40 protein-coding genes and 2 tRNA genes (1 of these 42 only partly in view) are annotated in these 57671 nt (G+C 41.0%); 12 read left to right on the forward strand and 30 right to left on the reverse strand.

What is annotated here, in order from left to right; all coding sequences use genetic code 11:
• Both pdhR and serB read right to left on the reverse strand, forming a co-directional pair.
• Window positions 1-228 carry the 5' end (the start) of a pyruvate dehydrogenase complex transcriptional repressor PdhR gene (pdhR, locus tag OCI93_RS15495; RefSeq protein WP_261592623.1) on the reverse strand. It extends 522 nt beyond the left edge of the window, so 228 of the gene's 750 nt are visible here — the first part of the coding sequence; it begins with the start codon at window positions 226-228; the stop codon falls past the left edge of the window.
• A gap of 601 nt (window positions 229-829) precedes the next feature.
• Window positions 830-1852 (reverse strand): phosphoserine phosphatase SerB, encoded by a 1023-nt coding sequence (gene serB, locus OCI93_RS15500; protein WP_261626792.1) that lies wholly within the window; start codon window positions 1850-1852, stop codon window positions 830-832.
• Window positions 1853-1927: 75 nt separating this feature from the next.
• On the opposite strand from serB, the gene OCI93_RS15505 reads away from it, so the two are divergent.
• Window positions 1928-2545: an AhpA/YtjB family protein gene (locus OCI93_RS15505; protein ID WP_261592625.1), complete on the forward strand. Its 618-nt coding sequence runs from the start codon at window positions 1928-1930 to the stop codon at window positions 2543-2545.
• Here the strand turns inward: OCI93_RS15505 and OCI93_RS15510 are convergent.
• The 4 genes from OCI93_RS15510 to prfC all read right to left on the reverse strand — a co-directional run bounded on the left by OCI93_RS15510 (window position 2512) and on the right by prfC (window position 7458).
• Window positions 2512-3276 (reverse strand): TatD family hydrolase, encoded by a 765-nt coding sequence (locus OCI93_RS15510; protein ID WP_261592626.1) that lies wholly within the window; start codon window positions 3274-3276, stop codon window positions 2512-2514. The two genes, OCI93_RS15505 and OCI93_RS15510, sit on opposite strands and share 34 nt — an antisense overlap.
• A gap of 101 nt (window positions 3277-3377) precedes the next feature.
• A complete protein-coding gene (gene pdxH / locus OCI93_RS15515) occupies window positions 3378-4019 on the reverse strand; it encodes a pyridoxamine 5'-phosphate oxidase (RefSeq protein ID WP_261626802.1) in 642 nt (213 codons plus the stop codon).
• A gap of 91 nt (window positions 4020-4110) precedes the next feature.
• Entirely contained in the window at window positions 4111-5853 is a 1743-nt protein-coding gene (gene argS, locus OCI93_RS15520) for an arginine--tRNA ligase (RefSeq protein WP_261626793.1), read from the reverse strand.
• Between the two features lie 21 nt (window positions 5854-5874).
• Window positions 5875-7458 (reverse strand): peptide chain release factor 3, encoded by a 1584-nt coding sequence (prfC, locus tag OCI93_RS15525; RefSeq protein ID WP_261592628.1) that lies wholly within the window; start codon window positions 7456-7458, stop codon window positions 5875-5877.
• Window positions 7459-7833: 375 nt separating this feature from the next.
• On the opposite strand from prfC, the gene OCI93_RS15530 reads away from it, so the two are divergent.
• Window positions 7834-10515: an ATP-binding protein gene (locus OCI93_RS15530; protein WP_261592629.1), complete on the forward strand. Its 2682-nt coding sequence runs from the start codon at window positions 7834-7836 to the stop codon at window positions 10513-10515.
• Here OCI93_RS15530 and rimI read toward each other — a convergent pair.
• From rimI to guaB, 5 genes are all read right to left on the reverse strand, one after another.
• Entirely contained in the window at window positions 10481-10906 is a 426-nt protein-coding gene (gene rimI, locus OCI93_RS15535) for a ribosomal protein S18-alanine N-acetyltransferase (RefSeq protein ID WP_261592670.1), read from the reverse strand. The two genes, OCI93_RS15530 and rimI, sit on opposite strands and share 35 nt — an antisense overlap.
• Before the next feature lie 46 nt (window positions 10907-10952).
• Window positions 10953-11249 (reverse strand): hypothetical protein, encoded by a 297-nt coding sequence (locus OCI93_RS15540; RefSeq protein ID WP_261592630.1) that lies wholly within the window; start codon window positions 11247-11249, stop codon window positions 10953-10955.
• A 78-nt stretch (window positions 11250-11327) separates the two neighbouring features.
• Window positions 11328-11404 (reverse strand) — tRNA-Trp (locus OCI93_RS15545).
• A 142-nt stretch (window positions 11405-11546) separates the two neighbouring features.
• Window positions 11547-13121, reverse strand: a complete 1575-nt coding sequence (gene guaA / locus OCI93_RS15550; protein ID WP_261592631.1) for a glutamine-hydrolyzing GMP synthase — start codon at window positions 13119-13121, stop codon at window positions 11547-11549.
• Window positions 13122-13240: 119 nt separating this feature from the next.
• Complete coding sequence (gene guaB / locus OCI93_RS15555; protein ID WP_261592632.1) at window positions 13241-14710, reverse strand: IMP dehydrogenase; 1470 nt, start codon at window positions 14708-14710, stop codon at window positions 13241-13243.
• Between the two features lie 132 nt (window positions 14711-14842).
• Here guaB and xseA point away from each other — a divergent pair, with 132 nt between their 5' ends.
• Entirely contained in the window at window positions 14843-16198 is a 1356-nt protein-coding gene (xseA, locus tag OCI93_RS15560; RefSeq protein ID WP_261626794.1) for an exodeoxyribonuclease VII large subunit, read from the forward strand.
• On the opposite strand, the gene OCI93_RS15565 is transcribed toward xseA, so the two are convergent.
• From OCI93_RS15565 to OCI93_RS15575, 3 genes are all read right to left on the reverse strand, one after another.
• A complete protein-coding gene (locus OCI93_RS15565) occupies window positions 16192-16818 on the reverse strand; it encodes a hypothetical protein (RefSeq protein ID WP_261626795.1) in 627 nt (208 codons plus the stop codon). The genes xseA and OCI93_RS15565 overlap by 7 nt on opposite strands.
• Window positions 16819-16854: 36 nt before the next feature.
• Window positions 16855-17670, reverse strand: coding sequence for a serine O-acetyltransferase (gene cysE, locus OCI93_RS15570; protein WP_261592635.1), 816 nt, complete (start codon window positions 17668-17670; stop codon window positions 16855-16857).
• 186 nt (window positions 17671-17856) lie between these two features.
• Entirely contained in the window at window positions 17857-20724 is a 2868-nt protein-coding gene (locus OCI93_RS15575; RefSeq protein ID WP_261626796.1) for a M16 family metallopeptidase, read from the reverse strand.
• A 265-nt stretch (window positions 20725-20989) separates the two neighbouring features.
• On the opposite strand from OCI93_RS15575, the gene OCI93_RS15580 reads away from it, so the two are divergent.
• Window positions 20990-21946 carry a methylenetetrahydrofolate reductase gene (locus OCI93_RS15580; protein ID WP_261592637.1) on the forward strand — a complete coding sequence of 319 codons (957 nt, stop codon included), beginning with the start codon at window positions 20990-20992 and terminating at the stop codon, window positions 21944-21946.
• 78 nt (window positions 21947-22024) lie between these two features.
• Here OCI93_RS15580 and OCI93_RS15585 read toward each other — a convergent pair whose 3' ends face one another.
• The 7 genes from OCI93_RS15585 to proB form a co-directional block, all read right to left on the reverse strand.
• Window positions 22025-22273, reverse strand: coding sequence for a hypothetical protein (locus OCI93_RS15585; RefSeq protein WP_261592638.1), 249 nt, complete (start codon window positions 22271-22273; stop codon window positions 22025-22027).
• 474 nt (window positions 22274-22747) lie between these two features.
• A complete protein-coding gene (locus tag OCI93_RS15590) occupies window positions 22748-23977 on the reverse strand; it encodes a DEAD/DEAH box helicase (protein WP_261626797.1) in 1230 nt (409 codons plus the stop codon).
• An 82-nt stretch (window positions 23978-24059) separates the two neighbouring features.
• The gene (locus OCI93_RS15595) at window positions 24060-24752 is read right to left on the reverse strand and encodes a DUF3581 domain-containing protein (protein ID WP_261592640.1); all 693 of its coding nucleotides are present in this window, start codon (window positions 24750-24752) and stop codon (window positions 24060-24062) included.
• A 142-nt stretch (window positions 24753-24894) separates the two neighbouring features.
• Window positions 24895-26379 carry a glutamate--tRNA ligase gene (gene gltX / locus OCI93_RS15600; RefSeq protein ID WP_261592641.1) on the reverse strand — a complete coding sequence of 495 codons (1485 nt, stop codon included), beginning with the start codon at window positions 26377-26379 and terminating at the stop codon, window positions 24895-24897.
• Window positions 26380-26478: 99 nt separating this feature from the next.
• Window positions 26479-26844: a glutaredoxin family protein gene (locus tag OCI93_RS15605; RefSeq protein ID WP_261592642.1), complete on the reverse strand. Its 366-nt coding sequence runs from the start codon at window positions 26842-26844 to the stop codon at window positions 26479-26481.
• A gap of 45 nt (window positions 26845-26889) precedes the next feature.
• A complete protein-coding gene (locus OCI93_RS15610; protein WP_261592643.1) occupies window positions 26890-27894 on the reverse strand; it encodes a GGDEF domain-containing protein in 1005 nt (334 codons plus the stop codon).
• 84 nt (window positions 27895-27978) lie between these two features.
• Entirely contained in the window at window positions 27979-29079 is a 1101-nt protein-coding gene (gene proB / locus OCI93_RS15615) for a glutamate 5-kinase (RefSeq protein WP_261626798.1), read from the reverse strand.
• Between the two features lie 232 nt (window positions 29080-29311).
• Here proB and OCI93_RS15620 point away from each other — a divergent pair, with 232 nt between their 5' ends.
• Entirely contained in the window at window positions 29312-29530 is a 219-nt protein-coding gene (locus tag OCI93_RS15620) for a hypothetical protein (protein WP_261592645.1), read from the forward strand.
• Between the two features lie 5 nt (window positions 29531-29535).
• Here OCI93_RS15620 and OCI93_RS15625 read toward each other — a convergent pair whose 3' ends face one another.
• Window positions 29536-30036: a DUF1543 domain-containing protein gene (locus OCI93_RS15625; protein ID WP_261626799.1), complete on the reverse strand. Its 501-nt coding sequence runs from the start codon at window positions 30034-30036 to the stop codon at window positions 29536-29538.
• Between the two features lie 109 nt (window positions 30037-30145).
• On the opposite strand from OCI93_RS15625, the gene OCI93_RS15630 reads away from it, so the two are divergent.
• Window positions 30146-31786: an amidohydrolase gene (locus tag OCI93_RS15630; RefSeq protein ID WP_261626800.1), complete on the forward strand. Its 1641-nt coding sequence runs from the start codon at window positions 30146-30148 to the stop codon at window positions 31784-31786.
• A gap of 20 nt (window positions 31787-31806) precedes the next feature.
• On the opposite strand, the gene OCI93_RS15635 is transcribed toward OCI93_RS15630, so the two are convergent.
• Complete coding sequence (locus OCI93_RS15635) at window positions 31807-32022, reverse strand: YgjV family protein (protein WP_261592648.1); 216 nt, start codon at window positions 32020-32022, stop codon at window positions 31807-31809.
• A 240-nt stretch (window positions 32023-32262) separates the two neighbouring features.
• Here OCI93_RS15635 and OCI93_RS15640 point away from each other — a divergent pair, with 240 nt between their 5' ends.
• Window positions 32263-32919: a Crp/Fnr family transcriptional regulator gene (locus tag OCI93_RS15640; RefSeq protein WP_261592649.1), complete on the forward strand. Its 657-nt coding sequence runs from the start codon at window positions 32263-32265 to the stop codon at window positions 32917-32919.
• Window positions 32920-32960: 41 nt separating this feature from the next.
• Here the strand turns inward: OCI93_RS15640 and OCI93_RS15645 are convergent, their stop codons facing one another.
• Window positions 32961-33521, reverse strand: a complete 561-nt coding sequence (locus OCI93_RS15645) for a phosphoribosyltransferase (RefSeq protein WP_261592650.1) — start codon at window positions 33519-33521, stop codon at window positions 32961-32963.
• Window positions 33522-34146: 625 nt separating this feature from the next.
• A complete protein-coding gene (locus tag OCI93_RS15650) occupies window positions 34147-42978 on the reverse strand; it encodes an Ig-like domain-containing protein (protein ID WP_261626801.1) in 8832 nt (2943 codons plus the stop codon).
• Window positions 42979-44223: 1245 nt separating this feature from the next.
• Here OCI93_RS15650 and OCI93_RS15655 point away from each other — a divergent pair.
• A complete protein-coding gene (locus OCI93_RS15655) occupies window positions 44224-45021 on the forward strand; it encodes a hypothetical protein (protein WP_261592652.1) in 798 nt (265 codons plus the stop codon).
• A 570-nt stretch (window positions 45022-45591) separates the two neighbouring features.
• Here OCI93_RS15655 and OCI93_RS15660 read toward each other — a convergent pair.
• Window positions 45592-45676 (reverse strand) — tRNA-Leu (locus OCI93_RS15660).
• Between the two features lie 267 nt (window positions 45677-45943).
• On the opposite strand from OCI93_RS15660, the gene OCI93_RS15665 reads away from it, so the two are divergent.
• Window positions 45944-46441, forward strand: coding sequence for an RDD family protein (locus tag OCI93_RS15665; protein ID WP_261592653.1), 498 nt, complete (start codon window positions 45944-45946; stop codon window positions 46439-46441).
• Window positions 46442-46479: 38 nt separating this feature from the next.
• Here the strand turns inward: OCI93_RS15665 and lptG are convergent, their stop codons facing one another.
• A complete protein-coding gene (gene lptG, locus OCI93_RS15670; protein WP_261592654.1) occupies window positions 46480-47547 on the reverse strand; it encodes an LPS export ABC transporter permease LptG in 1068 nt (355 codons plus the stop codon).
• Entirely contained in the window at window positions 47544-48656 is a 1113-nt protein-coding gene (gene lptF / locus OCI93_RS15675; RefSeq protein ID WP_261592655.1) for an LPS export ABC transporter permease LptF, read from the reverse strand. Before lptF ends, lptG begins: the two co-directional genes overlap by 4 nt.
• Before the next feature lie 196 nt (window positions 48657-48852).
• On the opposite strand from lptF, the gene pepA reads away from it, so the two are divergent.
• The 3 genes from pepA (at window position 48853) to OCI93_RS15690 (ending at window position 53792) form a co-directional block, all read left to right on the forward strand.
• Complete coding sequence (gene pepA, locus OCI93_RS15680; RefSeq protein ID WP_261592656.1) at window positions 48853-50361, forward strand: leucyl aminopeptidase; 1509 nt, start codon at window positions 48853-48855, stop codon at window positions 50359-50361.
• A gap of 114 nt (window positions 50362-50475) precedes the next feature.
• Window positions 50476-50922, forward strand: a complete 447-nt coding sequence (locus tag OCI93_RS15685; RefSeq protein ID WP_261592657.1) for a DNA polymerase III subunit chi — start codon at window positions 50476-50478, stop codon at window positions 50920-50922.
• A gap of 23 nt (window positions 50923-50945) precedes the next feature.
• On the forward strand, window positions 50946-53792 hold the full coding sequence (locus OCI93_RS15690; protein WP_261592658.1) for a valine--tRNA ligase: 2847 nt from the start codon (window positions 50946-50948) through the stop codon (window positions 53790-53792).
• A gap of 60 nt (window positions 53793-53852) precedes the next feature.
• On the opposite strand, the gene OCI93_RS15695 is transcribed toward OCI93_RS15690, so the two are convergent.
• Together OCI93_RS15695 and OCI93_RS15705 are read right to left on the reverse strand one after the other, a co-directional pair.
• On the reverse strand, window positions 53853-55118 hold the full coding sequence (locus OCI93_RS15695) for an outer membrane protein transport protein (RefSeq protein ID WP_261592659.1): 1266 nt from the start codon (window positions 55116-55118) through the stop codon (window positions 53853-53855).
• A 524-nt stretch (window positions 55119-55642) separates the two neighbouring features.
• Window positions 55643-56929 carry an HD-GYP domain-containing protein gene (locus OCI93_RS15705; RefSeq protein WP_261592672.1) on the reverse strand — a complete coding sequence of 429 codons (1287 nt, stop codon included), beginning with the start codon at window positions 56927-56929 and terminating at the stop codon, window positions 55643-55645.
• Between the last annotated feature and the right edge of the window lie 742 nt (window positions 56930-57671).

Genomic DNA, 57671 nt, shown 5'->3' on the forward strand with positions numbered 1-57671 from the left:
CTGATTTTTTACATATGTACCACCGCCTTGACGACGCGTTACCAACCCCTTCGCCTCAAGCTTTTGAATTGCTTCTCGCAAAGAAGGTCTTGAAACCTCAAACTGCTTCGCCAACTCCCTCTCAGGAGGTAACTTTTCACCCGGCATTAAAGAGCCCTCAAGGATCATATTCTCGAGCTGCTCCAAAATAACATCGGATAACTTCGCTGCTTTTATCTTTAAAGACATTGATCTAACGCCAAATTTCAGTGTACTAAAAATCACTGAGAACAGTAATTTTCAGTGCCATTAAAACCAAAAGGTAAATTGGTCATACCAAATTTGAGCATTACGTTATCAAAATCAATGCAGAGTGTCAAAAATCTGCGTAGTAATAACAATTAAGTGTACAGGCAAAGTTTGATATTTATACAAAAGCATCTTACTTTATTGAGAAAAGCAAAAAGGTCTGACCAGTTGCGAGAATTCTTAAATATGCACCTCTCACAGCTCATTTATTAGATGTACCTTTACTTGCCTATTTACATACTATGAGCAATTAGGCCGGGAGTGGACAGCCTATGTTTATACAAGAATGCAGATTGTTAAAGAGATCCTGACCTTCGTCAGGAAGACAACAGGCGTATGTCTGGGCATTGCCGTACTCCTGTCTCATAATTGAGTCTAATTTAGCCATTACACAAGAAAGGTGGCATATAGCTCCAAATAGCTAGGTAGGGGGTTGATAGCCCATGTTTATACAAGAATGCAGATTGTTAAAGAGATCCTGACCTTCGTCAGGAAGACGACAAGTGTACGCTTAGGCACTGCCGCCCTTCTAATTACCCGTCTAAGTCGGAATAGCTAGCAAATAAAGTACTTGTAGCAATGAGCCATTACAAATAGCGGCATCTGCCTGTTCAACGACTTTTGGTTTGCCATGTACCGCAATGCCAGTGCCCGCCTGTGCCATCATCAATAAGTCATTGGCACCATCACCCATGGCTACCGTTTGTGCTTTATCCAGCTTTAGCTGCTCGGTCAACATGCAGAGTATGTCAGCTTTTTTCTGTGCGTCGACCACTTCACCTAATACCTTGCCGGTTAATTGATTATTCTCAATTTGCAACTCATTGGCATAACACCCATCAAGTTGCAACGGCTCAAGCAAAGCTTCAGCAAACCAAGTAAAACCACCTGAGGCGATAGCTAAATGCCAATGATGTTGTTTAAGGTGGGCACATAAAGGTTTGATCCCATCCATCAAAGGTAAGTCATTCTTGAGTGTTTGAATTAAGCTAAGCTCAATACCTGCAAGCTTGCTCACCCGCTGATGCAAGCTGTCGCTAAATGCCAGTTGCCCAGCCATTGCTTGCGCAGTAACTTGCGCAACTTCCTCATATACATTTGCTAAGCGCGCAATTTCGTCAATGCATTCAATTTTGATTACTGTTGAGTCCATATCCATTACCAGTAAACCTGGCTTGGCCGTTGTTGGCGGGTTTACCAAAATTGCAGTTTGTAAAAACAGTGCGTGAGCAGCTTCTCTTAACTCTTTTTTTAGTTGTTTTGACACCTTTTGAGCATACTGCTTTGGTACATACATTACCATAGCCTCTGGCAAGGCTGGGTGCGGGTGGTAATAACATAGGCCACTCACAGGTAAATCTGAGTTATCTAGAAAAGCCAAAAAGTTCTGTAACTTGGCAGTCGTTAACTGCTCACCAAATAGCGTAATAAATACGCCCTTTTGCGCATCTGGCGCGCCATCAATTAGCTGATATTGTGCATTTTCAATTTGATACCATTTTGCTAGAGTGAACAGATGAGACAAATCATGATCAGGTAGTTGCACAAGGCCAGAGGTAAGCATATATAAGCTCCTAAATAACAGACTCGTCCTTTTTAACATCTATCAAGGATACTGTCAGCAACCAACACGGGTAATATGAAAAATACACATGCAATCGAGTTACTAAAGTCTTCTCGCGGTCGCCGCCTAGTTCGGCTACTCATCGCCGCAGCTTGTTTTATTGCTATAGCATGGCTTGGCGTAAATACTAGCTTTCAATCTCATCAGTTATTGCATAATCAGGCTGACTTAAATGCAAGAAGTCTAATTAAACAATTTGCTTTAAATGCAGCAAAGCCTCTTGGTGACAAAAATTTGCCACAACTTAAAACATTGAGTGAACATTTAGAGCGCGATGACAATGTGCTAAGCATCGCCATTTACAACCAAATGGGAGAGCTAATTGTAAGTGGCAGTAATTTTCAAGAGAACGATAATTTTTATAATCTGCCTATTGATTTAGCGGGTATTAGCAAACTAAAAACGCCCATTGTAGAACCCATAACTTATGACAACCAACCCATTGGGTTTGCCAGTATGGTGTATTTAACAAAATCAGCGATGAGCCAAAGTCATTACCACTTTCACGAGTTGGGCCGTATGGTATTAGTGATGTTACTTATCACCTGCGTTTTTACTTGGCAAATAGGTCGTGCGCTTAAAGGCTGGGAAGTAAAACGTCAAATACGAAAAAGTGTACAAGATGATGAATAAAGCTGCTGCGCGATGTGCTCTGGGCTTTCGCTACGTAACTGGCATAAGTGCCTAAACACCTCAACCAATCTTTTAGGTACATTAACTTGCCCTTGATAGCCTGACAAAGGCATTGAGGGCGCATCGGTTTCTAACAACACACTCTCTAGCGGTAGTTGAGCAAATACTTGTCGCGTTTTGTTAGCTCGCTCATAGCTAATGGTACCACCAACTCCTAACTTAAACCCTTGCTTAATATAATACTGGGCTTGTTGCATAGACCCAGAAAACGCGTGAATAACACCGCCATGCTTTGGTGGCACAAGCTTAAAAGCCTGAGCAATTAGGTGATGGCTTTGCCTATGATGAACAATCAGCGGCAATGTCAATTGGTTACTCAAGCGTATGTGTTCAACAAATAATTCAAGCTGGTAGTCAAGGTTTGGGCATGTGCCATCAATACCACATTCACCAATGGCAACAATATCATCGCGATATTGTTGCGCTAGGGCTTTTATATCAGCAAATGCTTGCTCATTGTGTTGCTCAATAAAATAGGGGTGCAGGCCTATGGCAATGTGACATTGGGGATATTTTTTTGCAAACTCAATTAAAGAGGCACTTTGAACACTACTCACCCCTGGCACGATAAAATGTCGAATACCCACATCATGTGCTTGCGCAAGGTGGTGATCTAAGCCCTCTTTTAACTCAGCAAAATCAAGGTGGCAGTGGCTATCAACAAAATACATGTGCAACACATTCAGTGGTTAAATTATCACGTAATGTAAAGAACACAGTAATGCCAATCAAAATAACAACCCCACCTAAGTGTAAACTCACATTTATTCGCTTATGGGTTTAATCTATCAACATCCCAGTTCCCACCCGCCTTTTTAATGTACATAAAACGGTCATGCAAACGGTGTTCTCCACCTTGCCAAAATTCAACTTTGGTTGGCTCAACACAATATCCCCCCCAAAAGTCAGGGAGTGGGATTTCACCTTTTGAAAATTTTGCTTTCATATTGTGAAAGGTTTCCATTAGCACTTTACGTGATGATACCGGGCGAGATTGCGCTGATGCCCATGCTGCCAATTGGCTTTCAGCAGGGCGCGATAAAAAGTACTTAGCAACGGCTGCCGTAGACAATGGCTTTGCCTCACCATATACAATTACTTGGCGTTCTATTTCATGCCAAGGAAAATGCAAACACAGTTTATTATTACTTTTTAGTTCCTGCGCTTTTCGAGATCCTGTGTTGGTAAAAAACACAAACCCCTGCTCATCAAGATGTTTTAACAACACAATGCGCTGCGACGGTTGGCCATGCTCATCTACAGTCGCAACAACCATCGCTGTTGGGTCGGTAAATTTAGCGTCAACCGCTTGTTGTAACCAAGTCTCAAATTGTGAAATTGGGTTATCGGCCAACATCTCACGACGCAGCCCACCTTTAGTGTATTCTCGACGAATATCTTCAAGTTTCATGATTTTTCCTTTCAAAAAAGCCGCATTAAACTTCGTTTGATGCGGCTTCTAAGTTAACACATTTGGTACTGAGTACAATTGAGCAAATGCAAAATTACATTTGCTCCATCACTTCAATCCCTAATAAGTCTAAGCCTGTACGTAATGTATTAGCGACTAAGTTACAAAGTACCAGACGACTATCGCGTACATCACTTGTCACATCCTCTTTTAAAATCGGGCAAGCTTCATAAAAAGTCATATAAAGACTCGCCAATTCATACAAGTAGCCACACAATACGTGCGGCGTTGCTTCATTGATCATCAGATCAAGCACTTCTTCCATTTGTAGTAACTTAATGGCTAACGCTTTTTCTTGCGGCTCTAAAATACTAACAGAAGCACTGAATGCGTTACTATCAACACCTGATTTACGGAAAATACTGCGTACACGTGTGTAGGCATACTGCAAATAAGGTGCAGTTGCCCCTTCAAAGCTCAGCATGCTATCCCAGTTGAAAATATAATCACTGGTACGGTGCTTCGATAAATCAGCGTATTTAACGGCACCAATGCCAACTTTACGAGCTATTTCTTCACGCTCTTCATCACAGATACCTGAGTCACGCTTTGCCAGTTTGTCACTTGCTCGACTAATTGCTTCTTCCAATAAATCAGCCAGTTTTACCGTACCACCTGTGCGCGTTTTAAACGGCTTACCATCATTACCCATCATTGTTCCAAATGGGCAAAATTCATAGCTTGTTTCATCACGTAACAAGCCGGCTTTACGGGCAGTTAGCTCAACTTGATTAAAGTGTAAACTTTGACGCGCATCTACAAAAATCAGTACCCGATCAGCTCCAAGCTTATTAGAACGGTAATCACATGCAGCTAAGTCAGTGGTTGCATACAAAAAGCCACCGCCTGATTTTTGTACAATGAATACCGACGGCTCACCATCTTTATTAGCCAGTTCATCAAGAAATACCACTTGTGCGCCTTGATCTTCAACGGCGATGTTTTTATCTTTTAACAGTGTAAGAATGTTATTTAACTCACTGTTATAAGCACTTTCCGCCATGATGTCATCACGCGTAAGTGTTACATTGAGACGCTTGTACACCTCTTCAGAGTGCTTAACAGAAGTATCTATAAATAAGTGCCATAGTTTTTCACAGTGTGCATCGCCACTTTGTAGTTTAACTACATAATTACGCGCTTTATCTGCAAAGCCCTCTTCATCATCAAAACGCTTTTTAGCATCACGATAAAATGACTCAAGATCAGCCAAAGCGACAGATTCAAGATCCACGCCTTGATTAAGTAAGTCTTCAAGGTGTGCTATGAGCATACCAAACTGAGTACCCCAATCACCCATATGGTTTTGACGTACCACAGAATCGCCTCGAAACTCGAGCGCGCGCACAACAGAGTCCCCTATAATGGTCGAACGCAAGTGGCCAACATGCATCTCTTTGGCAAGGTTAGGTGATGAATAGTCTACAACTACTTTCTGAGGTGCCACATGCTCAGCCACCCCTAATTTATTGTCTTGATTAGCGACTTCAATACTTGCTGATAAAAACTCTGGCTTTAAGTGAATATTTATGAAACCTGGGCCTGCAATTTCTGTTTTTGCAGCAATGTCACTCACATCCAAATTATCTATAATTTTCTGAGCAAGCTCACGCGGGTTAGTTTTAAGCGCTTTAGCTGCGCCCATTGCACCATTGATTTGATAATCACCAAACTGTGGACGTGTGCTTTGCGTTACGGCTGGGTTCGAGCCTTCCGGAATACCTGCAGCTAGCATCGCCGCATTGGCTTTTTCGACTAAAATAGTTTTAATGTTCATTCGTTATCCTTTAAATGCGGTTTAGTGTTCACGAGTATGGTGAAACTCAACGTCTGGGTATCGTTCCATAGATAAATTCAAGTTAACGCGACTTGGGGCAACGTAGGTTAAATTATCACCGCCATCTAATGCCAAGTTCGCTTCACATTTGCGCCTAAACTCAGCCATTTTCTTCTCGTCCGAGCAACTCACCCAGCGCGCTGTTTGCACATTCACACTCTCATAAATCGCATCAACGTTATATTCTGCTTTTAAACGTGCTACAACCACATCAAACTGCAATACACCCACAGCACCAACAATTAAATCATTGTTTATCAATGGTCTAAATACCTGAACAGCCCCTTCTTCAGAAAGCTGCACTAAGCCTTTTAATAACTGCTTTTGCTTTAACGGGTCTTTTAAACGAATGCGTCGGAATAGTTCCGGTGCAAAGTTTGGAATACCACTGAACTTAAGCTTTTCACCTTGCGTAAAAGTATCACCAATTTGAATGGTGCCGTGATTATGCAAACCTATAATATCACCTGCAAATGCATCTTGAGCACGCTCACGATCACCTGCCATAAATGTGACCGCATCAGAAATACTTACTTGCTTGCCAATACGCACATGGTTCATTTTCATACCTTGGCTGTATTTACCCGACACGATACGCATAAAAGCAATACGGTCACGGTGTTTAGGGTCCATATTTGCTTGAATTTTAAATACAAAGCCAGAGAAGTTTTCTTCTTCAGCTTTTACTTCACGCTCATCAGTTTGACGCGGCATAGGCGTTGGCGCCCACTCAGTTAGACCATCCAGCATATGATCAACACCAAAGTTACCTAATGCTGTACCGAAGAATACGGGGGTTAATTGGCCACTTAAAAATAGCTCATGATCAAATTCGTGAGATGCACCAATAACAAGCTCTAGCTCATCACGCAGCTGTGCTGCAAGCTCATCGCCTATGGCAACATCTAGTTCAGGGTTTTCAAGCCCTTTGACAATGCGCTTTTCTTGAATCGTGTGGCCTTGGCCCGTTTGATATAAAATTGTCTCGTCACGGTGAATGTGATAGACGCCTTTAAACTCTTTACCACAACCAATTGGCCAAGATACTGGCGCGCAGGCAATGTTTAATTCGCTCTCAACCTCATCTAGCACTTCCATTGGGTCACGAATATCACGGTCTAACTTATTCATAAAGGTGACAATTGGAGTATCCCGTAAACGTGTGACTTCCATCAACTTTCGTGTACGGTCCTCTACCCCTTTTGCTGCATCAATTACCATCAAACATGAGTCAACGGCGGTTAATGTTCGATAAGTATCTTCAGAGAAGTCTTCATGCCCCGGGGTGTCTAATAGGTTTACTAGTGTATCGTTATATGGAAACTGCATCACAGACGTTGTTACTGAGATACCACGCTCCTTTTCCATTTCCATCCAGTCAGACTTAGCATGTTGATTCGAGCCTCGGCCTTTTACCGTTCCCGCTTTTTGCAGGGCCTTTCCGAATAAAAGTACTTTTTCGGTGATGGTGGTTTTACCCGCATCAGGGTGAGAGATAATAGCGAATGTGCGTCGCTTATTGATTTCATTTGAAATATTAGACATGTAAGCAGCTTATTGACCTAATTAGTCGCAACTGGAATTTGCGAAAGGAGTTAAAGTTTTGCTAATTATACCTGTTTTACAGCGCGCAAAAAAGCCGCATGACAGAGTAATTAGCATTGATTTAAGCTCAATTAATTAAGCTATGTACTTTCGATTCAATTAAGTGGCTCTAATACCATTATAGAACAGACGATGTTGCTTCCCTTCTTCTGTTAGCAAGCAAACTGAGGGATAAATAAACAGTAACAACGATGTTGCATTAAATATTTTAAGTTATTCTGTTACCTTGAGAAAACCCCAATATACACATAAGATTAGTGGGTAGTTTGGGTTTGATAAGTAGACTTAACCAGATAGGGAAATCATTGAAATAATATGAAAATAAGCAAGTTAAGTATAAAACTACTACGTTACATAATTCCTCTTGTGGTTTTACCTTCGCTATTTTTGGGTGGATTTACCCTAACGAATGTTACTAACTCAACACAAAAACAAGCAAAATTAACAGTTAGCCGTTTTGTTGAGCAACAACAGCAAAAAATACTTAACTACATTGAAATATATCAATCAACCACTAAGTTGCTATCAACCTCACCCGTTTTAAGCGATTACCTTAGCAAACTAAATATTTACTCAGCAGACAAAAAGCAACACTTTAGTGCTCTACAGAACGTATTTTCCAGCTATAAGCAGGCCTATCCTGACATTTTAAGCATTAATTTAGTTGACCAACAAAGTAAAAGCCTAGCGTATCGAGCCAATAATCTTAGCAAGCCACCATCAAACTACCCTTTTTTCCAACAAGTATTATTAAGTAACCTTTCTCAGCAATTCTTTATGGTACCCACTGATAACGGTACAACTCACTTATATTTTGTACAGCAATTATTTAACGCCACTTATACACCAACACAGCCTATTTATGTGATTGTGCAAGTGGACCCTTCTATTATCAATTATTCAATTTTTGAATCCCCTTATGATAATGCATTTAATGCCCTACTAACTGGTGAGGGTAAAGTGTTGTTTAGTTCCTCAGCTTCACTACACTCTATACGCTTAGATAATGAAGAGATTAAGCAAATTAAAGCGTTGTCTGCTCATGAAGAATTAAAAGGCATTCAATTACATAGCTTTGACCAACACAATGTTATTGGCTATGCCGTACAACTGAGCGATGATTATTACTACCTAACGACCATTGCCAATCATTTACTATATGGTTCAGGACAGGCCATCAAAAACCTGACCGCTCTCATCGTTTTGTTATCTATTATCGCGTTACCCATTTTAGTGTTTTTTGTTGTAAAACGACTACTAATAGACCCAATTGAGTTACTTGGTAAAGCCAGTCATAGAGTAGGCAATGGTGATTTAAGTGTTTATTTAGCGAACAAAAACAATGATGAGGTGGGTAAGTTATTTCAAGATTTTAACCATATGATTGATCAAATCAGGGAGTTTCAAGGAGAGCTTGAAGATCATAAGTTGCACTTAGAAAAAAAAGTAGATAACCGAACTTTTGCCCTTGAGCGCATGAATAAGCAACTAGAAACGGCCTTGAATCAAGCTGAGCAAGCGAACGAATTGAAAAGTCATTTTTTAGCTAACATGAGCCATGAGATTAGAACCCCTTTGACAGCAATTATTGGCTTTACAGAGCAGCTCATACACGGGCACGATACAGACTATACTGAGCGTCACTTAGAAACGATGCTGAGAAACTCTAAGCACCTGCTAGAGCTAATCAATAACATTTTAGATTTATCAAAAATTGAAGCCGAAAAGCTCGCCGTTGCGTGCACTAAAGTTAATCTACAGGAGCTCATAAATGACGTTGTAAATATTATTGAGCCCCTTTGCGAGCAAAAGCAGCTCTCATTATCCGTTAATTATCAGTTCCCTATTCCGCGAACTCTAAATAGTGACTCAACCCGACTAAAACAAATATTGATTGATATTTGCAGTAATGCCGTTAAGTTTACAGATCAAGGCCGTGTCACTATTGATATTTCGTTTATTCAATCAAGCGCACTATTTGAATTTGCTATCACTGATACTGGAATTGGCATGTTGCAAGGAGAAATGAACCGAATATTTCAACCATTTGAACAAGCTGACAGTTCCATCACTCGCCGTTTTGGTGGCACAGGGTTGGGCCTATGCATTGCTAAAAGCCTAGCAAAATTGCTTGGTGGAGACGTTAATGTAAAAAGCCAACAAGGCGTAGGAAGTCAATTTATTATCACCATAGCGGGTAATTACCTTGATACAAAACCTGACATGATAGCGTCACTTGAAAAAAGTGTGGCAAAAGAAAGTATTTCACAAGAATTTGCAGATATGCAGTTTGATGCACGCGTTTTACTTGCTGAAGATAATCCTGATAATCAAGAGCTGATTAGTCTAATGCTTAATGCTTGGGGGATAACGCCCGACATAGTAGGAAATGGCGCACAAGCTGTTGAGAAGGCGCTAGTAAATGACTACCAAATCATCTTAATGGACATGCAAATGCCAGTAATGGGAGGGCTAGAAGCCACCCAAATGCTTCGCCATGCTGCTTATGATGGCCCGATCATTGCCTTAACTGCTAATGTTATGAAACATGATATTGATGCATACCTAAAAGCAGGCTGTGATACAACGCTTGGTAAGCCGATAGACAGGAGCCTACTTGGTAAAGTGCTATTACAGCATTTACACATTCAAGCTGAAAGTGACTCAAAATGGGATGCTTTACTAAAAAGTGAAAAGTTCGCGCAAATAGCGCACAACTATCATCAAAAACTACCGCTTTACCTTGCTGAGCTAGAGCAACATTATAAAGCACATGATTGGGAAGCTCTACGTGCATTGGCACACAGTGTAAAGGGCAGTGCTGGATGTTTTGGTTTTATGAATATACACAGTGCAGCTGATACCCTAGAAGAAAGCTTACGCACTAACGATCAAAGTCACTGGCACTACGCAATGCTGTCACTATGTGAAGCAATAAAATACACACTTAAAAAGCAGGCTGCTAGCTCAAAAGAGTACTCTCAGAGCCAAAGCTAAGCGTTAATGCCATTAAAATCGCATCTTCTTTGCCATTTGCACTGGGGTAATAATTTTTTCGCACGCCAGCCTCGGTAAATCCAGCCCATTGATAAAGAGCAATCGCACTGACATTAGACTCTCTGACCTCTAAAAATAAATTTTCAGCGCCAGCTTGCTCACTCGCCGCGATAAAGTCCGAGAGTAAAGCTTTTGCATGCCCTTGCCCTTGGTGAGGCGGAGCAACACAAATATCCATTAACGTATGATCAGGGCCTGCTACTTCGCCAATATAAAAACCAACCAATTCATTTTGCACATAAAGAGCACCATTGAAATAGCGCCCCGATAAACATGAATGCATGGTTTTTTCTGACCATGGGAAGTCATGACATGCCGTTTCTATCGCCATTAGGCTATTCATTGGAGCACGAGATAATATATTACGTTGTACGAGTTTATTCACTAAGTAAAGCCCATAATTGACGCTTTTGCGCACTGGTTAATTTATCTGCTGGTAAATACAAACATCCATTGTGCGCACACATAGTATCTGCAATCATGATATCAGAAAACGCTTGCTCTATTGCCTGATTGATATCTGAAAATAGTATTGAATGCCTGCTAATTGAGTGTGCATTGTTAATCTCACCATGCCGCTGAGAGGGTGTATCAACCGTTCTACTTGAAGGTCGAAATTGAGCGTTTAATCGCAAAGGTGTGATATCTAAAATTTCAGCATACAGAGGGTTCATAAAATGGACAACGGTACTTAGTGCAAACATTATTTTGGAATATACTGCGATACTAGAAATAAAGCAAAAATAAGGAAGTGGCAGGGGCGGCAGGACTCGAACCCGCAACCATCGGTTTTGGAGACCGCTGTTCTACCAATTGGAACTACGCCCCTGCAATGTCGACGCATTATAAAGAGGTTTTCAAAAAGGTAAAGAGAAATTACAAAAATACCGTTCAACTGCTTCTTAAATAAACAAAAGAGCGAGTATTTAATGATTCGCTCTTAAAATTTAAGTTGAGTTGCGATTAATCGCTTATTCCCATTCAATCGTTGCTGGTGGTTTACCTGAAATATCGTAAACCACACGAGAAATACCATCGATTTCATTGATAATTCTATTCGACACCTGCCCTAGGAACTCATATGGCAGATGTGACCAACGTGCAGTCATAAAGTCAATTGTCTCTACGCAACGCAGCGATACCACCCAGTCGTATTTACGCGCATCACCCATAACGCCTACCGAGCGTACTGGTAAAAATACCGTAAAGGCTTGAGAAACTTTGTGATAAAGATCAGCCTTGTGCAACTCTTCAATAAAGATAGCATCAGCACGGCGTAGCAAGTCGCAATATTCTTTTTTGATTTCGCCCAAAACACGAACACCTAAACCTGGACCAGGAAATGGGTGGCGATAAAGCATGTCATAAGGTAAACCAAGTTCTAAGCCTATTTTACGTACTTCGTCTTTAAATAACTCACGTAATGGCTCAACTAGACCCATTTCCATATCATCTGGCAAGCCGCCAACATTATGATGAGACTTAATGACATGTGCTTTACCTGTTGCAGAAGCCGCAGATTCAATCACATCAGGATAAATAGTCCCTTGCGCTAGCCATTTAGCATTCTCAAGCTTGCTTGCTTGTTCATCAAACACTTCAATGAAAGTATGACCAATTGATTTACGCTTTGCTTCAGGCTCATCAATACCTTCAAGTGCTTTTAAGAACCGCTCTTCCGCATCCACTTTGATGATGTTCAAACCGAACTTATCACCAAACATCTCCATCACTTGCTCACCTTCATTAAGGCGTAACAAGCCATTATCAACGAATACACACGTCAGTTTGTCACCTATTGCACGATGAACAAGCATAGCGACTACGGATGAATCAACACCACCAGATAGGCCTAAAATAACTTCGTCGCCACCTACTTTTTCTTTGATACGCTCGATGGCATTTTCAATGATTTGTGCCGATGTCCATAATTTTTCACAGCCACAAATATCAACAACAAAACGCTCCAGTAAACGCTGACCTTGCTGTGTATGCGTGACCTCTGGATGAAATTGCACACCATAAAAATGCTTTTCTTCCCATGACATCGCTGCATGTGGACAAGTTTCAGTTTTAGCTGTAGTCACAAAAGTGCTGGGGATCTCTGCCACTTTATCACCATGACTCATCCATACATCTAAAAAGTCTGCACCGTCTTCAATATGATCTTGAATTTGATCAAACAATTGACAGCTACCCACCTTTTCAACACGCGCATAACCAAATTCTTTTTTGTCTGAGCTATGTACTGAGCCACCTAACTGTGCAGCCATCGTTTGCATTCCATAACAAACACCTAAAACAGGCACGCCCGCATTAAACACATATTCAGGTGCTTTTGGGCTATTCTCTAGCGTTGTAGACTCAGGGCCACCTGAAAGGATAATCCCTTGAGGGTTAAACTCACGGATCTGCTCTTCGGTAACGTCCCAAGCCCAAAGCTCACAATAAACACCGATTTCACGTACGCGACGTGCAATCAACTGTGTGTACTGTGAACCAAAGTCTAAGATCAAAATGCGGGAATCATGGATATCTTTGCTCATTGATAATCTCGTAAGTTAGGAAACGACTAAATGTAGTAAAGCACATAATGCAGCTTTACTTATAATTAAGAAGGGCTAGCAATCGCTAGCCCATTTTACACACTCATACAATCAGCATGTTAGCCCATTCGGTAGTTAGGGGCTTCTTTGGTGATCTGCACGTCATGCACGTGCGATTCACCCATACCTGCAGATGTGACACGTACAAACTGCGGTTTTGTATTGAGTTGCTCAATGGTTGCGCAGCCCGTTAAGCCCATAGCACTGCGAATACCACCAACTTGTTGGTGAATAATCGTGGCAATTGGCCCTTTATAAGCAACACGCCCTTCAATGCCTTCTGGCACCAGCTTGTCTGCCTGATTAGACTTTTGGAAGTAACGATCTGATGAACCTTCTTTTTGATTCATCGCACCAAGTGAGCCCATACCACGGTATGACTTGTAATAACGGCCTTGATATAGTTCAACTTCACCAGGAGATTCTTCAGTACCAGCGAGCATAGAGCCAACCATCACGCAAGATGCGCCAGCCACTAGTGCTTTAACAATATCACCTGAGAAACGAATACCACCATCAGCAATTACGGGGATATCTCGACCTTTAAGGCCATCAACAGCATCTGAAATTGCCGTAATTTGTGGTACACCACAGCCAGTAACAATACGAGTCGTACAAATTGACCCTGGGCCAATTCCTACTTTAACTGCATCAACACCTGCATCCGCAAGGGCAATAGCACCTTCAGCAGTAGCAACATTACCAGCTACAATCTGCAAGTTAGGGTATGCTTCACGAGTTGCTTTAACACGGTCGATAACACCTTGAGAATGGCCATGAGAAGTATCAATAAGAAGTACGTCAACTCCTGCCTCTACTAAGGCTGCGATACGCTCATCAGTCCCAGCGCCAACGCCTACAGCAGCACCTACACGTAAACGACCTTGCTCGTCTTTACAAGCATTGGGTTTCTCTTGTGCTTTTTGATAATCTTTTACAGTGATCATGCCTTTTAGCTTGAATGCATCATCAACCACTAAAATTTTCTCAATACGGTGCTCATGCATTAGGCCAAGAATTTCTTCACGAGAAGCCCCCTCTTTCACCGTTACCAAGTTCTCTTTTGTTGTCATCACCGTTGAAACAGGCTGATCCAACTTTGTTTCAAAGCGCATATCACGGCTAGTTACGATCCCTTCTAAGTGATTATCTGGGCCAGTAACAGGAAAGCCTGAAAAGCCTTTCTCTTCTGCTAATGAATTTGCTTGTGCAATCGTTAAATCAGCAGACACGGTAACCGGAAAAGACACGATGCCAGCTTCATACGCTTTTACTTTACGTACGTTATTCGCTTGCTCTTCTAGGGTCATGTTCTTGTGAATAAAACCAATCCCGCCTTCTTGCGCTAGAGCAATCGCGAGGCGAGCTTCGGTGACTGTATCCATAGATGCAGAAACTAAAGGCAAGTTTAATTCAATACCACGCGTTAATCGCGTTGATAGATTTGCTGTATGAGGTAAAACAGTAGAATGTGCAGGAACTAATAACACATCATCAAAGGTTAGGGCTTCTTTTGCAATTCTTAGCATGGTTGCGGTTTCTCTCACGTGGAACTGAGTATAAGGAATTGCGTGCAAATTTTATCAGTGTTCCCTATGCGAGTAAATAAAATTTGATAAAAAATATGATAAAGTAGCAATGAATTTTTTATGGGGCTTCCTATGTCATTATCAGGTTTTCACTCTATTAACACCAAAACTTACACCGTTTCGAGGTTGAACAAAGAAATTAGAGCCATTTTGGAGCAAGGTTTTGCTTCTATTCACCTAAGCGGTGAAATCTCAAATTTTGTGGCACCCGCTTCTGGTCATTGGTATTTTTCCTTAAAAGATGACAAAGCACAAATAAAAGCCGCAATGTGGCGTGGTAATAATCGCTATTGTCAGTACAAACCCACCAATGGTGCGCAAGTTGAAGTACAAGCACGCGTTTCAGTGTATGAACCCAGAGGCGATTATCAATTGATCGTTGAAAAAATGGAGCCTGCTGGTGAGGGCTTATTAAAACAGCAATTTGACGCTTTAAAAATGCAGCTAGCTGCTGAGGGACTATTTAGTTCAACACATAAAAAGTCGCTACCGAATAATATTAATAAAGTTGGCGTTATCACCTCAGCCACAGGCGCTGCTATTAAAGATATTTTGACCGTACTTAAACGTAGAGCACCGCAATTAGAAGTCGTTATTTACCCTGCACAGGTACAAGGTAAAGAAGCACATTTACAATTAATAGAAAAGCTAGATCTGGCTAATCAACGCAAAGAAGTTGATGTGTTGATTATTGGTCGAGGTGGCGGCTCTTTAGAAGATTTGTGGTGTTTTAATGAGGAGCACTTGGCACGTGCCATTTTTGTCAGTGAGTTACCCGTGATCAGTGCCGTTGGGCATGAGATAGATACCACTATTTCTGACTACGTTGCCGATTTACGCGCTGCGACCCCCTCTGCAGCAGCTGAATTGGTGAGCCCAGATCAACAAGCACTGCAACAACAAATACAACAATACAAACGCGCCTTACACACGCAAATTTTGCAATTAATAAAGCATGCAAAGCAAGACTGTAAAGGGCTTGAGCAGCGGTTGCAACTTCAACACCCAGAAAACCAATTGCTACAGCAACAACAAAGAGTGGATGAATTTAGCGCTCGTTTAACACGAGCATTTATACAAATGCAGACCAAACGAAGCAATACACTTGCACTGACTAGACAAAGATTAAGCCACCAACACCCGAGTAAACAGCTTAACGATGCACAAAAACAGCTGCAACACTTAAAAGATGCACTAAATCGAGGAATGCAATCAAGCCTAGATACACAACAAAATCAATTAGCACTTTATGCTGCACGGTTAAATAGCGTTAGCCCATTAAATGTTTTAGCAAGGGGTTACAGCATTACTAAACAACAAGGAAAAGTCATAAAGTCAGTATCTCAAGTCAATTACTCTCAGCCATTGGTGACACAATTGAGTGATGGTGAAATTCATGCACAAGTCATAGAGGTAAAACCTCATTGATCATACACCTGCTGCATACTTAAATGGATCAACATGTGTTCTTTCGTACTTGTTGATGTACTCATGGTAAAAAGTTTAAACCAACTTTGTGCAAACAGCTTTTCACTGACTACTCGCCATTGCGCTTCATCAAAATCTTGCACATTGCCATGGGGGGCCAGTTTCATTTGGCATACAGTTGATTTGCATCCATACGCTTGCAAAGAAACAACATGGCTTAAGTCGTTTTGATATAGAAAGTCATTAAGCTGTAATTCAAGCTCATCAGCCCAAAGGGGATCGCGGCTTTCTTGTTTATATTGCTGTGTTAATAACGTATTCAAATCGCTGTTGGGCACTGGTGCTGGACCCGATTGCTCGATGCTATTGCTTAACTGTTGGCGTAACTGCTCATTCTCATTTTGTAAACGAGTAATGGTATTTTGCTGTATGTCAGTGCTTAGATTGGTCACTTTAGGTAGGTTAACTGCGCGAGGCTCAGCCTCTGCTTGCGGTGTGTTCTGTGCGCGTAAATCGGAGCTTTTAATTGGTATTTTAGCCTCTAAAACAGTCTGTAAAAAAGGCTTTTCTGCTAGCCAAACACGCTCTGTTATTACTCCCGTAGCGAAGGCTAGCATCATTAAAATCAATACACCTAACCCACGCATATCAAAGGCTTAAATCATCGCACTAGTATGTGACTTGTTTTCAGGATCGTCTTCGAGAAAATTTTGATTCATGCTCTTTGCTGGACATGGGCTACATGGTTTACCCACTACTTTCGCTGGAATTCCAACAACCGTTGTATGTGGAGCTACGTTATTTAGTACCACAGACCCAGCGCCAATACGCGCGCCCTCTCCAACTTCAATATTACCTAATACTTTAGCCCCTGCGCCAATTAACACACCAGCTCTAATTTTAGGATGTCGATCACCTTGCTCATTGCCTGTACCACCTAAAGTCACCGACTGTAAAATAGACACGTTATCGTCAATAACGGCCGTTTCGCCAACGACTATACCTGTAGCATGGTCAAACATAATACCATGACCGACTTTACAAGCAGGATGGATGTCAACACCAAAGACTTCAGATGTTCGGCTTTGAATAAACCGAGCAAGTTCTTTTCTATTTTGTCGCCATAGGCAATGTGCCAATCTATGTGCTTGAATTGCATGGAAGCCTTTAAGGTTTAAAATTACAGTTAAGTAACTATCGGCAGCGGGGTCCCGATCTTTAACGGCTTTTATATCCTGAGCAACATGAGTTAACATATGGTCACAATCAACAAAAGCTTGATCAAATAGTTCACGTATTGTAAATGCTGATACCACTGCATCTGCAAGCTTATTGGCCACAATAAAGCTCAAAGCTGAGCCTAAGCATTCATGATTCAATATACTAGAATACACGTGACTGGCGAGTAATGGCTCATGATTAACGAGATCTTTTGCTTCGGTACGAAGTTGTTGCCATATTTCATGACGCATAGTGAATCCTTGGTTCAAATCAACTCAAATAATTTTAGCGATAAAAACACTTCAATGTTACTGATAAAAATAACTATATAGTAATTAGTTATAACAAAGTACTATTTGCAGAGCAAATGTATGCTCTGTAAAGCCTTAAAGCGAAAAGCCGCACATAATGTACGGCACTGGTTATAAAGTAAGTACTTACTCAAATACTGACTTAATATCAAGTACTTCTATATTTTTTGCTGGTATATTGAGCTTATAGGTTGATATTTTATTATCCTGAGTTAACAATTGCTCAGGCTTTTCTGAATTATAACTCATTGCAGAAGGACGCTCTTCACTCAAACGTTGCTGCATGTCTTTGCCATCACCGGTCACAAACACATATTGGATATTTTCTGTCTGTAAGTTTTCACGAATAACTCGATTGACATCTTCCACATTTAAGTGAGCTAATTGCTTGCGCACATGCTCAACAAAATTATCAATATTATAAAATTGACTATCCATTGCGTAACCTAATTGACGGTCTTGGCTGGCAACTAACTGCGCCACATAATTACTCAAGAAGTTGCGAGTTGCATTAAAATCCTCTTCGCTCATACCTTTTTCTATCAGCTTATCAAGCTCAAATAGTGCAACCCGGGTGGCAAAGTGTGCGTCATTGTTAGAGCGCAGCGGACGCAACCATACTTGGAATATTTGTTCAGAGCGGCCTAAATTTGCATCAGGTTTGGTTTGAAACATACCTCGTGGGAAGTACTCTATGTAAGCGTAATCACCATAGTTCATACCACGTACTTCTCGAATTCGCTGATATAAGAAGCTATTTGAGTTTCTGTGCTCTCCAAAGTAGGAGCGCACCAACCACAATGCCGTCCAGTCTTTACTACTGCGAATCGTGTCGATTGGAAAGCCAAACGATACCGCCGTTGATTTGGCACTCTTTTCGACAATTGTGGCATGATGACCCACAAGTTCAGGCGCATCTGGAATCGTTAAACGTGCTTCGTCACCTTTTGGTAGCTTAGTTAAATCAGCCAATAACTGTGTTTTTACCTTCTCAGGTATTGCACCTGTTATACCCACATTTAATCTCGCTTGAGTAAAATGTGTTGCATAAAATGCTTTTACATCTTCAAGAGTTAAAGACTCAAGATCAGACAAGTCACCTAGGTTATAACTTTCATATGGATGGCCTTGGTAAAGCTTGTGATACAACACTTCTTTACCTAGCTCTTCATCATTAGAAGCCTTTAGACTCGATTTGATGTTATCTACCATTTCTTTTTTCAGGCGTTTAAAATCATCTTCTCTAAAACCTGGATTCAAAAGTTGCTCGCTTAAAAGGCCATACCACTGCTGACTATTATTTTTATGTACTCGCCCACGCAAAGACAGCATCTCTTTGTCTATCTGATAATCAAATGAACCGGCAATTGGATAAAGTGCTTTTTGAATTTCTTTATACGCTTTATTTTGTGAGCCACCATTGACTATCATCGCAGCAGTCATCGCAGCCAATCCTTTTTTACCTTCTGGATCTGCAGCAGCGCCGGTATAAAACAGTAAATTTATATCTACAAGCGGTGAGCTATTACTTTTATCTAATACATTAAAGTGACGTTCTGTAGGCTGCTTAGCTGCATTAACCAAAGCTTGCAACGAGATTTCTTCATCAAACCCTGGTACTGACTCAAGTGCCGACATCGTCACCGTTGTACGGCCTGAATCAATAAAATACTGATTAGCAATATTTTGAATATCTTGCGCAGTAACCTCATCAGCCGTGGCATAAAGCTGGTTAACTACTTCAGGGTCTCGCTCAAAATGCATATATTGCGCCAGTGTTGATGCAATGGCTTGGGACGAGTCTAGACCATTGATAAAGCTATATTTGCGATTAGACTTAAGTGCCGTAAGTTTGTCACCATCAACCAATTGCGTACGCGCTTGCGCGTATGTTTGGTTAATCGCATCACGCACTGTGGCAAGGTCTTGTTCATCATCAACTTTTACAAATACGTGTAATAAACCGGGGTCTTTTGTTTCTGGATTATAAGTAAACATTTGACTGGCAATTTGTTTTTCTACCACTAGCTGTTGGTAAAGCTCAGAGGTTTGTGAAAAGTACAAATCAGAAATCAAATCAAGCGCAGCGCGGTCTTTTTTCTCTGGCTCAAACGTTGTGCCCTTATATGAAACCAATAACCAATGACCCGGTAAACCTTCACTTTGTTTATGTACATATTTTGCCGCTTCTTGCTTTGGCTCTTGGGGAATATCCGCAACATAGTCGCCTTTTTCCCAGTTACCCCAATGTTTTTTTACCATTTCCATCGTCGATTTTGGGTCTACATCACCCACAATCACCAAAGAAACATATTCAGGGTTATAAAAACGCTCAAAGAAGGTTTGCCCGTAGCTCATTTGCTCAGGCATGGCTTCAATGTCTTCAAAAAAGCCCATTGTGGTATGTTTATACGTATGTTTTTCAAATGCTTCATTACGTACAGTACTTAACATTTGTCGAATTGGGTTAGCATTATTTTTTAAATACTCCCCTTTTACTGTCAATGCTTCAGTACGAAATTGTGCTTCTGTATAACTTAGGTTTTGAAAAATATCAGCTTCAATTTCCAGTACTTTATCTAGATGTTGCTTTGAAAAACTGAGGTAATAGTTGGTGTAGTCATTTGTTGTATATGCACGATTATCCACACCTGAGTTTTTCAAAATATCTGCGTATATGTCTTGCGGATATTTTTCAGAACCCTTAAACATCATATGTTCAAAAAAGTGTGCAAAGCCTGTTCGACCTGCTTCCACTTCATTTCTAGAGCCCACAGATACAGGTATTTGTACAGACACAACATCAGGGTAATCTGTTTTAACTACCATCACACGCAAGCCATTGTCTAGCTCTTCAAGTAAGTAATCTTGAGAAAATACTTTATTACTCGTTTGAGTTTGCACTGAGTTGTTGGCTTGTTTTGCACTATTACTAACGCAACCAGTTAGGGCCAGTGTGACCGCAAGACTCGTTGCCAATAATTTAAATGTCATAATATTCCCTGAATTTATTATCAATTATTACGCCATTACCACTGACAGGCGTTTTATTATCTACATTATGCAATATTTTTGATTCTCGGCGACATCTCTGAGCGGAATTAACTGTAAACAAATATGTTAAGCGTCAATTTCATAGCAACATTAACTTGAGAAAAATTCATAGCCATTGAATATCTTTCATTAAAAAAATCTATCTAGACGTCTAAATGGCTGCTATATTAAGCTTATTGAAATGAATTGAGCTGAAACGAGAGTCATGGCGTTATCACTACAAGAGAAAATATTAGACCCTAAACAAGGGGTATACCTAATTGGCACAACGCCACCAAAAGTGGGTACCGACGAAAGCAAACTTGAAAGTATTGCGACCAAACTGCTCAATCGTTTACATGAAATTGAGTACGATGGTGTGGTTGTTTATGACATTCAAGACGAAAGCAGTCGTACTCAAGCTCCACGACCTTTTCCGTTTAAACACACGGTTGACCCATGTGAGTATTCTCAGCTAATTCGCAAACTCTCACATTTAGATGTGATCACCTACAAGAGCGTGGCACAACGTGAGGCGAGTGAATTCAGTGACTGGCTGAGTAATACAAAGCAGCAATATAATTTGAAAAATTTAGTATTGGTTGGCAGTCCCTCTTCTAGTGGTGATATTAAACTCAGTCTATCTGATGCTTATAAAACCCTCGCTGCACATCAAGATGAATTTTTTCTCGGTGGAGTGACCATTGCGGAACGCCATGCAAGCAAGCGCAACGAACATGATAGGTTATTAGAAAAAACCAACCAAGGCTGTGAGTTTTTTATTTCTCAAGCCGTTTATAACGCCCAAGCAACGGTAGACTTAATTACCAGCTATGCGCGATCGTGCCGCCAGCAAGGGCTCAAACCTCAGCGTATTATTTTGACGTTTTCACCCTGCGGCGGACAAAAAACCTTAGAATTTATGCAGTGGCTGGGCATATCAGTACCAGAAGCAACACAATGGCGTATTTTAGATGCGGATAATTCACTGAGTGAATCAATTAGAGTTTGCCGTGAAAACTTAGACCAAATTCTAAAAAACTGTGCTCATTTAGATGTACCACTGGGCTTAAATATTGAAAGTTTAACCAATCGCAAAGAAGAAATTGACGCGTCAATCAACTTATATCGATTACTTAAAGCCACCATGGAGTTAAAATTAGCAGAACAACAAATTGCCTAATTCGCGCACAATCTAGTAAACTCAGTTTGGTTAAAAAAGCACGAGATAGTCATGCTTTTTTAATTAGCTAAAACGGTATTACCGAGGTTTAAGTGGCGTTTCTTTAAGGTTAGAGCAATGCATTAGCCAAAACGCCACGGCGGCCAAAATACCTACGCTTAAAGTCAGTAAAAACCAAAAGAAAGAGCCAACAAACCACAGCTTTTGCTGCCGCTGTTTTAATTGCTCAGCTTCGTGATATACCCCATACGCTAAAAACAACTGAACAAACATCATAAAAATGGTACCGACGATATAATACGGCGACATTTCTGTAGCAAACCCCATTGATAACTCCTTTATTTAATGGCTACCCAAAAAACGGCTCAAAGCTGAGCTCGTTAAAATTAGCACACCTATGTTTTAGTACAAAATACCAACAACAAAGCGCGACAAATATAAACAAAAATTTACATTCAATGCACTTTAAAATATCTTCAAACAACAGTGCTGTTATGACTTTTATACAATTTTTAAAAAGTGATAACGTTGCCATTGGTATTCTCATTTTCACTATGTTGTTAACAATATAGCTGTTTAATTGTCAGAAAACTTTCCATTAATTAAAAAGGATTGAAAACTGCAATGAGCATCACCCAAGTATATGAAATGGTACTGGTGTTTAGTAAATACTTTCAAGCCAAAATCTAATACTCTCAGCAAGTTAAGGCATTTAAAAACAAGACTAAACATAAAGCCGTTCCATCCCGCCGATGCATGCGGGATAAACGATTATAAAGTTTTAACATAAAGGGTTGATGATCAACGACGACGTGTTGAGCGCTTATTTAAAATACGCTTTTTGTCTCTTTGTTTACGTGATTTATTACTGTTTTTGCGGTTATCTTTGGGGTCTTTGCTTAAATCTGGCTCGTAGCCGGGTAACCACTGGGGCGTTAGGCGCTCATCCAAAACCACTTCAATTTCTTCAAGTAACCACTGCTCATCAATACTCACCAAAGACAGTGCATAGCCAGTTTTGCCAGCGCGCCCTGTGCGCCCGATGCGATGTACATAATCTTCAGCAATATATGGCAGCTCTGCGTTAATCACATAGTCTAAATCAACAATATCCAAACCACGTGCTGCCACATCTGTTGCCACCAATACACGGGTTTTTCCTGTTTTAAATTGGCTCAGCGCTTTATCTCTGGCTCCTTGAGACTTATCACCATGAATAGCCAATGTAGCTAGACCATCTTTATTTAGCTCTTTGGCCAGTTCATCAGCCATATTTTTAGTGCGGGTAAACACCAGCACTTGCTGCCAATTGTTTTTACCTATCAGGTGTGACATTAATTCGCGCTTACGATCTTCATCAACCGCATAAAACACTTGTTCTACTTTTTGTGCCGCACTATTTGGTTTGTCCACGCTAATACGCTTTGGCTCGTTAAGCCATTGCTTAACTAAGGTTTGCACTTGTTCATCTATCGTGGCTGAAAACAACATGGTTTGGCGCTTTGCTGGTAAATGACGCATTACCCGCTTTATTTCGCCAATAAAGCCCATATCCAAAATTCTATCCGCTTCATCAAACACCAAATGCGATACTTGCTTAAGCGATAACGTTCCTTTTATTAAATGATCCAGCAATCGCCCAGGGGTTGCGACCACAACATCCACACCTGCTTTAAGCGCTTTTTCTTGTGGCCCAATATTAGCTCCACCGTATAAACAAGCCACTTTTAGCGAAGTACATTGACCATAGCTTTGCGCGCTTTGTGCCACCTGCTGTGCAAGCTCTCTTGTTGGGGTAACTACCAACACTCTTACTTGCCCTAATTGCTCTGGTTTTGACAACAAGTGATGCAAAATGGGCAACATAAAGGCTGCTGTTTTACCGGTACCTGTTTGCGCAGTCGCAACCAAATCGTGACCTGCCAATAACAACGGGATACTCTGCATTTGTATTGGGGTTGGAATAGCAAAATTAAGTTGTGCGAGCGCTTGGTTTAATTCTTGGGCGAGCAAAAGTGCTTGAAATGACATGGGTATAATTGATGATAAATGCAAGTTGCGAGCAGTATAGCAAAAGCGCGCTTTGGATGCGCGCTTGATAGGCTCTTACCCGTTATAGTGTTGCTTTACGGTTATTATAATAATCAATTAAGTCATCTACCGTCTCTTGGCAATAAGCACGAATACCAGATACCAGCATATGCTTTTCACCACGGCCCACCTTCTCACCTTCACTGAGCAAGTTAAAACGCAAAATAATTTTACCGCGTTTACCTGCATAACTAAACTCCGGCGTATCCGCTTCTAGTTCGAGCGTTTTAAGGTCTAATCTATCCAAATGAATCGCCATTGATTCATAAATAACCATCGGGCGAGCCGGATTTATCATCACATCCTGCTTTGCCATTAAAGGAATAATAACATGCGGGAAAGTCGTGCCTGAGAACTCAACATAACTCTTAGTTAAGCTCTCTACCAAACTTTGACATGAGTTATTATTACCATCTCGTTTTACCGATAGCATTACCTTATCTTGTGAAGTGATCGCAAACTCGTCACTCCCTACAGGAAAGTTCAGCTTAGAGGTTTCATCAACCATGCCTGCAAAGGTAAAGTGCATATTGTCACTCACACCATATTGCGCTAATACTAAAGAGAACAACAAATCTCCCGGTACGCAAAACTTTTTCGCATCTATATCATGCAAAGGATTAAAATCATCAGCCACACGCTTAGCAAATTCACTGGCCTGCTGGCGGGAGATCACAACCTGATCACCATCTTGTTGGTAAAATTGATTCAACATACACCTGTTCTTTATGACTATAAAACCGGGCCATGTTAGCAGAATATTACGATTTAGAGGTCATATCTGTTCATTTTTATGCATAATAAAAAAGCCGCACAACGAATGTAGCGGCTTTTCGTTTAATTATCATGCAGATAGATTATGCTTGTGGAAACTCTCTATACGCTTTTTCTAATTTCTTTGCTTGTTTTTTAGACACACCCATGTGTGCAAGTGCCACGCGTAAGCGAGCACGTGATAAATCAGACCCTAACACTTCCATCGCATCAATCACAGACGTTGAAGATTGCTTACCAGTAATGGCAACAAAGATAGGCTCTAAAAACTCTTTAATTTTTAACTCATGGAAAGTAGCAACGGCTTTCGCTATGGCAAAAATTTCAGATTTTTGCCAACTACGTACACCTTCTAATTGCCAAATAAAGAACTGTAATGCTTGGCGTACCACTTCTTCATCAACCTTACCAGCTGTTAATAATGCAGGGTCATACTCTGGCTGACCAGAAACAAAATGCCCAGCTAAATCAACTAAATCAGAAAGGGTATTAATACGCGCTTTAGCTTCAGGCAAAATACGTGCTAATGTTTGCGCATTAAACTTCCAATCAACAAAACGTTGGATAAGCGCTTCGTCACTTAAATTTTCACGGATCCATAAACCGTTTAACCAGCTTAATTTATCAACATCAAATACTGGGCCACCCAATGACACGCGCTTCATATCAAAATGTTCGATCATTTCAGCGAGCGTAAACTTTTCACGCTCATCTGGCATAGACCAACCCATACGACCTAAGTAGTTCAATACTGCTTCAGGTAAAAAGCCCATTTCTTTATAGTAATTAATAGAAGTTGGGTTTTTACGCTTGGATAGTTTTGACTTGTCAGGATTGCGCAGTAATGGCAAGTGGCCAAGTACCGGTGCTTTCCAGCCAAAATCTTCGTACAATTTGAGTAGTTTTGGTGCCGAGTTGATCCATTCTTCACCACGGAAAATATGGCTAATTTGCATATGATGATCATCCACCACGTTAGCTAAGAAGTATGTTGGAAAGCCATCGGCTTTTAACAATACTTGCATATCTACGTTTTCCCAAGGGATCTCAATCTCACCTCGAAGATAATCATTAAACTTAAAAGTACCCTCAGCAGGAATATTCATACGAATAACATAAGGTTTACCAGCGGCTAAGTTTTCTTTTATTTGTGCTTCGCTTAACAGCAAACCACGACCATCATATTTTGGACGCAGGCCTTCGGCCATTTGCTGCTCGCGCATTTCGTCAAGTTCTTGTGCGCTGGCAAAACAGTAAAATGCCTTGCCCTGCTCAACTAACTGGTGAGCATACTTTTTATATAAGTCACTGCGCTCTGATTGACGATAAGGGCCAAATTCACCACCCACATCAGGACCGTGATCCCAATTAAGGCCCAACCAACGTAAGCTATCCATAATCGCTTGCTCTGACTCTGGTGTGCTGCGTACTTGGTCGGTATCTTCAATACGTAAAACAAACTCACCACCTTGCTGCTTAGCAAAACAGTAGTTAAAAAGGGCAATATAAGCGGTACCTAAATGCGGATCACCCGTCGGTGACGGGGCAACACGAGTACGGATAGTCATGGTGTTTCTCTTTAAATTTCTAACAATAGATGATGGGCGGTTATGCTAGCATAACCGCTTGGTAACTAAAACGTTCAACACTTCAAAGCGTGCGTTAAATTATGCTGCACGTTCTAGTTTTTCTAGGTAATTTACGATGTCACTTGATTCGTATAACCAAGTAACTTTGTTATCTTGTTCGATACGCAAACAAGGCACTTTCACCTTACCCCCTAGCTGTGCGAGTTCCTGACGAAACTGAGGGTTATTTTTAGCATCGCGCGTTTCAATATTGAGCCCTTCACGTTTAATCGCACGGCGCACCTTTACACAAAACGGACAAGCTTTGAACTGGTATAACTTTAATGTTTGCGTATGTGTATCAAGCTTTTGCTGTGCATCAACAGGTCGCTTTTTGCTTCGCGGCGTAAATATAAAGTCGAGCAACAAAATAATGCGCCCTAAAAACCAACGTACAAACTTCATGTTCGCTCCCATAAGTAAAATGAATGGTCGCTATATTAACACAAGCTAAAATAATTCAATATCGCCAGTTTGGTGGGAATTTACTTTCTCTTTTAAACTTGAGTACGCGGTGACCCGGTTTCTCCCATCTTGCTTTGATTGATACAAGGCTTTGTCAGCACGATTTACAAAGTCAGCGACTTGTATATCTCCTTCAAGCTCTACAAAGCCCATGCTGACAGTCACATTTCCAACTTGTGGAAACTTCATTTGATCAATGTTATGCCTAACTCTATCAAGTGTTTCTATGGCTAGTGCTTCATTCTCGCAAGGGAAAACCACAGCAAACTCCTCACCGCCATAACGAAACACATAATCTTCAACGCGAAAATTACTTTTTAATAATTGCGCCACCAATAAGATAACCTCATCACCCATAACATGCCCATAGGTATCATTTACTTTTTTGAATAGGTCTATGTCTACAATTGCCATGTACCAGCGCCGTTCACCGTAGCCGTCACGCATAAACCATGTCTCATTACCCGAGACAATATCAACCACTTTCTCATCAAAGGTCTGTCTGTTTAAAAGCTGTGTAAGTGGGTCTAAGCGCGCATAATGCAAAGTGGCCGATTGATGAACATACACATTTAAAATATGTGAAACAACAGCATACTCAGTGCTCGTCATTGACGGTTTTGCCTTAGTATCAATCACTAAAAAGCCAAGCATTAAACCTTGATAACGAATAGGTAAAACCTGTGCTTGCGCTAAATTAAGTACGGTTACATCTTGGCGAAGCTTTGTTAAGCGGGTAGTTAACTCAGGAATATCCAGTTGAGTAACATTATTTAACGACTTATCGTCGCTTGTTAATAAACCTGAATTAAATATTAAACACGGGTGCTGACGAATGGAGAGGCTTTTACTGAAATACATAGCAAATGCGCTACCGTGCCCTAACACTTGATTTAATGTGGCTAATAAACACTTATCTAGGGCATTTTCGCAATTTTGCGAAATAAGCTTAATTGTCCATTCATAGCCACAAGGTGTGTGCTCGTTCATTCCCAATCTGCCTATTATTATCCTTTCATTAACTTTAGCCTAAGTGATTAATTTTGCACACTAAGCCAATTCAGTAATTAGAGTTTAAAGTAGTACCATATCATCTCTATGTACAATGACATTAGATGCCTTATACCCTAAGCAATTGGCAATGTCTGAACTATGACAACCTTTTATCATCCCTAGCTCTTGCTCAGAAAAAGCACATAACCCTTTAGCAAGAAGCTGCCCATCTGGGTTTGTAATAGTCACTAAATCACCTCGAGTAAAACGACCAGTAACGGCCATAACACCTTTAGCTAACAAACTAGCGCCTTGCATCGCTATCGCTTCGCAAGCACCAATATCAATGGTGATAGTACCCGTTGATTTTGGCGCGCAGAGCAACCACTTTTTACGGCCATCGAGGGGCGCATCAAAACGTATAAAGGTTGTGCTCGTTGCGACTTGTTCCATGACTTTTACTACGATGTTCGTTTCGCTCCCCTTCGCTATCACTGTTTCGATGCCTGCACGTTGAGCAATATCAGCAGCTTGTAATTTAGTATTCATACCTCCTGTGCCCAAAGATGTACCACTGTCACCTGCTAAAGCACGCAGCGCATCATCTATCTTGTTAACTTGAGCGATGAGTTGAGCGTCAGGGTCTATACGCGGATCGGCTGTAAATAGTCCAGCCTGATCGGTCAGTAATATCAACTTATTTGCGTTAGCTAAAATAGCCACCATAGCTGATAAATTATCGTTGTCGCCCACTTTTATTTCACTGGTGGCCACTGCATCATTTTCATTAATAATGGGCACAACTTGATGTTTAAGTAGCTGAGTTAAGGTATCTCTTGCCGTTAGGTAACGTTCACGATGCTCCACATCAGCGCGTGTTAGGAGCATTTGCGCAACAGGAATATCGTACAAAGCAAACAATGTTTGCCATAAATGAATTAACTGCCCCTGTCCTATGGCTGCTAACATTTGTTTCTGTGCGATAGAATCACCACAAGGTTGGCTTAATTGAGAGCGACCGGCGGCAACAGCGCCACTTGATACCAGTACAATGTGATGGCCTTGCTGTTTAAGTTCTGCACATTGTCGAACAAGCTCAACCATACGCGGTTTATGCAAATGAATACCTCCCGCTGTAAGCACGCTCGTTCCCAACTTTATCACTATGATCTGCTGCTTCATAACCTCATTCCAACACTTAAAAAATCAGTTATATCAGAGCCTGTATGTGGCACAAGTTAATTTTGTTCATATGAAGTTAAAGTGATATTATCTGCGCCGAATTTACGCTTTAAAAGCAGCCACTTTACGTATTCAAACAAGTTGGCGTTGCTAGTGCGCTTGTCGCTTTTATGATCAACGTCAATACTCAATTTTAAAAAAAATACCACACTGCTAGGTAGAGGAATCATTCATGAAAACACACTCAAAACGTAAAGAACTGATTATGTTGCCACTACTGTTTGTTACAATCGCGCTGTGTATTGGCGGACACTTTATTTTGCAGCCTAGCTATCAAAACAGTAATGTTGCTGAATATGCCTTGGCGGCGTTACCATTTTTAATGTTTGCAATCGTACTTATTGCCATAAAAATGGCGATAAAAGCAGACAAACAAGATTCCTCTAAATAAAGTATTTAGAGAATATGATAACCAAACCAATCAGGGGTTAAAGGCTGACTTTTACCACTTGGCTTTAACGCTATAAAATATTGCTCATCAAGTAAATCAATAGCAAAACAATCATCCACGTCATGTAAATTATCTTTGTGAAGGTGAGTCATTCCATTGAGGAGACTGTATTTCGCTTTTTCTTTCGCTTCATATGCGTCCTTTGCAACAAACAAAGCAAAGTCATGCTGCTCAGCTAAGCGCTCAGGCACATAAGCACCCAAATTAACAAAAAATAATTTATGGTTATGCGCTGGTTTCTCTTTGACCAAGCTCACTTCATAACCATCTGCATGTTTTATTTCAACATAAGAGTCCATATGCACAGCTGCTCTATCACCAACCCATTGCGCTTTTAATTTTTGATAGCAGTCTTCTATTTGTTTTCCTATCACAAAACGTACATCGTGCATTTCAATATGACAGCCACTCACACGTCCCCCTAAATAAACCATAAACAGCTTCATCACAGTTCCTTATACAACAACAAAGTCCAATCATATCATTATTTTGAGTCATCATTAAAACTACGCTATGGTGAATACCAAAAGACAATAATTAAAACAGGCTAACCCTATGAAGCTTTTTGTACGTCTCGTTTTGCTACTATGTAGTAGCGCGATTTATGCTCAAACAACCCTTATTCATAACGTTCATGGCTACTCTCCTACGCAAAAAGGAGAGTTAACGACTTTTACCACTTTAGTATTTAAAGACGGTAAAGTAGTAAAAACAGGTAATGACTCCATCATAGATGAGTTTCCTCAAGCCAATAAAATAGATGGCAAAGAACGTACATTACTACCAGGTTTAATAGATGCCCATGGCCATATTATTGGTTTAGGTAACAACCTACTACAACTAGATTTAAGGGGCAGTCAGTCTGTTAATGAAGTTGGCAAGAAGCTTCAAGCGTATGCAGCACAGGCACCAAAAGGCTGGATCACTGGACGAGGCTGGGATCAAACATTATGGCCGGGTAAACAATTCCCAACGGCAAGGCAGCTGGATGAATATATTAACGACCGCCCAGTGGTACTTACTCGCGTTGATGGTCATGCAGTATGGACCAATAGTAAGGCAATGGCGCTCGCCGGAATTAATAAAGATAGTGACACACCGCCAGGTGGTGAAGTTATTCGCTTAAATAATGGTCAACCTAGTGGTGTATTTATCGACAAAGCTGAGCAACTTATTGTTACTCATATTCCACCAGCAACTGATGAGCAAAGACAACTCGCGTTGAACACTGCTGGTAAGCATTTACTTAGCTTAGGCATTACCTCAGCACATGATGCGGGAATTGAGTATGCAACTTGGCACCTTTATCAACAACGAGCAAAGCAACATACACTACCCCTTCGTATTTATGGGATGTTAAGTGCCGGTGACTCACACTTGTCGGAAATGCTGAAACATGGGGTAATAAAAGAAAAAAATGACTATCTAAGTATTCGCAGCGTAAAAATTTATGCAGATGGCGCATTAGGCAGCCGTGGCGCTGCGTTATTAGAGGATTATCATGACAGAAAAGGCCACAAAGGCTTGATGCTAGAAACCCAACCTCAACTTGAAACGCTACTTAAGCAAAGTTTCTCTCACGGTTATAGTGCTCATACTCACGCGATTGGCGATAAAGCTAACCGTATCGTGCTCGATAGCTATGAAAATATCTTTAACAAAGTTGGGGGAAAGCTACTTCGCAATCGCATTGAACATGCGCAAATTGTTCACCCTAATGATATTAAGCGGTTTAAAGCACTTTCAATCATACCTTCAATGCAGCCTATTCATGCGACATCAGATATGCACATGGCTGAGCAACGTTTAAACAATGAGCAACTACGTGGTGCTTACGCTTGGCAAACATTTTTAACTCAAGGGAGCAAAATTGCTGCGGGCTCTGACTTTCCTGTTGAGCTCGCTAACCCTTTCCATGGCTTACATGCCGCTGTTACCCGTATGTCTCGTAATAGCCAACCTAAAAATGGCTGGCGAGCACAGGAGACTCTTAATCGAGAGCAAGCATTGCGCGCATTTACACTCGATGCAGCTTATGCAGCGTTTCAAGAATATAAACTCGGCAGCTTAGAGCAAGGTAAGTGGGCAGACTTTATTCTAGTTGACAAAGACTATTTTAAAGTAAATGCAGCGCAAATTGCTGATATTCAAGTACTACAAACTTGGCTTGCGGGTAACTTAGTTTATCAACGTTAAGCACCACTGCTGCATCGAAGCTAATCAGATCGATGCAGCTTATATAAGTGATATAAATTAACGAAAGCCAACAAGCCGTTGGTCAAAGCAACTGGCCATGCTTGTATCATTACTCCATACACTGTAAAACAAATACAGCCCGTTAAGTTAAACCACCGCAGTTTAATTACGTTGCTCATCATCAAAGAGATAACCAAAAAAACCGAGGCAATATAGCCTAAATATTCCCAAGTCATTTGTTCTCTCCTATTAGTTGAGTTAGCATAGAGGGTCGCGTAATAAAGATATGTGTAATAAAGCCTAGAAGAAAAAAGCTAACTCACAAACCCCTTGAATTAGTTAGTAAGCTCTAACACGGGACGGGGGCTAAACGAGAAAAACCTCAATAGCAGGTATGAGTTAGCGTAAAATCATTACGGCCATGCTATCTTTATTCAATATTAATAAATAGGACAAATGTCCGAAGAGCCATCTAGATGTTTCAATATCATTTTTCAACTAATCTTGTAGAGCAGTTACTGAGCTTTGCTGGTAACGCATTTGTTCACAGTAAAAAAGACGTATTAATCCATCAAGATGAGCCTTTAACAAAGTTAATTCTGGTAAGAAGTGGTACGGTTTCTTTTAGTTATGACGTTGGTAATGGTAGACGTTTATTGTTAGGACAACTTGACTGCAATAATACCTTAATAGGCGAAATTGAAGCACTTAATAATCAGCCTTGTATCTATACCGTCACCTGTTTAAGTAACGTTCAATACAACCTGATTGAATTAAAGCATTGGCGACAATTGCTGCTCGACCAACCAGAATTGAGCTTATATACCGCGCAAACTATTGCGGCTAAATTTGCTGAAAATCAAAAAATTAATCTCGACAAGTTATTATTACCACTGAGCTATAACATCGCTAAAGACTGTTTATTACGAGCTGAAAACAATAATCCAACATTACTTCGCGCTTACCCAACAGTAAATGCAGAAGCTGAGCGTTTTGCTACTACTGAACGAGCTTACAGACGTGTGGTGACTGAATTGGTAGACAAAGGCTTAATAGTGAGAAGTAGTGACGGTTTAAAACCTGTAGATATAGATGCGCTAGAAGATTTTGTAGATAGTTTTGCACAAATATAGAAATAAGCTGGCCTTCAGACTGGCCAGCTTAGCGCTATGTCTTACTTAAATAACGCTTTGATATTACTCAAGTCTGATTTACCTGCAATGATTTCATCTGGCGTAAGCCCAGAAAGCTCATGTGGAAATACCAGCCACTCATCCGACTCATGAATATAGTAATCAGGCTTCATAGGCACTTTAGTATTGTTTGGCTTATAATAAGGGCAAGCCACACGGATATCTTTTGGCAAGTTCAAGCGCATTAGTTCAGCAAGCTTTTCTTTTAACGCATAAATGCTGCGACCAGAGTCAAACACGTCATCTACGATTAATAATGAATCCCCAGCATTGGCGTTTTCTATAATGTAATGTAAACCGTGAACTTTGATCTCTTTTGATTGCTTGCCAATGCCGTAATAAGACGACGTACGCACAGCTATGTGGTCTGTTTCTATGCCTTTATAGTCATAGTATTCTTGAACAGCTATTCCAATTGGTGCGCCACCGCGCCAAATGCCAATGATAAAATCTGGACGAAAGTCGTCTTCATAAACTTGCGCGGCAACACGAAATGAATCTTCTAGCAATTGCTGTGCGGTGATATAGCACTTATCTGACATACAAAAACCCCGTGAGAATGCGAATAATGTCGTGTGGTAGCTACTCAGACATAGAGTATATGACTCAAAAATGACATAAAGCAGCATAAGGTGTAACCGACTATTTTAGCGCAGTTACAGAAGAAATGCTTGTGCTCATACCTATTATACCAATGCGCAATAATACTTAATCGTTTTGCGGGGTTAAACTTGACACTAGCCGGGCTGGAATTTTTATTTTAAAACAAATAGATAGTAAATTTACGCCTTATTATTGATAAAGTTTCATTACCTCAAAATAGAGTACTTCGGGTCTGTTGTTCTTTGCTGTGTGTTTTTGCAAGGCAGGACCTATATCGCATCGTTATTCTATGTCAGCTAGGTGATAAGGCAGAAAAAATACCCGAATGGCGCTGCTCAAAGGGTTCAACCAAAGACTTCCACTACTTTGTCATTCGCAACTGACATAAACTATTATGCTACATGGCTCATTTCTCGTAATGAAAGCCTTTGATTTGAACAAAATTCATACCTCAAAGATCAACAGACCCTAATTAAGCTGACTGGTATCAGTGCTTAAAAATAAATCGAGGAATAAAAAAACGGCCTGAACAAAGTTCAGACCGTTTTATTGTAACTTACCTTTTTAGCGTTTAATGGCTAACCGTCTGGAGGCTCCAAAAGGAACAAGTAATAACATTAACCATAACAAGCTACCACCACTGCCATCCGATACGGGTTTGGTTACTTGTACGCTAACTACCCCTATTGCCTGTGCACCAAATTCATCCTGCACTGTATAGGTTATCGTATCCATGCCAACATAGCCTGATTTTGGTGTATAACGCAGTAGACCATTATCCATGATAGTAACAGCACCAACATCAGCCGTTGCGAGTGTTAGCGTCAGAGTGTCTGATTCAGGGTCTGAGTCATTGCTTAATACATCTATCAATACAGTAGACTCATAATCCACACTCGTGCGATTAGGGTTGGCTTCTGGTGGCATATTCTCAGCTACAGTGACCACCACCATCGCTTCACCTACACCACCTTTTCCATCACTAATGCGGTACATCACCATATCTTCACCCGCAAAACCTGCGTTCGGTACGTAGCTAATACTTTTACCTTCATTGATAAATGTATCGCCATTTGAGGCACTCGCTTGTGTGATAGTGAGTTCATCACCTTCTGCATCACTGTCATTAGCTAAGACATCAATAACAACCAAACTCCTATTTGCAGTTTGAGCACTGTCATTTTGAGCTACAGGTGCTTGATTACCGACCACAGTAACCGTGACAGTGCTAAAGCTCGTGCCACCTTGAGAGTCTGTAATGCTATAGCTAATCACATCTTCTCCTACAAAGTTGGCTGCAGGAGTAAACCGTAATTGCTGCTCAGCGGTTACTTCTACAACACCAAACTGGGCGCTTGCTTGTGCAATTGTTAGTGTATCACCATCTGCATCTGTATCATTTTCTAATACGTCTATCACTGCACTGCTATTCCACTGCATACTAAAGGTATCAGCATTAGCCACCGGTATTTGGTTATCAGACAAGAACACCCCAACACCGCTTGGATCAACGATTGTACCGTTGGCTTTTTCATCAGCATCATTAGGACCTCCATCTTCAATTTCTAATTGAACACACCAATGACCTTCCGTTAGTCCAGCTTGCCATAGTGCATCACCTGGAGGAGGGCAGTACCCTGCCTCACCCGCACTACTGAAGACCTGGTTGTTGCCATTTTCAACAAAATCTCTCCAACCTTGTGCGTCAGTGTACTTACGATATACCGCATTTGCTGGAATTGGCAGAGTTTGCGGCAGTACTAAGCGATACGTTTGCCCAACTTCAGGTAAGCCATAAGCAATATAATCAAACACCCCGCCTACGTTGGTAACTTCACTGTCTGCACTGATATTGCCCTGTTGAGTATCATCGCTTAATTCCAACCCTCCGCGACTATCTTGCGCTGCAACAGCACCTTTACGCAAACAAACACCTGGATCGCCTTCTGCTAAGAATGCATTCTGGTTAGTCACTTGCCCTGGCACAACATTACACTCATCTATTGCATCTAAGAAATCCGCTATGCCATCGCCATCTGAGTCAGCGTAACCTTCTTGATCATCAGGGATTAAATCCCCATCAGAGTCTTCAGAACTTAAAGCTGCCAGCTCTGTGGTTATATCAATATACACTGTTTCACTACCACTAAGCGCGGGTGAAGCACTGTCGGTTACTGTCACTGTAACTGGATACACACCTGGCGTGACAACGCTTGGGTCAAAGGTAAACAGGTTGCTTTGAGCACTTTGATTTGTCAAAGATGAATTCCAGTTTAAGGTCAGCTGATCTTGTGGATTCGCATCAGTTGCTTGTGCGAGCACATTAACCAAGCCCTCATTTTGCGCGACCGTTAACCGGGTTTCAGTAGATTGCTCAACGTTGAGTTTAACAACTGGTGTTATGTTACCTTCAAAGATACGAACTGTTGTTTGGCTCTTATTGCCTAAATTAACTCCGGCATCCAAACTAATTACAACTGTCTCAACTTGCTCAACAACACTATCGCTGAATACACTAAATTGTATCGACGTTCGTGTACCACTCGAAATTGTCACTACGCCACTTTGCACATCATGATCAGTACCATCAGCACTACCAGAGACACTGTAGTTGACTGTAACTGGATAACTTGGCGCTGGGCCATTAAGTAATACATCTACCGAAACACTATTCCCTTCAGTTACCACTTGATCTTTACTTAAAGATATTAACGGCATTACAGTTACTTGCTGCTTCGCAATCGTTTTCAAGTCATTATCATCAACAGCCTGCCAGTAAACACTATTCAGCCCTGGTGCAAAGGTAGTCGCTCTATCAACCAGTGATACTGGTACTGGGTTACCTAAGCTATCAACTGCTGACGCAACACCTAAGTCAACTTTTGTGAATAAACCTGTAGCATTCACCGTAACATCATTGGGTACAGTCAGTACGGGCTTCTCCCCATCCGATTCACCAGTTATTTGCAAATCAACGTCAGCTGTATCTCTACCTGTATTGCCATCTGATATTGCATAACTGAACTGAACTTCTCCACTAAAACCATCTGGTGCCTGATACTGCAATGCACCCTGCGCAACACTAACACTACCGATACTGGCTTTTGCACCTTGAACTATTAGAGTATCTCCATCCACATCAGAGTCGTTATTTAATACTGACAATGTATATGTGTTAGAGCTGTTTTGTACCAATGTAAAGGTATCATCTTGTGCATTAGGTTCATCATTTAAGGGAGTAATTTCAAGTGATACAACCGCAGGCTCTGAAGTTAACTCAGCATCACTAGCTGTATAGCTGAAACTATCCTGTCCATTAAAATCTTGCACTGGCTGATATACCCAACCGACATTTGATTGAGTTAAAGTACCATTACTCGGTGGTGACACGATTGCAAATGTAAGTGTATCATTTTGGGCATCAGTCGCGGATGCAGTAATACCTAATGTCGCATCTTCTTCCAATGATAGTGTTTGGGGTGTTACCACTGGCGCCGTATTTACTTTTAGTACAGTTAAGTTAAAGGCTGCAAGACTTGAACTTAAAGTACCATCCGAGACGCTTACTACCACACCACTTGTTGTGCCAATATCACTTTCATCAGGAACACCTGAAATTGTGCCAGTTGCAGCGCTAAACGTTGCCCAACTAGGTAGGTTTGCAACACTAAATGTCAAGGTATCATCATCTGAGTCTGCTGAATTTGGCGTAAAGCTATATTGCTCACCAGCAAGCACTGAAGTTGCTGGGGTTCCTGATATGGTTGGTGCATCATTAACATTAACTACTTCAATACTAAACGCAGGTAAATTAGCTGATACACTGCCATCTGATACGCTTACTATTACACCACTGGTAGTACCTATATCACCCTTACCTGGCACACCAGCAACCGCCCCCGTTGAAGCACTAAAAGTTGCCCAACTGGGTAGGTTTGCCACACTAAATGTCAAGGCATCACCGTCTAAATCTGTAGCACTTGGTATAAAGCTGTATTGTTCGCCTTCCAAGATTGACGTAGCTGGTGTCCCAGTTATGGTTGGCGCATCATTAACATTAACTACTTCAATACTAAACGCAGGTAAATTAACTGATACACTGCCATCTGATACCGATAACACAATCCCAGAAGCTGTACCCACATCTTGTTGTTGCGGCACACCACTTAACAAACCACTATTTGAATCTAAGGTAAGCCAACTTGGCGCATTCGCAACATTAAAGCTCAAACTATCATTATCAATATCATTTGCCTGTGGAGTAAAGCTATAGGTATCGTTTTGCGATACTTTAGTATTTGGTGTGCCAGTAATCGATGGCGCATCATTCACGTTTGTCACGACTAAGTTAAATACACCAAGGCTCGAACTGAATGAACCATCAGTTAGCGTTATTTCGATATTCTGCGCAGTACCAACATCGCTGTTACCCGGAGTGCCCGTGATTGAACCATTATTTGAATTAAAGTTTAGCCAAGTAGGTTTATTCTGTATGTTGTAAGTTAATATAGTTGAATCAACATCACTTCCCACTGGGGTAAAACTGTAGCTCTCACCTTGTGCAACTATTGTTATTGGTATACCAGTAATAATCGGAGCATCATTTACAGCACTCACATTGACAGTTACGTTATCAGATATCGAACTGGATTCATTGTCGGTAAGCTGAACAGTGACAGTTCTTGCCGCTATAGAGGGGTTATCACTACTATTTTGGTAACTCAGCGCCCTAACCAATGCTTGCGTAATTGCATTGGTACTGGCGGATAAGTTGACCGTTAAAGTGTCTCCGCCCGAAACTACACCATCATTGGCAGTACCGCTAGTTTCGCTAATAGTACCTATCACTGAATTTTGGTAGCTTAGCTGTGCATTACTAATGCTAAAGTCACCACTGGTTGCAATACTTAAGCTATCTTCTGCTAAAGCACCACTGCTAATTGACGCGACTAATTGAGCATCATTACCTTGCCAGCTAGCATCCCCATCTGGGTCAGTCGCAGATGCTTGGCTATCGAGTGAAGTTGCTAAAGCATTTTCGGTGTAATTAAGGCTAGCTGCCATAGACAGCGTTGGCGCATCAAGTTGTGCATTGATAGTAACGGATGCCGTATCAGATATATTTGAGAATGCTGTTATACCACCTTTATTCGTCGCATCAGCTGTATCACCAGCCGTACCTGATGACTTATCCCAAGCAATAAAGGTAAAGGTTGCAGAGCCATTATAATGCTCACTCGGTACAAATCTGATTTTTTGAGTCGTGCCAACAGTCAATGTCCCATCAAGCAACCGAGCTGCAGTTGTTAAATCAACACTTTGCCCTGTAGTTACACTAAAATCACTCCAATTACTACCATTGTCAGTGCTGTACTGCCAGCTACCATTAGTATTATCAACCATGGTTACTGCAATAGCTTCAACAACCCCTCCATCTACATCGCCGATAGAATTATCAACTACCAAAGTGTCAATTTCCACTCCGGTGTTATTAGCTCCTGATACATCTTCATTTATCGCAGTTAAAACTGGGGTTTGCGAATTATCTAGCGTTGGAGCGTCATTAACTTCTGTGATGCTTACCACTATTTGATTTGTACCTTCACTATTGGATACACCATCATTAAAAGTCCAGTTTAATGTAGCTGATGTGCCGGGGGCTTCAGAGCTATTGGAATAACTAATATTTCGTAACACATTCCCTACAATAGCGGTTGTTGCATTGCTATTAAAGGTTAAGGTTAGAGTACCAGCACCATTCGCGGTAACAGTACCTACAGAAGTATTGTTGTAATCAAACGTTTGACCCTGCGTAAGCGCACCCAATTGCCCTGTATTTCCATAAGTATCACTGGTATTCGCTCCACCGTTACGGGCGATTGTAAGACTTGCACCATTGTAGTCACCATTACCGTTACTTAACGCATCTAGTTCAGTATCTGAGACCGCGACATTCAAATCAAACACGACTGCCGAACCATTCTCTGTAAAGTTAGGCGTGGCATCTAAGCCAATAAATACTGGAGGGTTATTTTCGTCTAAAGTAATTGTAACTTGCTGCGTTCCCAACTCAGCGGCATTACCAGTAGTAACAGTATTAACATCTACGATAACAGTTTCCCCATCATCTGAAGTTGGGGCATCATCAATACCTGTAATCGTAAAGGTTTGCGATGCTGAACCACTACTAATGGTCACTGTATTACCTGCAATAGACCCGCCCAAAGAATAATCAGTACCAGAACCTGTCGCAGTACCGCCAAAACTTAAAGTGACAGACACATTTGCAGGTGCATTAAAGTCATTACTTGCGCTATCTTTGAGTGTTAAGGTAACCATTGCTTGGCCTGACTTTTCTAAAATAGACGTGTTATCAACACTTAATACTACATTAGCCGCAACCGTGACTGCATACGTTGTATTATTGGTAATACCTACAAATGTATTACCAGCACTATCTGTTATAGCCGTTGTATCTACCTGTACTGCATAACCAACACCTGCCGATAAGTCTGTGCCTGGATTAATAATTACCGTATTGCCATTCACAGTCACAGTACCACCGTTACTGCCCGTTCCAGTCGCAACGTTAAAAGTTTCGATCACACTAGAATTTGCCGCATTAACCAGCGTTATATTACCTGTACCTAAAGCGACAGCTTCAGAAAAGCTCATTACCAAATTGCCGTTAGCAGCCAAACCATAGCTACCATTCGCCGGCGTTGAATTGCTCGCATCGAGCGTTGGTAATGCCCCGTCAATAACAAATGCTTTATTTGCAGAGAGTGAATTTGCTGTACTAGGAGTTGGTAAAGTGAGCGTAGCAGTATTACCCGAAGAGTCATTAATTGAGCCTCCGTTAAGTGCTAGCGCTGAAGACGTAGTGTAAGCTAAATCATTACTAAGGTCGCCTGATTGCACTGTATATGAGAAACTTAACAACGTTCCGCCTGAACCTGAAATGTAACTTGCCACTCTATCATTAGTGCCAGTTTCCAAGGTCAACGTTGGCGTGCCCGTTACAGTTACATTTTCACTAAATGTGACGGTTATTGTAAGTGAGTCGCCAACTTTATAAGTGCCGTTAGCTGTAAAAGAGGATACGCTGCTTACAGTCGGCACCACACCATCAATCACCAAGGCTTTACTGGCCGACAATGAATTAGTAGCGCCTGGCGTTGCTAATGTTAAAGATGCATTATTACCAGCCGAATCACTTATTGAACCACCCGCTAAGGCCAAAGCAGATGTACTCACATAAGCTAAGTCACTGCTCACATCATTTGACTGAACCGTGTAAGAGAAGTTTAACGTTGTAGACCCTGAGCCACTGACATAACTAGCCGCTCTATCATTAGCACCCGTTTCAAGAGTTAATGTTGGCGTGCCTGTTACCGTAACCGCGTCATCGAATGTGACCGTCACTACGATTGAGTCGCCCACTTTATATAAACCATTCGTCGTGGTTGAAGAAACATTGCTTACCACCGGTGCTACACCATCAATCACCAACGCCTTATTTGCTGACAATGAATTAGTTGCTCCAGGCGTTGCAAGCGTTAATGTTGCAGCATTTCCACCCGCATCATTTAAAGTGCCTCCTGCAAGCGCTAGTGCCGATGTAGATGTATAACTTAAATCACTACTGACGTCACCAGATTGAACAGTATAAGCAAAACTAAGCGTATCACTACCCGAGCCACTACTATAGGTTGCGGTTCTATCGGTTGTACCGGTTTCTAGTGTTATTGTAGGTGACCCTGTTACTGTAATTGCTTCGTTAAAGCCAACAGTTACCGTAACCGTGTCTCCTACTTTATATGTACCATCATTGCTCGATGCAGATACGCTACTTACGCTAGGCGCAACGGTATCGACCGCATGGACAGCACCATTAAAACTGGCAACATACCCATTGGTGTTATTACCATTGCCTAGCCCATCAACAATATTGGTGTTCGCATTTAAGTCTAATCTAATACTACCCGTACCACTTATGCCATTGACGGTCACAGTAATAGATGAGCCAGATGATGCTGACACACTGGCTATAGTACCCGAAGCGTTTCCAGTCACCGTACTTAAAGTGAAATCATCAGTTGAAACGTTAGTGGCTGATTCATCAAATACAGCAGTGTAAGTCACAGTAGTATCATTGCCACTTGGGGATCCAGATAAATTAAGTGATGTCATCGCTGGTGGCGCGTTATCAGATACCGCAGCTTCAAAATCAATGGTGTCTATCACCACAAAAGTCACTTTGCTGGCTTGGCCTGTTGTGGTAAAACGTACCTCATCAATATCTTGCCAACTTTCATCAAACGTCAACACTCCGTCATTAAAAGTCGTTAATTGATTTTCTGCCGTTAATACTGTGCGCACATACGTTATTGAACTTGGGTCACTTTCTGGTATGGCCTGCGTAAAGTCTACTGTCTCTGAGACTGCACTTACATCATTTTTATACCCTGTTATTGTCACTATATGATTGACGGTATTTTCGACTGAAGTGATATCTGTGATTGAACCCGCTTCCATTGAGACCAACCTAAACTCATCACCATTGCTACTTTTAAAGCGGTAATCAACATCACCTACAGGTGCTTTTGTCAACACCCCTCCATCAGAAATATGATAAAGTAATGCGTTATCTGCATTTAGCTCATCTGTAATCCCAAATCGACGATCTCGACCATCCACTGAGTCATTATATCTGGCCATTTTACCCGTCGCAGGGAGGTTATGAGAATATGTCACTCCGTTGAAAGTAACTGGATCACTGAGTAGTGCAGGCCCACCGTTTTGAAACGTTACATCACTTGGATGAGCTAATACACCTTCAAAACCCGCCATATTTTGCGCTAACTGCCACTTACTTGAAGTTGAAGAGTACTCTAAAACCCAATCACCGCCATTTTTAACGTTGCCAGTTTTGTTAATTGAAGCATATACAGGCCTATTCAGTCGCTTGTGCAGCTTATCAACAAAATATTTACCCTGCTCACCTTTTGCCACATCACACCCATATAAATATAATTTACCTGTAGGTGAAAGTAACGATTCTACATGGGCAATAAACTGCTCATATTCATGCGTGTTATTATGTATTTTTTGACCATTAACCAACAACCAACCTGGCCCGCCATGAGACATTAAATGGAGCTCTGAATACTTTGGTTGATTGGTATTTTGTGGTAACAATGAACTATCCAGATGATATGGTTTTATGTCCATATCATCTGAGAGCGCATCAAATGCACTCGCTGTTTGAACTTGCTTGTCAACAAGTAATAAAGGCTTTTCATGAGCCTTCAAATGTGCAGAGGTGAAGAGAACACCCATACACATTAGCCAAGTAAATAATAAGCCATATCGGCTTACTTTATTTCCACACATATGCCTTTCCTCATTAATTTAAAATACATACAGCTGAAATGAAAAGTTACTTTGCTTAGCAAAGTGAGTCGCAACGTCCCTACCAAAGCTGCTTATATAGTTAAAAGTTGGTTAGCTAATAAAGTTGCCGTGAGCGAAAGCCGACATGGCAAAACAAAATTAATTAGTTATGTGAGATTTGATATAGAGGTAAAAAGGCTTCACTCGAGATATTAAAAGGTGATAGTCCATCAACTTGATAAGGAAGTGGTAATTGCATAGTAGCCGCCCATAATAATTTGCTAAAATCGCAACAAACCAAACTGTTTTTATTTGCGATCCATCATCAAAACACGATTGCGCGACCACCAAGCTTAACTATATAAAGCTAGCACGCTATACTCCTACGATGCTAAAAAGCACAGGAGCAATACATTGACACGTTGTCTTCATGGTTAGTATAGGCAAGATATTCCAAGCGTCTAGAATTTAAGAAATAAAAAATTACGAAATAAAAGTTAAAATATTATTCCTATTTTTGGTACTAACTGGAATTGATTGAAAATAAAGGGTAAAAAATTACAAAAAATTAACCACACTTCTGAGTTTAAAACATTGTGTATGGAATAAAAAATCAGCCTATTTAGCAAACATAGCGATAATAGTTAATTCCTGTGCAGGCACTTAGAATATTCAATCGCCACTTGCAAGTGGTAGCTACGTCGACTCATCCATAAATCGATACTCAAATTTAAGAAATAAAAAACCTTAAACAAATGGTTAGGGTCATAAAAAGTGGGCCCAGTGGGTGGACTCTTAACTGATATTAGCGCCACCAGCGTGGCGGCCAAGTTAGACATTCTATTAGTGCGCCATCGCGCCAAAAATCAAGGTGAAAGTAGTCTTCATAAACTTGCACAGCAACACGAAATGAACCATCTAGCAATTGCCGTGCGGTGATATAGCACTTACTGTGGCAACAAAACCCCGTGAGAATGCTCTATATCGCGTGTTAGCAACTTAGACATAGAGTATATGACTCAAAAATGACATAAAGCAGCGTAACGTGTAACCGACGATTTTGCGTAGATAAAAACAAAATACTTGTGTTCATCTTTGTTAGCGCCTAAAACAAATCGAGCAATTAGAAGTATATGTGGGCTTTTTCTTACATCATTTTAAATTAGTTTAATCCGACCCCCCGACTATACTCTCAATCTATGAATATGGACTATTCAACACACCACACTAAAGAAGGAACTCACTATGAAATATCATACTTTATTTATTATTATCTTTTGCTTGTTGAGCACACTCACTAAAACGGCCAAAGCTGAGCTACTAGGATGTTTTGATTGCTCTAGTGTCACAAGTAAGCGTGAAGCAATAAAAGAGTTTAATGCTTCCAATAAACAACATGGTCGATACGAAGTTGTAGATATAAAGAAAGGGATGGTATTAAGTTATGATATTGAATACGACCCAGAATTCAATAAAACTATAGTATTTAGTAGAACGCCAAGTGCTGATGCACTTAACAGAGCTGAAACACTCTCCTCTGAATACAAAGCACTCGAACAAGAGATAGAGACTAAAAATTTTGTCAGCAACAGCTACACATCCGCATATAAAGTGTATCGAAGTAGAGGGTTTGGTAGAGTCACGAATGAGTTTATACACCAGTCCAACATCTACGATAAAATCGGTATATACACGGGTGTTGCAGTGACAATGCTAGGAAAGTTAGCTAATAACATTAACTTCGTAATTGATATCGAGTTTTCAGATGGCAGTATCATTCGATTCAAAGTGACTGGTGTAAATATAGACGGCGACCCAGAATTTGAACCAATGAAAGCCATGGACTCTGACGGTAACACAATTCCAACAGGGCGGAACGATATTGGGGGCATTTATCGCTTTTCAGAGGGTACTGGAAACTGGGAACGCTTTAGAGCATTATCATCACTATATGGCATAAATATTGTCGGTTGGGATCATGGTTATTTCAATACTTCTGTTACGATTTCAGACTGCCCAGCTTGCAGCATTGAACCTAACTAACAAGGAATAGACAGTATGCCAATTGATATAAATGTGAGATGGGTAGGGTATTTTGTGATATTAAGCCTACTGTTTCCTATATTAGCCTTTTTTCTGCTAAGAAGAAGTAGAGAGAAGCCAGTAAAAGATGCGTTTATAATCTTGCTACTGTCAGTCATTCCTCCTTTGCAGCTTGTAGCTTTATTGGTGTTTTATTCGATACCAAATAAACAGCCTGAGCACGAATGCTCTGCCAAACAATGAACTTGGCGTTGAGCTAAGTTCATTGTTTGATTTGGGTGAAAATAAGCTTCATACAAACACTAACCAGTCATTCCAACAGCCTTCATTAAAGCTTTAATCCTCGAAGCCTAAATTGATTTTTTAAATCGCATGAGCAACTGGCGCTGAAGTTTGGCAGAGGTGAAGAGTGCTTCCAAGGTTTGATAATAAACTTTTGTTGTTGGTTATTGAGCAACTCGGTGGCCGCCACTCGGTGGCCGCCACACACGTTAATAAAATATGCGCTGTTATCATTACTGAAATTCAGGTATAAAAAAACCCTAACCAAATGGCTAGGGTCATAAAAAGTGGTACCAGTGGGCGGACTTGAACCGCCACGCCCGAAGGCAACGGATTTTGAATCCGTCATGTCTACCAATTCCATCACACTGGCATAATTTTTCTTTCATCTTCTAAACAAGAGAAAATAAAGAAAAACCACTTTGAGCTTAAGCTTTGTTTATAATGCCTTCGTCTCTATGCTTTGCATTATACAAACATCGCTTCGCTGGGCAAGTAATTTTTAACTTAACCAGCTCAACTGCTTGGTATTTGTACAAAACAGAGTGTAAATGGCCAGGAACAATGATTTTCGCCATTACTAGCCCCATTGTGTAAAATACTATGTAATTAATTCTGTTTATTTAAGTAGAGCACGCATATGACACAGTTTCCTAATGCCGGTTTTTTTCGACGATTAGCCTCTCTTATCTACGATGGCTTAGTTGTGATTGCCTTTGCAATGTTAACCACCGTTGTTTATCTATTAATTGTGCAAGGCTTGATGTCAGCAGGTGTACTACAACTTGGCGAACACCAGGATGTATCTGCATTTATTCAAACTTCACCGATTCTATACAGTATTCGAGCTGCTCTTTTAGTACTGGTGAGCACCTTATTCTTTGCTTACTTTTGGACTAAAAGCGGGCAAACGATTGGTATGAGGGCATGGCGGTTAAAGGTGCAAACTCAATCAGGTGAGCTGTTACCATGGACCACAGCCATATTGCGCAGTATCTGCGCCTTGTGTGGTTTAGGCAACTTACTCGTGTTAGTAGATTATAAACAAAAACGCGCTTTACAAGATTTGCTCTGTAAAACAGAGGTTGTTGTATTAACTAAGCAAGAAAATAAAAAAGTGTATAACAACTTAGATTAAAACCGATAAGCCCAGAAAAAGCACTGGGCTTAATAAAGCTATTGTTTACGCTTAAGTAAATAGCTGGCAATAACCACAAATAAAACACTGGGCATCATCGCCCCAAGTATCGCAGGTACGTTGTAAACCATCACAATCGGGCCAAATATTTCATTGCTTAAATGAAATACAAGCCCAGTTATCACACCCATAATAATTCTAGCACCCATACTCACTGAACGCAGTGGGCCAAAAATAAATGACAGTGCCACCAAAAGCATGACTGCAATGGTGAGCGGCTGCATGACCTTTCTCCATAACGCCAAGTCATAACTACTGGTATCTTGATCATTTTGCTCAAGGTAAGATAAGTATGACCAAATACCTCTAAATGAAAGAGATTCTGGGTCAACAGACACCACATCTAATTTTTCAGCGGTAAGCTGCGAATTATATATTTGCGACTCACGATAATGGGTGGTTATTCTATCTTGACTCAAGATTACTTCTTCAACACCGTTAAAAACCCAACCTTGGGGCACACTCTTGGCGTGCACCACACGCATGACTTTGTTTAGCTCTAAGTCATCATTAAAATAGTAAATACTGACATTTTTTAGGTCGCCTGACTTTTCGATATTGCCAATATTGATAAAATTACTGCCATCTTTAGCCCATACTCCTTTTTGAGCATTAAACACTTCACCACCAAAAATAGCGTTGTTACGTAACTGTTTAGCGGCCTTTTCAGCCTGTGGAACACCCCACTCGCCCAGCGCCATCATACACAACGCCAATACTATGGCTGTTTTCATTACCGAGCCAATGATCTGTAAGCGTGACATTCCAGCTGCTTGCATCACCACCAGTTCACTACTAGCAGCAAGCGCTCCAAGTCCAGTAAGTCCACCGATTAAAGCGGCCATAGGAAAAAACACCACGATATCAGCAGGCATGCTATAAAATGTATAAAGCATAGCGTCTGCCATATCATAACTACCCCGACCGACTGACTTTAACTGTTCTATATATTTAATTAAGGTATTTATTCCTACAAATACTAAAAGGGCAAACCCTGTGGTTTGCAAAATACTTCGACCTAAATACCAATCTAGTGTTTTCATCATGCTAATGACGCCCGTTTTGTTAGTACCGAGCGTATCCAAACGCCAAATGGCCGCCCTTTAGCGATTAAATAAGTACCAATAAACAGTACGCATAGGTGAATCCACCACAAGCCAACTGCGGACGGAATTTTTCCTTCAGCAACCAAAAACTTTCCAGCGTTCAGTAAAATAAAATAACCGAGATATAGGCCAATTGCAGGTACTAATTTAGCAAATTTCCCTTGACGAGGGTTTACCACACTTAAAGGTACGGCTAATAGCGTTAGGAGTATAATTGAAATGGGAACTGACAGTCGCAATTGAAACTGAGCTGCGGCTTGGGGCGTATCCATTTCAAGTAATTGTAATGTTGGAATTGCTTCTAATTTACGCCTTTGGTGTTCAATAATTTGTTCTCGAATTTGTACTTGATAACTGGCAAATTCGGTTTTGTTCATCGCTTGACTTAGACCGTCAGTTTCATAACGTTTTCCATCATTAAGAACTAATTGTTGTTCACCGCTTTCTTGTTCAATAACTCGCCCTTTTTGAGCATAAACTATACGTGCAGCCTGATTTGAATCTTTATTTGGCAACTGCGCTACAAACACTTTATTTAGTTCCCGGCCTTGCTCAAGAATATTATGTACAAACACCACCGCTTTTTCATTGCCTGTTTGCTGAAAACGACCAGCTCTGAGCGCCGCCAAACCTGACTCAGCTTCAGCTTGCTCTTTTAATTGGTATTCTTTTTCAGATGCCCAAGGGGCGATATATAAACTCACAACACCAGCCAACAGAGCAAATACCAAACTAGAAACTAAAGTCACACGTACCACGTACCATTCACTCACACCACAAGCCCGTAGCACTGTCATTTCACTGTCTGCATACACTCGGCTATAGGCCAAAATAATACCTAAAAACAGGCTTAGTGGCAGGATATACACGGCCAATTGTGGTAATTTTAGCATTAGCACTGATGCCACAAGTTTCGCTGGCAAGTCACCGTCTGATGCATCACTTAGGATACGAACAAACTTTTGTGACAAAAAAATCGTCATCAACGTGAGAAACACGGCGATCTGCGATTTTAGCACCTCAGCAGTTAAATAACGAAAGATTAGCAATGTGTGCCCCTATAAAACTTCGTCTTTCACTGGAATAGTGGGAGATTTTGAGTAAACTGGTTATTTTAGTCAGTTTATTATATGCCATCAAATTTAATTATCATACCAACAGCCAGATATAATCAAACATTTATGGTATTGATAGTCACTTCGGCATAAAGTTCAAAAAGACATAACTTTAGACTCAGGAGTCGCAATGGAATTCAGCGTAAAAAGTGGTAGCCCAGAGAAACAGCGCAGTGCCTGCATCGTAGTTGGTGTATATGAGCCTCGCCGCTTATCTCCCATAGGTGAACAGCTGGATAAGATCAGTGATGGTTACATCTCAAATTTATTACGTCGTGGTGACCTTGAAGGAAAACCAGGACAAGTACTGTTGTTACATCATGTTCCAAACGTTCTCAGTGAGCGCATATTATTGGTCGGCTGTGGTAAAGAACGCGAATTAGACGACAAACAGTATAAGCAAATTATTTCTAAGACAATCAATACCCTCAATGACACAGGCTCAATGGAAGCCGTCTGCTTCTTAACTGAACAACACGTTAAAGGTCGAGATACTTACTGGAAAGTACGCCAAGCTGTTGAGACGACTCAAGATTGCCTTTACACGTTTAATCATCTTAAAAGCAAAAAAGTCGACCCTCGTCGTCCACTTCGTAAAATTGTATTTAATGTGCCAACTCGTCGCGAATTAACCATCGGTGAGTCGGCGATTGAACATGGCTTAGCCATTGCCTCTGGTGCTAAATTATGTAAAGACGTCGCTAACATGCCACCTAATATTTGTAACCCACGCTATTTAGGTGAACAAGCAAAGGCATTGGAAGAGTTTAACAATGTTTCAGTTAACCTAGTTGGTGAAAAAGAAATGGAAGAGCTAGGTATGCATTCATACCTAGCCGTTGGCCGAGGTAGTGCCAATGAATCTGTTATGTCGGTGATCCATTATAACGGTGCTAATGAAGAACAAGCCCCGATTGTGTTTGTCGGCAAAGGGCTAACTTTTGACTCCGGTGGTATTTCTTTAAAACCCGGCGAGGCAATGGATGAAATGAAATACGACATGGGGGGCGCAGCTGGGGTATTGGGATTAATGCGCTCATTGGTGGAAATGCAATTGCCAATCAATGTTATTGGCGTACTTGCAGGTTGTGAAAATATGCCTAGCTCAGACGCTTACCGCCCTGGTGACATTTTAACAACAATGTCGGGACAAACTGTTGAAGTGCTTAACACCGATGCTGAAGGCCGTTTAGTATTATGCGATGCGCTCACCTATGTCGAAGCGTTTGAGCCTGAAACAGTTGTCGATGTTGCTACCTTAACAGGTGCTTGTATTGTAGCACTCGGTGCACATGCCACGGGTTTACTATCTACTCACAACCCTTTAGCACACGACCTACTTAAAGCCGGTGAGCAAAGTGGCGACCGTGCATGGCAGTTACCGCTATGGGATGACTATCAAGAACAGTTAGAAAGCCCATTTGCTGATTTTACAAACTTAGGTGGTCGCGCAGCAGGCACTATTACTGCCGCATGCTTTTTATCTAAATTCACCAAAAAGTATAATTGGGCCCATTTAGATATCGCAGGCACAGCTTGGCGTAGTGGTAAAAATAAAGGCGCAACAGGCCGCCCTGTTCCAATGTTAACTCAGTACTTATTAAATCGTGTTAACGTTACAGACGTACAACAAGATTAACCCAGCAAGGACGATTGATGGCATGAGGTTTCTGTGTCAAAATGCAGCTTTATTTTGAACGCTGAGTTTTGCCTGTAGAAATACAGAGTAACCGCACATAATGAAGTCAACACCATGACCATCAATGCACAATTTTATGTGTTAAAACATAACAATGAGCCGGACGCTAAACTACCGGCTCATTTTGATCTCGCCGCTCGTGCAGCTGCAAAGCAATATAGATCTGGTCAACGAGTATTTATCTATGTTGATTGCATTGATGATGCTCACTCTATTGATGAACATTTATGGTGTTTTGAAGCTGATAGCTTTGTACCTCATAATCTTCAAGGAGAAGGGCCTAAAGGCGGTGCACCTGTAGAGATTGGGCAAACGCCCCCGGTAGGTAGACGCTCGGTACTTATCAACTTAGCAACTAAGCTTCCAGACTTTATTCGTCGCTTTACGCAGGTTTATGACTTTGTACCAAATGAACCTCAGGCGACACAAGCAGCACGAGAGCGGTTTAAGCACCTACGCCAACTTGGCGCCAGTATTTCAACCAAAGAAATTGAAAATTAAAGTATTTATTAAGGTTCTGTGAAATGGATAAAACCTATAATCCACAAGATATAGAACAGTCTTTATACCAAGACTGGGAAGAAAATGGCTATTTTAAGCCATCAGGTACAGGCGATGCGTATTCAATTATGATCCCCCCACCTAATGTCACTGGTAGCTTACATATGGGGCATGCTTTCCAAGACACCATCATGGATACCTTAACCCGTTATAAGCGGATGCAAGGCAATAATACTTTATGGCAAGTAGGTACTGACCACGCAGGTATTGCAACACAAATGGTTGTAGAGCGTAAGTTAGCTGCTGAAGAAGGTAAAACACGTCATGACTTAGGTCGTGATGTATTCATTGACAAAATTTGGCAGTGGAAAGAGCAATCTGGCGGCACCATTACTAAACAGCTTCGCCGTTTAGGCGCTTCAGTTGATTGGGATCGTGAACGTTTTACCATGGATGAAGGCCTTTCTGAAGCAGTAAAAGAAGTGTTCGTTCGTTTACACAAAGAAAACCTTATTTATCGAGGTAAGCGTCTAGTAAACTGGGATCCAAAACTACACACTGCTATTTCTGATTTGGAAGTTGAAAACAAAGACAAACAAGGCCACATGTGGAACTTGCGCTACCCGCTAGCAGATGGCGTAAAAACGCAAGATGGTAAAGACTACATTGTTGTTGCAACAACTCGCCCTGAGACCATGCTAGGCGATACCGGTGTTGCTGTTAACCCAGAAGATGAACGCTACCAAGATTTAATTGGCAAAGAGATTTTGCTGCCAATCGTTAACCGTCGAATTCCGATTGTTGCAGACGAGCATGCTGATATGGAAAAAGGCACTGGGTGTGTAAAAATCACACCGGCTCACGACTTTAACGATAATGAAGTTGGTAAACGCCATGCGCTACCCATGATCAATGTATTTAATAAAGATGCAGCTATTCTAACAGTAGGTGAAAGTTACTCATTTGATGGCAAACCGCTTGAACTTGATGCTCCGCTGCCTGAACGCTTTCACGGTTTAGACCGCTTTGATGCACGTAAGCGTATTATTGAAGAGTTTGACAGCGCAGGCTTACTCGAAAAAATTGACGATCACAGCCTAACCGTTCCTTATGGCGATCGTTCTGGTGTTGTCATTGAGCCACTTTTAACTGATCAGTGGTATGTACGTGTAGCGCCTCTTGCTGAGCCTGCTAAAGATGCAGTTAAAAATGGCGACATTCAGTTTGTACCAAAACAATATGAGAATATGTACTTCTCATGGATGAATGATGTACAAGATTGGTGCATCTCTCGTCAACTTTGGTGGGGACACCGTATCCCTGCATGGTATGATGCAAAAGGTAATGTTTACGTAGGGCGCGATGAAGCTGAAGTACGCCGTGAAAACAATATTGCAGACGATATCGTACTCAACCAAGATGAAGATGTATTAGATACTTGGTTCTCATCTGCATTGTGGACTTTTTCAACACAAGGTTGGCCACAAAACACCGATGACTTAAAAGTATTCCACCCATCAGATACGTTAGTGACCGGTTTTGACATTATTTTCTTCTGGGTTGCCCGCATGATCATGATGACCATGCACTTCATAAAAGATGAAAATGGTAAACCACAAGTACCATTTAAAACGGTTTATGTAACAGGCCTTATTCGTGATGAAAATGGCGATAAGATGTCAAAATCAAAAGGTAATGTACTCGATCCACTGGACATGATTGATGGCATTGACTTAGAAAGCCTAGTAACAAAGCGCACTGGCAATTTGATGCAGCCACAACTGGCTAAAAAAATTGAAAAGAACACACGTAAGACCTTTGCTGAAGGCATTGAGCCTCACGGTACAGACGCATTGCGTTTTACCCTTGCAGCAATGGCGTCTACAGGTCGTGATATAAACTGGGATATGAACCGCCTCGAAGGTTATCGTAATTTCTGTAACAAACTTTGGAACGCCAGCCGCTATGTGTTAATGAACACAGAAGAGCAAGATTGTGGTTTCAATGGTGGTGAAATGGTTCATTCACTGGCCGATCGCTGGATCTTAGGGCAATTTCAAAGCACAGTAAAAACATTTTCCGAACATTTAGATAATTTCCGCTTTGACCTTGCAGCCAATACAATTTATGAGTTCACATGGAATCAATTCTGTGACTGGTACTTGGAGCTGACTAAACCAATCTTATTCAAAGGTGACGAAACGCAGCAACGTGGCACCCGTCATACTTTGATAACAGTACTAGAGGGCTTATTACGCTTAATGCATCCTCTTACGCCATATATTACAGAGACAATTTGGCAACGCGTTGCACCACTTGCAGGCATTGATACAACGACCATAATGTTACAAAGCTATCCTGAATTTGATCAAAGCCAAGTAGATGAAACTGCAATGGCTGATCTAGAATGGGTAAAACAGTTTATTTTAGCAATTCGTAATATTCGCGGTGAAATGGACATTAGTCCTAATAAACCACTAAATGTATTACTGGCCAAAGCAGGTGAGCAAGATTTGCGTCGTTTAGAGCAGAATAAAGCTTTTTTAAGTGCACTTGCTAAGCTAGAAAGTTTTACTGTTTTAGAAAGTATTGATGACGCGCCAGCCTGTGCAACATCATTTGTCGGTAATCTTGAGATATTGATCCCCATGGCAGGTCTCATTGATGTTGAAGCTGAATTAGCACGTATCGCTAAACAGCTTGAAAAAGCCGAAAAAGGCTTAGCTCAAGTAGAGAAAAAGCTAGCAAACGACAAATTCGTCAATAATGCACCTGAAGCTGTATTAGCAAAAGAAAAAGAGAAGCTTGCAGAGTTCTCTGATGCTAGAACTAAACTGCTTGAACAAAAAGCTAAAATACAAAGCCTATAAATAGGCTTTGAGAAACCGCTAAATATCGGGCAGTTAAACTGCCCTTTTCTTTGTACTACATTAAAAGCCTAAATTATACTGCACGCCTAATACAGTAGCATGGCCGTTTGACTCAAAACCCCATACCTGTCCAAGATTATCAGCTTCAACAAAATTCTGTGTTTTACCGCGCAAAAAACTCACACCTACATCCAATGAACTATTGATTGATACTTGATACTCAGCACCGAGTGAATACCACATACGATCAGTGTCTGGAATTGAAATAGACATATGATATGGGTCGGCTGGAGACTTGTCATAAGCTATGCCAAAACGCAGTGTTAACTCATCACTATATTGATGATCTGCCCCAATCGCGTAACGCATAGAGTTTGAGAAGTTTTCATCTTTACTAAATACTGTGCCACGTCCATCCACCTTAGCAGCAAGCGTTTTAAAGCTGCTCCACTGAGTCCATAGCAAGCTAAAATGCAAAGCACTTTGCTCATTAACCTGATGACTCCCAGAAAACTCAGCAATAGCAGGTAAAGTTATCGCGACACTTCCTGGGGATTTTTCATTTGCAGTGCCATAAAATGGCGCACCAGTAGGTAACTGATTAGCAAACTCCCCTTCAAAGGTGATATCTGTCTCACTACGATAATTAAACCCAAGACGGTTGCCTTTATCTAATTGATAACTTAGACCAAGATTCCAACCATAACCTTGGTCGTCACCCTCAAGATGAACAGCCTCTGTTTGTGCCGGAATTGGCAATGGCGATTGGCCAAAGTTACGAATAATTTTGGCATCAGCATAAACGTGGCTTATACCAAGGGCAATAGTAAACTCTTCTGATATTTGATATGCAACACTGACATTAGTATTGACAGTTACAATCTCAGTTTCACCAGCTATTTGGCCCGGGGCATAGTCTGAGGCAAACTCAGTCGCTAAACCAAACTGAGAGTATACACCCACGCCAAGATACCAACCCTGTCCCATCGGCCGAGTATAATAAGCTGCGGGCACCACAGCACTTGGTGCAATGCTACTATCATCTAACGCGCTTACATCAACGCCATTATTGGTGGTTGTGCCTTTTAAGCTTACATCAGGTTCGACAAACATTGCCGCTACACTCAATTGAGCACTCTCAAACTGACTCATTAGAGCAGGGTTACGCGCGACCACCGATGCGTCATCAGCTACTGATGCTTCACCTGCATAGGCACGCCCAAGACCCGACACACTTTGCTCAGCCAATTGAAATGCAGCAGCAAATGCGTGTGAAGAAACTAACATCAAGCTTGATGCCACTAGTGTTTTTTTAAATACAGACATTTCTTAATCCCATGTGTACATTCACACTTTTTGAAAACGCCTACACTACATAAAACAGAATTAAAAAGCTTCAATTTAGAGCAAACAACCTAATCAAACGAACAATTTTACATCAAAGAACAAAAGTCACACTGGTGATATGATTATAAACACAACTTAATGAAATCAATTCTCATTAGCATTGACGATAAAGCATAAGTTATTTAGACTAAGTATGACTGAAGTTACTTGGATAATAAGGAATATGCTGCTGCTGGTATTAAGTGCTCTACTATTTTCTGGGACCAGCGTCTACTGCTGGTGCAAAGCGACTTATTGCGCATGTCACAACGCTGGGCAATGCGATAACCCGATTAGTGTCTATTGGTTAGGATGTATTTTTACATCACTTATATCATTAACTTTTTGCTGTTTTGCACTACACGCTAATTTAGGCACATTGCTTTGGTTACTGTTAACAACTTCATGCTTAGCTGGCGCGACATTATCTGCTAAATTACATAAACAACAACGGTGTATTACTGTTAAATCAACAAATGTTCTTTTAACAAACGAGACAAATTAATTTGATAATCTAATGGACGAATACTCGCCACTACTTTGATATCAAGATCAGTTCCACTCAAATCAAGTTCTTTGGCGGTAATATGGTGCATGTGTTTTGTATTATAAAACACTCTCACATTTGGCTCCGTAGGTGCATGTTGATTACCTGCTAATACCAAAGCTAGCCTGTCATTAGTCAGTTTAACAATAGACCCTACTGGATGCACACCGAGGCATTTTATAAAGCGCTGCACTAGTACTGGGTCAAACTGTTCTTTATTCGTCAGCAAATAGCGCAAAGCGTGTATAGGCTCTTCTCCTTGCTGATAGGGGCGCTCTGACGTCATTGCATCATATACATCAACAATCGCCATAATTCTTGCTGCTTTACTAATTTTTAGTCCTTTTAAACCTCTCGGATAACCGCTTCCGTCAATTCTTTCATGATGGTTGATTATCATATCCATCATCATTGGAGTAACGCCTTGCTCACCTTTAACTAATCCAAGAGAATGAACGACATGCTTTTGAACCGCTTTGTATTCTATATCGTTAAGCTTATCATCCTTATTAACTATACCTTGTGGTAAACGTGCATGGCCTACATCATGTAACATTGCCCCCATAGCAAGCTGCTTGATCAACTCTTCAGATAAGCCTAGATATTTTGCGAATACACTAACTAAAATGGCGCAATTAATCATATGTCGCCAGTTATACCCATCTTTATCCTGTAAACGTGTTAAAATTGCCATTGCGTTGCTATTACGCAGCACTGATTCAACAATCTCTTTGCTGATTTCGTTAATTAAGCCCACATCTGTTTTTAAGCCTGCGGTTGTATCCGTGTATAAAGCCTGCACCTTTCGGTTATGCTGCTCAAAAGCTTGGCTGGCAAGCTCAAATTCCTTTTCTAATGTATTGGGCTCTGTTGCGCTCTTTTTCTTTTTTTTAGTAACTTTTGTCGATTTTTGCTCAGCCTGTGCAGCTCTTCTTCGTTTTGTTCGAGCATCTAACTTTAGTGTATCTGGCCTTTGGCTATCTTTTGACTCCTTAGCTTGATACTTTTCTGGTATCGCTATTTCACTCAAACCAAAGTCGATATTAAGTTCTAATACTCCTTCTGCTGATAACTTGCTAATGATGTTATGATCTCGAACCATGCCCCGAGATTTGATTTTCAAACCCGTATCAGCTCTTTGTTTGTGAACACTGTCTACAAACATACCAGGTTTAAGTTCAGCAATAGGGAGGGTCACTCGCATAGAAGGATCATATAAAAAGATAACAAGTATGTTTAATAGCACTTTTTGATCCTAATAGTCTATATATGAGATATGAAATAATAATTAACTATTAGATAAAAGGGCTGATTCAAAGGGGGAAGTAATTTTTTCGCAACAAACAAGCCCAACTCTATTCAAATCGAGCTTTCTCTTAATTAAGTCCTAGTGATGATCCGCTCTTTTCTATAAAGAGGCATATGGTAAAGCTACATTAAAGTGCAAAGGGGTAACGACAGCGAACGTAGTGAGTACGTTTCCTTTGCGCAAGGTGAAAGGTTAGCGACATGAGCGAAGCGAATACGCTCTTTTTACGCAAGGTGAAATAAGTGTAAAAGGTTAGCGACATGAGCGACGCGAATACGCTCTTTTTACGCAAGGTGCAATGAGTTATTTTAACAATCGCAGAGGGACTTATCGTGCAAAGGGTTAACGATAGCGAACGCAGTGAGTACGTTTCCTTTGCGCAAGGTGAAGTAAGTGTAAAAGGTTAGCGACATGAGCGAAGCGAATACGCTCTTTTTACGCAAGGTGCAAATGTCTAATGACAAAGCGCGCAGCGCTTACATTCCATTTGCGCAAGGTGTAATGAGCTATTTTAACAACCGCTGAGGGAATATCAGACTAACGACTGTGAAGCTTGCTCACTTCACCTTGCGCAAAAATGTCTCTTTATCACCGAGTTTCTTCTTTAATAGCCTCAGAGACAATTTTGCACACACAA

Source organism: Pseudoalteromonas holothuriae (assembly GCF_945859825.1).
Lineage (GTDB): Bacteria > Pseudomonadota > Gammaproteobacteria > Enterobacterales > Alteromonadaceae > Pseudoalteromonas > Pseudoalteromonas holothuriae.

Bases quoted from the DNA above. Each gene is read 5' to 3' on its own strand.
- serB (WP_261626792.1), bottom strand. From the start codon at position 1,852: ATGCTTACCTCTGGCCTTGTGCAACTACCTGATCATGATTTGTCTCAT.
- OCI93_RS15505 (WP_261592625.1), top strand. From the start codon at position 1,928: ATGAAAAATACACATGCAATCGAGTTACTAAAGTCTTCTCGCGGTCGC.
- OCI93_RS15510 (WP_261592626.1), bottom strand. From the start codon at position 3,276: ATGTATTTTGTTGATAGCCACTGCCACCTTGATTTTGCTGAGTTAAAA.
- argS (WP_261626793.1), bottom strand. From the start codon at position 5,853: ATGAACATTAAAACTATTTTAGTCGAAAAAGCCAATGCGGCGATGCTA.
- prfC (WP_261592628.1), bottom strand. From the start codon at position 7,458: ATGTCTAATATTTCAAATGAAATCAATAAGCGACGCACATTCGCTATT.
- OCI93_RS15530 (WP_261592629.1), top strand. From the start codon at position 7,834: ATGAAAATAAGCAAGTTAAGTATAAAACTACTACGTTACATAATTCCT.
- rimI (WP_261592670.1), bottom strand. From the start codon at position 10,906: ATGGCGATAGAAACGGCATGTCATGACTTCCCATGGTCAGAAAAAACC.
- OCI93_RS15540 (WP_261592630.1), bottom strand. From the start codon at position 11,249: ATGAACCCTCTGTATGCTGAAATTTTAGATATCACACCTTTGCGATTA.
- guaA (WP_261592631.1), bottom strand. From the start codon at position 13,121: ATGAGCAAAGATATCCATGATTCCCGCATTTTGATCTTAGACTTTGGT.
- guaB (WP_261592632.1), bottom strand. From the start codon at position 14,710: ATGCTAAGAATTGCAAAAGAAGCCCTAACCTTTGATGATGTGTTATTA.
- xseA (WP_261626794.1), top strand. From the start codon at position 14,843: ATGTCATTATCAGGTTTTCACTCTATTAACACCAAAACTTACACCGTT.
- OCI93_RS15565 (WP_261626795.1), bottom strand. From the start codon at position 16,818: ATGATGCTAGCCTTCGCTACGGGAGTAATAACAGAGCGTGTTTGGCTA.
- cysE (WP_261592635.1), bottom strand. From the start codon at position 17,670: ATGCGTCATGAAATATGGCAACAACTTCGTACCGAAGCAAAAGATCTC.
- OCI93_RS15575 (WP_261626796.1), bottom strand. From the start codon at position 20,724: ATGACATTTAAATTATTGGCAACGAGTCTTGCGGTCACACTGGCCCTA.
- OCI93_RS15580 (WP_261592637.1), top strand. From the start codon at position 20,990: ATGGCGTTATCACTACAAGAGAAAATATTAGACCCTAAACAAGGGGTA.
- OCI93_RS15585 (WP_261592638.1), bottom strand. From the start codon at position 22,273: ATGGGGTTTGCTACAGAAATGTCGCCGTATTATATCGTCGGTACCATT.
- OCI93_RS15590 (WP_261626797.1), bottom strand. From the start codon at position 23,977: ATGTCATTTCAAGCACTTTTGCTCGCCCAAGAATTAAACCAAGCGCTC.
- OCI93_RS15595 (WP_261592640.1), bottom strand. From the start codon at position 24,752: ATGTTGAATCAATTTTACCAACAAGATGGTGATCAGGTTGTGATCTCC.
- gltX (WP_261592641.1), bottom strand. From the start codon at position 26,379: ATGACTATCCGTACTCGTGTTGCCCCGTCACCGACGGGTGATCCGCAT.
- OCI93_RS15605 (WP_261592642.1), bottom strand. From the start codon at position 26,844: ATGAAGTTTGTACGTTGGTTTTTAGGGCGCATTATTTTGTTGCTCGAC.
- OCI93_RS15610 (WP_261592643.1), bottom strand. From the start codon at position 27,894: ATGAACGAGCACACACCTTGTGGCTATGAATGGACAATTAAGCTTATT.
- proB (WP_261626798.1), bottom strand. From the start codon at position 29,079: ATGAAGCAGCAGATCATAGTGATAAAGTTGGGAACGAGCGTGCTTACA.
- OCI93_RS15620 (WP_261592645.1), top strand. From the start codon at position 29,312: ATGAAAACACACTCAAAACGTAAAGAACTGATTATGTTGCCACTACTG.
- OCI93_RS15625 (WP_261626799.1), bottom strand. From the start codon at position 30,036: ATGAAGCTGTTTATGGTTTATTTAGGGGGACGTGTGAGTGGCTGTCAT.
- OCI93_RS15630 (WP_261626800.1), top strand. From the start codon at position 30,146: ATGAAGCTTTTTGTACGTCTCGTTTTGCTACTATGTAGTAGCGCGATT.
- OCI93_RS15635 (WP_261592648.1), bottom strand. From the start codon at position 32,022: ATGACTTGGGAATATTTAGGCTATATTGCCTCGGTTTTTTTGGTTATC.
- OCI93_RS15640 (WP_261592649.1), top strand. From the start codon at position 32,263: ATGTTTCAATATCATTTTTCAACTAATCTTGTAGAGCAGTTACTGAGC.
- OCI93_RS15645 (WP_261592650.1), bottom strand. From the start codon at position 33,521: ATGTCAGATAAGTGCTATATCACCGCACAGCAATTGCTAGAAGATTCA.
- OCI93_RS15650 (WP_261626801.1), bottom strand. From the start codon at position 42,978: ATGTGTGGAAATAAAGTAAGCCGATATGGCTTATTATTTACTTGGCTA.
- OCI93_RS15655 (WP_261592652.1), top strand. From the start codon at position 44,224: ATGAAATATCATACTTTATTTATTATTATCTTTTGCTTGTTGAGCACA.
- OCI93_RS15665 (WP_261592653.1), top strand. From the start codon at position 45,944: ATGACACAGTTTCCTAATGCCGGTTTTTTTCGACGATTAGCCTCTCTT.
- lptG (WP_261592654.1), bottom strand. From the start codon at position 47,547: ATGATGAAAACACTAGATTGGTATTTAGGTCGAAGTATTTTGCAAACC.
- pepA (WP_261592656.1), top strand. From the start codon at position 48,853: ATGGAATTCAGCGTAAAAAGTGGTAGCCCAGAGAAACAGCGCAGTGCC.
- OCI93_RS15685 (WP_261592657.1), top strand. From the start codon at position 50,476: ATGACCATCAATGCACAATTTTATGTGTTAAAACATAACAATGAGCCG.
- OCI93_RS15690 (WP_261592658.1), top strand. From the start codon at position 50,946: ATGGATAAAACCTATAATCCACAAGATATAGAACAGTCTTTATACCAA.
- OCI93_RS15695 (WP_261592659.1), bottom strand. From the start codon at position 55,118: ATGTCTGTATTTAAAAAAACACTAGTGGCATCAAGCTTGATGTTAGTT.
- OCI93_RS15705 (WP_261592672.1), bottom strand. From the start codon at position 56,929: ATGCGAGTGACCCTCCCTATTGCTGAACTTAAACCTGGTATGTTTGTA.